Origin of the sequence: Streptomyces violens (genome assembly GCF_000717745.1) — a bacterium.
GTDB classification, from domain to species: Bacteria; Actinomycetota; Actinomycetes; order Streptomycetales; family Streptomycetaceae; genus Streptomyces; species Streptomyces violens.
Window position 1 is genome coordinate 57,672 of the sequence record NZ_JOBH01000004.1, and the last position, 57,671, is coordinate 115,342.

The 57,671-nt window shown below is 70.8% G+C and carries 46 protein-coding genes, 1 tRNA gene and 1 pseudogene (2 of these 48 cut by a window edge); 28 read left to right on the forward strand and 20 right to left on the reverse strand.

Annotation, left to right across the window (positions count from 1 at the left end):
* On the forward strand, positions 1 to 89 hold the end of the coding sequence (gene dxs, locus IF04_RS0108980; RefSeq protein ID WP_051830929.1) for a 1-deoxy-D-xylulose-5-phosphate synthase. The gene continues 1,825 nt to the left of window position 1, outside the view; only the last 89 of its 1,914 coding nucleotides appear in the window; its start codon lies beyond the left edge, outside the window; it ends in the stop codon at positions 87 to 89.
* On the forward strand, positions 86 to 1,468 hold the full coding sequence (locus tag IF04_RS0108985) for an aspartate aminotransferase family protein (protein ID WP_030253275.1): 1,383 nt from the start codon (positions 86 to 88) through the stop codon (positions 1,466 to 1,468). Before dxs ends, IF04_RS0108985 begins: the two co-directional genes overlap by 4 nt.
* 67 nt (positions 1,469 to 1,535) lie before the next feature.
* On the opposite strand, the gene IF04_RS0108990 is transcribed toward IF04_RS0108985, so the two are convergent.
* Entirely contained in the window at positions 1,536 to 2,348 is an 813-nt protein-coding gene (locus IF04_RS0108990) for a tyrosine-protein phosphatase (RefSeq protein ID WP_030253277.1), read from the reverse strand.
* Between the two features lie 298 nt (positions 2,349 to 2,646).
* On the opposite strand from IF04_RS0108990, the gene IF04_RS0108995 reads away from it, so the two are divergent.
* Entirely contained in the window at positions 2,647 to 3,492 is an 846-nt protein-coding gene (locus tag IF04_RS0108995) for an SGNH/GDSL hydrolase family protein (RefSeq protein ID WP_051830932.1), read from the forward strand.
* A 30-nt stretch (positions 3,493 to 3,522) separates the two neighbouring features.
* Here the strand turns inward: IF04_RS0108995 and IF04_RS0109000 are convergent, their stop codons facing one another.
* Entirely contained in the window at positions 3,523 to 3,966 is a 444-nt protein-coding gene (locus tag IF04_RS0109000; RefSeq protein ID WP_245654342.1) for an ATP-binding protein, read from the reverse strand.
* A 136-nt stretch (positions 3,967 to 4,102) separates the two neighbouring features.
* On the opposite strand from IF04_RS0109000, the gene IF04_RS0109005 reads away from it, so the two are divergent.
* From IF04_RS0109005 to IF04_RS0109015, 3 genes are read left to right on the forward strand one after another with little or no spacing between them, the layout of a single operon-like run.
* The gene (locus tag IF04_RS0109005) at positions 4,103 to 4,969 is read left to right on the forward strand and encodes a helix-turn-helix domain-containing protein (protein ID WP_030253284.1); all 867 of its coding nucleotides are present in this window, start codon (positions 4,103 to 4,105) and stop codon (positions 4,967 to 4,969) included.
* A gap of 3 nt (positions 4,970 to 4,972) precedes the next feature.
* A complete protein-coding gene (locus IF04_RS0109010; protein ID WP_030253286.1) occupies positions 4,973 to 5,251 on the forward strand; it encodes a DUF397 domain-containing protein in 279 nt (92 codons plus the stop codon).
* Positions 5,248 to 6,135: an SAM-dependent methyltransferase gene (locus IF04_RS0109015; protein WP_051830934.1), complete on the forward strand. Its 888-nt coding sequence runs from the start codon at positions 5,248 to 5,250 to the stop codon at positions 6,133 to 6,135. Before IF04_RS0109010 ends, IF04_RS0109015 begins: the two co-directional genes overlap by 4 nt.
* Positions 6,136 to 6,165: 30 nt before the next feature.
* Here IF04_RS0109015 and IF04_RS0109020 read toward each other — a convergent pair whose 3' ends face one another.
* Entirely contained in the window at positions 6,166 to 7,149 is a 984-nt protein-coding gene (locus tag IF04_RS0109020) for a carbohydrate kinase family protein (protein ID WP_425428374.1), read from the reverse strand.
* Between the two features lie 304 nt (positions 7,150 to 7,453).
* On the opposite strand from IF04_RS0109020, the gene IF04_RS0109025 reads away from it, so the two are divergent.
* The 8 genes from IF04_RS0109025 (at position 7,454) to IF04_RS0109060 (ending at position 14,840) form a co-directional block, all read left to right on the forward strand.
* A complete protein-coding gene (locus IF04_RS0109025; protein ID WP_030253292.1) occupies positions 7,454 to 8,236 on the forward strand; it encodes an alpha-ketoglutarate-dependent dioxygenase AlkB family protein in 783 nt (260 codons plus the stop codon).
* Between the two features lie 43 nt (positions 8,237 to 8,279).
* Entirely contained in the window at positions 8,280 to 9,143 is an 864-nt protein-coding gene (locus tag IF04_RS0109030) for a GNAT family N-acetyltransferase (RefSeq protein WP_030253294.1), read from the forward strand.
* A gap of 190 nt (positions 9,144 to 9,333) precedes the next feature.
* Positions 9,334 to 10,503 carry an MBL fold metallo-hydrolase gene (locus tag IF04_RS0109035; RefSeq protein WP_078600041.1) on the forward strand — a complete coding sequence of 390 codons (1,170 nt, stop codon included), beginning with the start codon at positions 9,334 to 9,336 and terminating at the stop codon, positions 10,501 to 10,503.
* 299 nt (positions 10,504 to 10,802) lie between these two features.
* On the forward strand, positions 10,803 to 12,782 hold the full coding sequence (locus IF04_RS0109040) for a sensor histidine kinase (protein WP_106975570.1): 1,980 nt from the start codon (positions 10,803 to 10,805) through the stop codon (positions 12,780 to 12,782).
* Entirely contained in the window at positions 12,772 to 13,218 is a 447-nt protein-coding gene (locus IF04_RS0109045; RefSeq protein ID WP_030253300.1) for a roadblock/LC7 domain-containing protein, read from the forward strand. The genes IF04_RS0109040 and IF04_RS0109045 overlap by 11 nt, the downstream gene beginning before the upstream one ends.
* A 2-nt stretch (positions 13,219 to 13,220) precedes the next feature.
* On the forward strand, positions 13,221 to 13,622 hold the full coding sequence (locus IF04_RS0109050; protein WP_030253302.1) for a DUF742 domain-containing protein: 402 nt from the start codon (positions 13,221 to 13,223) through the stop codon (positions 13,620 to 13,622).
* Complete coding sequence (locus tag IF04_RS0109055; RefSeq protein WP_078600042.1) at positions 13,600 to 14,235, forward strand: GTP-binding protein; 636 nt, start codon at positions 13,600 to 13,602, stop codon at positions 14,233 to 14,235. The genes IF04_RS0109050 and IF04_RS0109055 overlap by 23 nt, the downstream gene beginning before the upstream one ends.
* Complete coding sequence (locus tag IF04_RS0109060) at positions 14,232 to 14,840, forward strand: GAF domain-containing protein (RefSeq protein ID WP_030253306.1); 609 nt, start codon at positions 14,232 to 14,234, stop codon at positions 14,838 to 14,840. The genes IF04_RS0109055 and IF04_RS0109060 overlap by 4 nt, the downstream gene beginning before the upstream one ends.
* Positions 14,841 to 15,017: 177 nt before the next feature.
* Here the strand turns inward: IF04_RS0109060 and IF04_RS0109065 are convergent, their stop codons facing one another.
* Both IF04_RS0109065 and IF04_RS0109070 read right to left on the reverse strand, forming a co-directional pair.
* Positions 15,018 to 16,265: an acyl-CoA dehydrogenase family protein gene (locus tag IF04_RS0109065; RefSeq protein ID WP_051830936.1), complete on the reverse strand. Its 1,248-nt coding sequence runs from the start codon at positions 16,263 to 16,265 to the stop codon at positions 15,018 to 15,020.
* 462 nt (positions 16,266 to 16,727) lie between these two features.
* Positions 16,728 to 19,910: an amidohydrolase family protein gene (locus IF04_RS0109070; protein ID WP_030253311.1), complete on the reverse strand. Its 3,183-nt coding sequence runs from the start codon at positions 19,908 to 19,910 to the stop codon at positions 16,728 to 16,730.
* 177 nt (positions 19,911 to 20,087) lie between these two features.
* Here IF04_RS0109070 and IF04_RS0109075 point away from each other — a divergent pair, with 177 nt between their 5' ends.
* Positions 20,088 to 21,017, forward strand: coding sequence for an alpha/beta fold hydrolase (locus tag IF04_RS0109075; RefSeq protein WP_030253313.1), 930 nt, complete (start codon positions 20,088 to 20,090; stop codon positions 21,015 to 21,017).
* Between the two features lie 95 nt (positions 21,018 to 21,112).
* Here the strand turns inward: IF04_RS0109075 and IF04_RS0109080 are convergent, their stop codons facing one another.
* Both IF04_RS0109080 and IF04_RS0109085 read right to left on the reverse strand, forming a co-directional pair.
* On the reverse strand, positions 21,113 to 22,015 hold the full coding sequence (locus IF04_RS0109080; RefSeq protein ID WP_030253315.1) for a transketolase family protein: 903 nt from the start codon (positions 22,013 to 22,015) through the stop codon (positions 21,113 to 21,115).
* A 3-nt stretch (positions 22,016 to 22,018) separates the two neighbouring features.
* Positions 22,019 to 22,735, reverse strand: coding sequence for a transketolase (locus IF04_RS0109085; protein ID WP_051831052.1), 717 nt, complete (start codon positions 22,733 to 22,735; stop codon positions 22,019 to 22,021).
* Between the two features lie 353 nt (positions 22,736 to 23,088).
* Between IF04_RS0109085 and IF04_RS0109090 the strand changes: the two genes are divergently transcribed.
* A tRNA-Pro gene (locus IF04_RS0109090) sits at positions 23,089 to 23,165 on the forward strand.
* A gap of 4 nt (positions 23,166 to 23,169) precedes the next feature.
* On the opposite strand, the gene IF04_RS0109095 is transcribed toward IF04_RS0109090, so the two are convergent.
* From IF04_RS0109095 to IF04_RS36545, 7 genes are all read right to left on the reverse strand, one after another.
* A complete protein-coding gene (locus tag IF04_RS0109095; RefSeq protein WP_063829450.1) occupies positions 23,170 to 24,000 on the reverse strand; it encodes an HpcH/HpaI aldolase family protein in 831 nt (276 codons plus the stop codon).
* 63 nt (positions 24,001 to 24,063) lie between these two features.
* Complete coding sequence (locus IF04_RS0109100) at positions 24,064 to 25,512, reverse strand: amino acid permease (protein WP_063829451.1); 1,449 nt, start codon at positions 25,510 to 25,512, stop codon at positions 24,064 to 24,066.
* Positions 25,512 to 26,795, reverse strand: a complete 1,284-nt coding sequence (locus tag IF04_RS0109105; protein WP_051830938.1) for an aspartate aminotransferase type Ic — start codon at positions 26,793 to 26,795, stop codon at positions 25,512 to 25,514. Before IF04_RS0109105 ends, IF04_RS0109100 begins: the two co-directional genes overlap by 1 nt.
* Positions 26,796 to 27,002: 207 nt before the next feature.
* The gene (locus IF04_RS0109110) at positions 27,003 to 28,619 is read right to left on the reverse strand and encodes a PucR family transcriptional regulator (RefSeq protein WP_037958854.1); all 1,617 of its coding nucleotides are present in this window, start codon (positions 28,617 to 28,619) and stop codon (positions 27,003 to 27,005) included.
* 91 nt (positions 28,620 to 28,710) lie between these two features.
* Positions 28,711 to 30,681: a caspase, EACC1-associated type gene (locus IF04_RS0109115; RefSeq protein WP_030253330.1), complete on the reverse strand. Its 1,971-nt coding sequence runs from the start codon at positions 30,679 to 30,681 to the stop codon at positions 28,711 to 28,713.
* Entirely contained in the window at positions 30,678 to 31,097 is a 420-nt protein-coding gene (locus IF04_RS0109120; RefSeq protein WP_030253333.1) for an effector-associated constant component EACC1, read from the reverse strand. Before IF04_RS0109120 ends, IF04_RS0109115 begins: the two co-directional genes overlap by 4 nt.
* Positions 31,098 to 31,231: 134 nt before the next feature.
* On the reverse strand, positions 31,232 to 32,167 hold the full coding sequence (locus IF04_RS36545) for an SCO2400 family protein (RefSeq protein ID WP_051830941.1): 936 nt from the start codon (positions 32,165 to 32,167) through the stop codon (positions 31,232 to 31,234).
* Positions 32,168 to 32,582: 415 nt separating this feature from the next.
* On the opposite strand from IF04_RS36545, the gene IF04_RS0109130 reads away from it, so the two are divergent.
* The 3 genes from IF04_RS0109130 (at position 32,583) to IF04_RS0109140 (ending at position 37,782) form a co-directional block, all read left to right on the forward strand.
* A complete protein-coding gene (locus tag IF04_RS0109130; protein WP_425428375.1) occupies positions 32,583 to 35,111 on the forward strand; it encodes a glycoside hydrolase family 127 protein in 2,529 nt (842 codons plus the stop codon).
* 112 nt (positions 35,112 to 35,223) lie between these two features.
* Complete coding sequence (locus tag IF04_RS0109135; RefSeq protein ID WP_030253340.1) at positions 35,224 to 36,747, forward strand: GMC family oxidoreductase; 1,524 nt, start codon at positions 35,224 to 35,226, stop codon at positions 36,745 to 36,747.
* A gap of 498 nt (positions 36,748 to 37,245) precedes the next feature.
* Entirely contained in the window at positions 37,246 to 37,782 is a 537-nt protein-coding gene (locus IF04_RS0109140; RefSeq protein ID WP_030253342.1) for a hypothetical protein, read from the forward strand.
* Between the two features lie 40 nt (positions 37,783 to 37,822).
* On the opposite strand, the gene IF04_RS0109145 is transcribed toward IF04_RS0109140, so the two are convergent.
* Positions 37,823 to 38,947 carry a lipase family protein gene (locus IF04_RS0109145; RefSeq protein ID WP_157847628.1) on the reverse strand — a complete coding sequence of 375 codons (1,125 nt, stop codon included), beginning with the start codon at positions 38,945 to 38,947 and terminating at the stop codon, positions 37,823 to 37,825.
* 377 nt (positions 38,948 to 39,324) lie between these two features.
* Complete coding sequence (locus tag IF04_RS0109150) at positions 39,325 to 40,233, reverse strand: LysR family transcriptional regulator (RefSeq protein ID WP_030253346.1); 909 nt, start codon at positions 40,231 to 40,233, stop codon at positions 39,325 to 39,327.
* A 214-nt stretch (positions 40,234 to 40,447) separates the two neighbouring features.
* Between IF04_RS0109150 and IF04_RS0109155 the strand changes: the two genes are divergently transcribed.
* From IF04_RS0109155 to IF04_RS0109180, 6 genes are all read left to right on the forward strand, one after another.
* Positions 40,448 to 41,794 (forward strand): MFS transporter, encoded by a 1,347-nt coding sequence (locus IF04_RS0109155; RefSeq protein ID WP_051830943.1) that lies wholly within the window; start codon positions 40,448 to 40,450, stop codon positions 41,792 to 41,794.
* Positions 41,795 to 41,811: 17 nt separating this feature from the next.
* The gene (locus IF04_RS0109160) at positions 41,812 to 43,977 is read left to right on the forward strand and encodes an acetate--CoA ligase family protein (RefSeq protein ID WP_030253351.1); all 2,166 of its coding nucleotides are present in this window, start codon (positions 41,812 to 41,814) and stop codon (positions 43,975 to 43,977) included.
* A gap of 46 nt (positions 43,978 to 44,023) precedes the next feature.
* Positions 44,024 to 45,166 carry an acyl-CoA dehydrogenase family protein gene (locus tag IF04_RS0109165; protein WP_030253353.1) on the forward strand — a complete coding sequence of 381 codons (1,143 nt, stop codon included), beginning with the start codon at positions 44,024 to 44,026 and terminating at the stop codon, positions 45,164 to 45,166.
* 68 nt (positions 45,167 to 45,234) lie between these two features.
* A complete protein-coding gene (locus IF04_RS0109170; RefSeq protein WP_051830945.1) occupies positions 45,235 to 46,482 on the forward strand; it encodes a CoA transferase in 1,248 nt (415 codons plus the stop codon).
* Entirely contained in the window at positions 46,466 to 47,206 is a 741-nt protein-coding gene (gene fabG / locus IF04_RS0109175) for a 3-oxoacyl-ACP reductase FabG (RefSeq protein WP_030253355.1), read from the forward strand. The genes IF04_RS0109170 and fabG overlap by 17 nt, the downstream gene beginning before the upstream one ends.
* A 58-nt stretch (positions 47,207 to 47,264) precedes the next feature.
* A complete protein-coding gene (locus tag IF04_RS0109180; protein ID WP_030253356.1) occupies positions 47,265 to 48,476 on the forward strand; it encodes an acetyl-CoA C-acetyltransferase in 1,212 nt (403 codons plus the stop codon).
* A gap of 5 nt (positions 48,477 to 48,481) precedes the next feature.
* Here the strand turns inward: IF04_RS0109180 and IF04_RS0109185 are convergent, their stop codons facing one another.
* From IF04_RS0109185 to IF04_RS0109200, 4 genes and pseudogenes are all read right to left on the reverse strand, one after another.
* Positions 48,482 to 48,904 (reverse strand): acyl-CoA thioesterase, encoded by a 423-nt coding sequence (locus IF04_RS0109185; RefSeq protein WP_030253357.1) that lies wholly within the window; start codon positions 48,902 to 48,904, stop codon positions 48,482 to 48,484.
* Between the two features lie 12 nt (positions 48,905 to 48,916).
* Positions 48,917 to 50,803 carry a phospholipase C gene (locus IF04_RS0109190; RefSeq protein ID WP_030253358.1) on the reverse strand — a complete coding sequence of 629 codons (1,887 nt, stop codon included), beginning with the start codon at positions 50,801 to 50,803 and terminating at the stop codon, positions 48,917 to 48,919.
* A 91-nt stretch (positions 50,804 to 50,894) separates the two neighbouring features.
* A pseudogene (efeB, locus tag IF04_RS35615) lies at positions 50,895 to 52,135 on the reverse strand (iron uptake transporter deferrochelatase/peroxidase subunit).
* A gap of 89 nt (positions 52,136 to 52,224) precedes the next feature.
* A complete protein-coding gene (locus tag IF04_RS0109200) occupies positions 52,225 to 53,430 on the reverse strand; it encodes an EfeM/EfeO family lipoprotein (protein ID WP_051830947.1) in 1,206 nt (401 codons plus the stop codon).
* Between the two features lie 218 nt (positions 53,431 to 53,648).
* On the opposite strand from IF04_RS0109200, the gene IF04_RS0109205 reads away from it, so the two are divergent.
* The 3 genes from IF04_RS0109205 to IF04_RS0109215 all read left to right on the forward strand — a co-directional run.
* On the forward strand, positions 53,649 to 54,341 hold the full coding sequence (locus IF04_RS0109205; protein ID WP_051831053.1) for a Crp/Fnr family transcriptional regulator: 693 nt from the start codon (positions 53,649 to 53,651) through the stop codon (positions 54,339 to 54,341).
* Between the two features lie 159 nt (positions 54,342 to 54,500).
* Entirely contained in the window at positions 54,501 to 55,439 is a 939-nt protein-coding gene (locus IF04_RS0109210; protein ID WP_030253365.1) for a hypothetical protein, read from the forward strand.
* On the forward strand, positions 55,439 to 57,671 hold the 5' portion of the coding sequence (locus tag IF04_RS0109215) for a hypothetical protein (RefSeq protein WP_063829452.1). 29 nt of this gene lie beyond the right edge of the window; the window shows 2,233 of its 2,262 coding nt (coding positions 1-2,233); it begins with the start codon at positions 55,439 to 55,441; its stop codon lies off the right edge, out of view. The genes IF04_RS0109210 and IF04_RS0109215 overlap by 1 nt, the downstream gene beginning before the upstream one ends.

Genomic DNA, 57,671 nt, shown 5'->3' on the forward strand with positions numbered 1-57,671 from the left:
AGATCGCGGGACGCATCGCCGAGAGCCTGCCCCGTACGGACGACCGCGCGGCGGCCGTCGCGGCCGTCAAGGAGAACAACACCGCATGACCGGATTCGACCTCACCAAGCTGCTCGCCGAGCGCGGCGCCGAACGCTACGACCTGCACGCCAAGTACCTGAACCACCAGCTGCCGCGGATGCTGCACACCATCGGCTTCGACAAGGTCTACGAGCGGGCCGAGGGCGCGTACTTCTGGGATGACCAGGGGCAGGACTACCTGGACATGCTCGCCGGGTTCGGCGTGATGGGCCTCGGCCGGCACCACCCCGTGGTCCGGCAGGCGCTGCACGACGTACTGGACGCCGGGCTGGCCGACCTCACCCGCTTCGACTGCCCGCCGCTGCCGGGCCTGCTCGCCGAGAAGCTGCTCCGGTACGCGCCGCACCTGGACCGGGTCTTCTTCGGGAACAGCGGTACCGAGGCCGTCGAGACGGCCCTGAAGTTCGCCCGGTACGCGACGGGGCGCCCGCGCATCCTGTACTGCACGCACGCCTTCCACGGCCTGACCACGGGCTCGCTCTCGGTCAACGGCGAGGCCGGCTTCCGCGACGGCTTCGCGCCGCTGCTGCCGGACACCGCGATCGAGATGGGCGACCTGGACGCGCTGGAGCGGGAGCTGAAGCGCGGCGACGTGGCGGCCTTCGTCGTGGAGCCGATCCAGGGCAAGGGCGTCCACCCCACTCCGCCCGGCTTCCTCCTCGCGGCACAGGAGCTGCTGCACAAGCACAAGGCGCTGCTCATCGCCGACGAGGTGCAGACCGGCCTCGGCCGCACCGGCGACTTCTTCGCGTACCAGCACGAGCCCGGCGTCGAGCCGGACCTGGTCTGCGTGGCCAAGGCGCTGTCCGGCGGCTATGTGCCGGTCGGCGCGACACTCGGCAAGGAGTCGGTCTTCAAGAAGATCTACTCCTCGATGGACCGGGTCCTGGTGCACTCCGCCAGCTTCGGCTCCAACGCCCAGGCGATGGCGGCGGGCCTCGCGGTCCTCACCGTCATGGAGGACGAGGGAATCGTCGCCGGCGTGCGCTCCACGGGCGACCTGCTGCGCACCCGCCTGACCGAGCTGATCCCGAAGTACGAGCTGCTGCACGACGTGCGGGGCCGCGGCCTGATGATCGGGATCGAGTTCGGCCGGCCGAAGTCGCTGGGTCTGCGGAGCCGCTGGACGATGCTCCAGGCGGCACGCAAGGGGCTCTTCGCGCAGATGGTGGTGGTGCCGCTGCTCCAGCGGCACCGCATCCTCACCCAGGTCTCCGGCGACCACCTGGAGGTCATCAAGCTGATCCCGCCGCTGATCATCGGCGAGCCGGAGGTGGACCGCTTCGTCGAGGCGTTCACGGCCGTCATGGACGACGCCCACGCGGGCGGCGGCCTGATCTGGGACTTCGGGCGGACGCTGGTGAAGCAGGCGATGGCGAACCGCTGAGGGCGGATACGGCGGCGGCCCCCGGCCCGTCACTTGACGGTACGGGGGCCGCCGCCGTGCCGGGGCCTCAGTCCTCCAGCAGCCGTTCCCGCAGTCGGCCGCGGGTCTCCGGGGTGAGCTTCAGGCCCTCGGTGAGGTAGGTCTCCGTCGAGCCCCAGGTGGACTCGATGGTGTCGAAGGCCGCGTGCAGGTACTCGGCGCGGGCGTCGAAGAGGGGTGCGAGCAGCGCCATGACCTCTTCGGACATGCCGGCCGCCGAGCGGTTGGAGCGGCGCACCTTGTAGCGGCGGCGCGGGTCGTTGGACTCCAGATAGTCCGCCTCGATGGCCTCCCGCTCCACGCCCACCGCGAGCAGCGTGATCGCGATCGACAGGCCCGCGCGGTCCTTGCCGGCCGCGCAGTGCATCAGCGCCGGCACGCTCTCCTCGGCTATGGAGTGCAGTATCCGGCTGTGGTCGGCGGTGCGGGTCGAGACGATGTGCCGGTACGTGCGCGCCATCCGGCCCGCCGCCTGCCCGTCGCCCAGCGCCGCGCGCAGCTGGTCCAGCTCGCCGTCGCGCACCATCGCCCAGAACTCCGCGCCGTCGGCCGGGTCGGTGAGCGGGATGTTGACGTGCCGCACGCCGGGCAGCGTGACGTCGGGGCCCTCGAGCTTGATGTCGGCGGCGTTGCGGAAGTCGAAGATGGTGTGCAGGCCGAGGGTGCCGAGGAAGGCGGCGTCCGCCTCCGTCGCGTGTGCCAGGTGACCGCTGCGGAAGAGCCGGCCCTGCCGCACCCGCCGCCCGTCGACCGTCGGCAGCCCGCCGACGTCCCGGAAGTTGCGCACCTCGGTGAGCAGGGGCTCGGTCGACCGGACCTGGGGCGGCTGCTGCGTCGTCACGGGCGCGCTCCTTTTACGTCGGCCGCCGACGCTGCTCGTCGGCGAGCGGGCTGATTCGACCATACGGCACTGGTGCAATAGGCAACTAGCTCGTCCGGCCACTGATCGTGACCGTACGCGGTCGGGATGCGGTCGGTATCGGCCCGCGCTGCCGTCGCTCGACGTCCGTCTCGGCGTGGGGCTGGTGTCCACTCGTATTCCGACTTGGGCAGAATTTGACTGAGTGGCAATCATCACCTGCCGTCAACCCATGGTTACGGTGGCGTAGGTCACTCCTGAAGGTGAAGTATGTCCTGACGTGGCAGAGGATTCGAAGAAGATAAGCAGCAGGGAAAGTGGCCCGTTCGGGTCGTACGCGGCCATCGGGGACAGCTTCACCGAGGGCGTCGGCGACCCCGGTCCGGACGGCACGTTCATCGGCTGGGCGGACCGGCTCGCGGTCCTGCTCTCCGACCGCCGCCCGGAGCACGACTTCCGGTACGCCAACCTCGCCGTGCGGGGCCGGCTCCTGGACCAGATCGTCGCCGAGCAGGTGCCGCGCGCCAAGGAGCTGGGCCCGGACCTGGTGACCTTCTGTGCCGGCGGTAATGACATCCTCCGGCCCGGCTCCGACCCGGACGCCGTCGCCGAGCGCTACGCCGCCGCCGTCGCCGACCTCAAGGAGTCGGTCGGCACGGTCCTGCTGTGCACCGGCTTCGACACCCGTGACATCCCCGTGCTCAGGCACCTGCGGGGCAAGATCGCCACGTACACCGCCCATGTGCGGGCCATCGCCGACCAGTACGGCTGCCCGGTCCTGGACCTGTGGTCGCTGAAGTCCGTGCAGGACCGCCGCGCCTGGAGCGACGACCGGCTGCACCTCTCGCCCGACGGGCACACCCGGGTGGCGCTCCGTGCGGGGCAGGTGCTCGGCCTGGACGTGCCGGCCGAGCCGGACCAGCCCTGGCCGCCGGAGGCCGCGCGTACCGCGGCCGACGCCCGTCGCGAGACCATCCACTGGGCGCGCGAACACCTCGTGCCGTGGATCGGGCGGCGGCTGCGCGGCGAGTCCTCGGGCGACCACGTCACGGCGAAGCGGCCCGAGCTGGCGCTGCTGGAGGCCGACGCGGCCGCGCTCGCCGAGGCGGCCGCATCGATCCGCTAGTACGCGAGATCCCCTAGTGCCCAACGCCCACTAGCACGCGAGGTCCGCCCACACGACCCGGCCCCGGCCGGTGTCGGCGGGCCGTACGCCCCAGTCCTCCGACACCGCGCCGACCAGCAGCAGGCCGCGCCCGCACTCCCGGTCCGTGCTGCGCGGCTGGGCCTGCGGCCGGGAGTCGCTGTGCCCCTGGTCGGTGACCGCCACGCGCAGCCGCGCGCCGTCGAGGGTCAGTTCGCAGGAGACCCGCTCGCTGTCGGTGTGCCGCACCGCATTGGTGAAGAGCTCCGAGACCACCAGCTCGGCGTCGTCGCGCAACTGCTCGGTGACGCCCCATGTCCGCAGCGCGGTGGTGACTCTTCGGCGGGCCTCCGGAACGGAGGTGCGCAGCGCCGGCAAATGGAAGGCGTCGCTGAGGAGTTGGACGGCGACGCCGCCGCATCCCCTTAACGATTCCGCGTTGTGGGAGGAAGGCACACCGTAACTATGTGCGATGTTGAACAAGCTTGGCAAGGACCAACCTGTAAATTGCAGAATCGTCGTGACAGTCTGTTGGCGCTTCTGATGGCATGACACACTGCTGAGCACGTAACTCAGTTGGAGGAGATCACAAGTGGTGGACGCACGGTCGGGCGGGGCGCCGACCGTCCTGCGGGTAGTCCTCGGCAAGAGGCTGCAGGACCTTCGAGAGAAGGCCGGACTCTCCTTCGAACAGGCCGCAGAGGCACTGGACGTCACGCACGCGACCGTACGCCGCATGGAGAAGGCCGAGGTCGGGCTGAAGATCCCGTACGTGGAGAAGCTGCTCGCCACCTACGGTGTCACCGACGCCGAGGAGAGCGAGACGTTCGTCGCACTCGCTCGGGAGGCCAACCGCCCTGGCTGGTGGCACCGTTTCCGCGACGTACTGCCCGACTGGTTCAGTGCGTACGTCAGCCTGGAGAGCGCCGCCAACCTCATCCGCGCCTACCAGCCGCACTACGTACCCGGCCTGCTGCAGACCGAGGGCTACGCGCGCGCCGTGCTGCGCGCCGGCATGCCGCACGCCGCCCCCGAGGAGATCGACCGCTCCGTCGCCCTGCGCATGGAACGCCAGTCGCTGCTCCGCCGCGACAACGCGCCCATGCTGTGGGCCGTGCTGGACGAGACGGTGCTGCGCCGCCCGGTCGGCGGCGCCGGCGTCATGCGCGAGCAGCTCGACCGGCTGATCGAGGCCACCGAACTGCCCAACGTACGGCTGCAGATCATCCCCTTCGCCACCGGCCCGCACCCCGCCATGTACGGGCCGTTCCACATCTTCCGGTTCCCGATCCCGGAGCTGCCCGACATCGCGTACGCGGAGAGCCTGGTCGGCGCCGTGTACTTCGACCAGCGCGGCGATGTCTCGCAGTTCCTGGAAGCGCTGGACCGGATGTGCGCGCAGGCCGCGCCCGCACACCGCACCGCAGCCCTTCTGAGTGGCTTTCGCAAGGAGATCTGAACCATGGATCGCATACGCATCTACAACGGCATGCCCGCCAGCGAGCTGGGCAGCGAGGGCTGGCACAAGCCGTGGAGCGGCGGCAACGGCGGCGAGTGCGTCGAGGCGATGAGACTCAAGGACGGCCGCGTGGCGCTGCGCCAGTCCACCGACCCCAACGGCCCGGCACTGATCTACACCCACGGCGAGATCGAGAGCTTCATCCGGGGCGCGAAGGCCGGCGAGGCGGACTTCCTGCTGCACGGGGTGCCCTGCGTGTGCGGGGACCGGAGGAGCGCATGAGCGATCAGACCTTCCCGGCGGAGCACAGCCCGCTCGCGGACCACAGTCTGCCGGCGGAGCGGGGCTTCACGGCGGACGAGATCGACACCAGCAGGCCGCATCCCGCGCGGATGTACGACTACTACCTCGGCGGCTGGGACAACTACGCGATCGACCGCGAGGCCGCCGACGAGGTGATCCGCGCCCACCCGCAGGTCCGCGACAGCGCCCGCGCCAACCGCGCCTTCATGCAGCGCGCCGTCCGGGACGCGGCAGCCGCCGGCATCCGGCAGTTCCTCGACCTCGGCACCGGCATCCCCACCTCGCCCAACACCCATGAGGTGGCGCGCGAGGAGAGGCCGGACGCGCGGGTGGTCTATGCCGACAACGACCCGATCGTTGCGACCCACGCGGGCGCCCGGCTCACCAACGCACCGGGCACCGGCTTCGTCCTCGGCGACGTCCGAGACCCGAAGACGCTGCTCGCCGACCCGGCGGTCCGCTCGCTGATCGATCTGGCGCAGCCAGTGGCGGTGCTGCTCGTCGCCGTACTGCACTTCGTACGCGACGACGAGGACCCGGCCGGGGTGGTCGCGGCGCTCGCCGACGCGCTGCCCGCCGGGAGCCGGCTGATCCTCTCCCATGCCACGGGCGAGCCGTACGAGGAGTACGCGGAGGGCCGCACGGACGAGGTGGCGCGGGACGGCGTCCTGAACGTCTACAAGAACGCCACCGCCACGCTCAACCTCCGCGACAGGGCCGAAGTCCAGCGGCTCTTCGGCCCGTTCCGGCTCCAGGAGCCGGGCGTCGTCCGGGTCCCGCTGTGGCGCCCGGACGGCCCCGTGCCCACCGCCGAAGAGATCAACAACACGATCTTCTACGGCGGGGTGGGCATCAAGGAGTGAAGCTCACGGGTGAGGCTCACGGCGTGAGGCTCACGGGGTGAGCGAAGGGGCCCGCAGCTCAGCGGCGGGCTCCTCCTCTTCCGCCGCTGCCGCGAGCAGCTCCTCCGCCGTGATGAGCGCGGTGTGCGTGCCCTCCGACGTACAGGCGTGCGCACCCGCGAGCGTGCCCAGCCGGGCGCACTCCTCCAGCTCGTGCCCGGCCAGCCGACCGTGCAGGAAGCCGCACACGAAGGCGTCGCCCGCGCCGTTGCTGTCCACCACCGGCGCCGCCGGCACGGCCGCGGGGACGTGCCGCGGCGTGGAGTCGTCCGGCGTGAGCAGATACGCGCCGCCCGCGCCCGCCGTGGCGATCACCGCCTCGGCACGGCCCTCCCGCAGAATCTCCCGCATCACCGCGCCGATCCGCTCCCCGGCACCCGCCGCGCTGAGGAACACCAGGTCCGAGCGGAGCGCGAACTCCCGGTGGTGGTCGGCCAGCCCGTCCCAGTCGTGCAGATCGGTGGAGACGGGCACGCCCAGCTCCGCGATGTCGTCGAAGAGGAACCGCGCGAAGTGCATGATCGACAGATGCACGTGCCGGGTCCGGCGGAGGTACGGGAAGTAGTGCTCGGGCGGCATCCGCAGATCGAGCGGGTCCCGGCCGTCGTAGAAGGACGTGCGGCGGCCGTCGGGGGAGACGAGGTTGACCGCGCGGCGGGTCCCGTGCGGGGAGACCATCGGATCGAAGTCGACGCCGGTGCCCTTCAGCCGCTCCCTGACCAGCTCGCCCTCGTGGTCCGCACCGATGAAGTCCACGAACGCGGTGGACAGCCCGAGCGCCGCACAGCCGAGCGCGACGCCCGTGCCCGTATGCCCGGCCCATTCCCGGATCGGCGGTACGGCGAAGGAGTCGGCCTGCGGAACCGGCAGTGCGCCGACCCGGACGATCGTGTCCACACCCGATCCGCCGACGACCAGCACGTCGTACGGCTGCGTCGGCCGGGTGTCCTGGTGGAGTCCCTGCTGGAATGTCACAAGTGTCCTTGAATCCCTGGCTGGTGAGACCGATAACGGCCCATTGGGGTCGCTTCGGGGAGTGTAGACGCCATGCACCCCGCGCAACGGCAAGTCACTACCCCGTCACCCGCCGGGACGTGCCCGGCACTGCCCCCACCACCGCTTTCCGGACAGCCCCCGCGCCGCACCCGCCCCGTGCGGTCCGCCCGGCGGGCCCGCCCCCGCGTGTTGCTCAGCCCGCGGGACCCGCCTCCGCGGGCCGTCGGGCGCGGCGTCACTTGGCCGATACCCGATGCCGCGCGGCCCGGGGGATGATGGAGACATGGAGGGCGAAGCGGACGGACTGTTTCCGCGCGAGGTGTTCCCGCGCGAGCGGACGGAGGTGGCACCCGGCGCCGTACACGTGCCGGACTGGCTGGACTCGGGGGAGCAGCGGGAGCTGCTGGCGGCGTGCCGGGAGTGGGCCAGGGAGCCCGCCGGGCTGCGGACCGGACGGACCCCGGGCGGCGGCGTGATGTCCGTCCGGCAGGTCTGCCTGGGCTGGCACTGGAGCGCGGTGCCGCGCTGCCCGGACTGCGGCCGTGCGGTCCGGCACAACCCCGGCTGCCCGGGCCGGCACTCCTACCCGTACGCCTACACCCGTACCGTCGTGGACGGCGACGGCGCGCCCGTGAAGCCCTTCCCCGAACGGCTCCGCACGCTCGCCGGCCGGGCGCTGACGGCCGCGTACGGCAGCGGAGCGGGCGCGGCACCGTACGCACCCGACGCGCCGTACGACATCGCCCTGCTCAACTTCTACGGCGACGACGCCCGGATGGGCATGCACCAGGACATCGACGAGCGCTCCGCCGCGCCCGTGATCTCCGTCAGCCTCGGCGACACCTGCGTCTTCCGGTTCGGCAACACCGAGACCCGGAACCGGCCCTGGACCGACGTCGAGCTGCGCAGCGGCGACCTCTTCGTGTTCGGCGGCCACTCCCGGTGGGCGTACCACGGGGTACCCCGCACCGCACCCGGCACCGCTCCCGCGGCACTCGGCCTGAAGGGCCGCGTCAACCTCACCCTGCGCGTCGGCGCCCTGGAACGGCCCGCCCCGCGGCCCTGAAAAACCGGATGCGCGCCCGCCGGAGCCGGCGGCACGCTGGACCATGGGCTGGACGACGACGGACGACCTCGACACCTTCCTGACCAGCGCGGGCGGCTTTCTGCGCGCCCGCCCAGCCGAGCACACGGTGCTGCTCGGCGTCACGGCCACGCTGGCCGCCGCGGGCCCGGCGGCCTACGGCGACGAGCCACCCCGGTACGGCTGGTGGCGCGGCCCGGACGGCCGGACCACGGGCGCGTTCCTGTGGACCCCGCCCCGCCCACCGGTGCTCTCGCCGATGCCGGACCGGGCCGCCGCCGAGCTCCTGGACGCCCTCGCGGCCGGGCCGCTGCCGGTCGGCGGGGTCAACGGCGCGCGGCCCGCCGCCGACGCGTTCACCGCCGCCTGGGAGCGCCGCACGGGCCGCGCCGCGCTCCTCCGTACGCACCTGCGGCTCTACCGCCTGGGGGAGCCGGCCCCGCCGGACCCGGCGCCGCGCGGCAGCGCCCGTGCCGCCACCGCCGCCGACCGCGGCCTCCTCGTGGACTGGTGGGGCGCGTTCGCGCGCGAGAGCGGCGGCGAGCCGGACGGGCACGACCGCGCGGTCGACGACCGGCTGTCCTACGGCGGGCTCACGCTCTGGGAGGCCGACGGGCGCCCGGCGTCGCTGGCCGGCCTCACCCGTACGGTCGGCGGCATGGCCAGGGTCGGCCCCGTCTACACACCGCCCGCGCTGCGCCGCAACGGCTACGCGGCAGGCGCCACGGCCGCGGTGACGCGCGGCGCGCTCGCGACCGGCGCCGAGCAGGTGCTCCTCTTCGCCGACACCGCCAACCGCACCAGCACGGCCCTGTACGAGCGGCTCGGCTACCGGCCCGTCGGCGAGCACCGCCGCTACGACTTCCCGCAGGGCACGCCGTCCCAGTGAGGCACTCGGTGCCCGGGCGGACCGGACTGTTCTCCTCCGCCACGACTCTCCCGCCGACCGGCTGGGTAGCCGTCCCCCGACCGGCGGTACGCGGAATGCGTGGGCCGGTCGCGAGGTTGCCCGTTGAGGGTGATGGTGTTGTGACCGTCCCGAACCTGGAGGTGTCGTGACCGCTCCCCGCTCTTGGCGCATGAGTACCGGCTCGTGGCGCACCGCCGCATTCGGCGCAGTGCCCACAGGAGAGCGCCTGGCCAGGATCCGCCGCTCCCCGCAGTTCGTGGACGGGCAGTTCCGCAACCCGGTCGTCACCCGGCAGCTGCTCCAGGGCTCGACGCTGCCCATGGTCCGTACGCAGCTCAACAGGGACGGCCGGCTGCGCAGGGCACCCGTGGGCGAGGTCCCCGTCCACCACCCGGCCGCCGCCGACTGGGCCCGGCCGCCGGCCTCCGGGCTGCGCATCACCTGGATGGGTCATTCGAGCGTGCTGGCGGAGATCGACGGACAGCGGGTGCTGTTCGACCCGGTCTGGGGCGAGCGCTGCTCGCCGTTCACCTGGGTCGGGCCGCGGCGACTGCACCCGGTGCCACTGCCCCTGACGGAGCTGGCGCCGGTCGACGCCGTCGTCATCTCGCACGACCACTACGACCACCTCGACATGCCCACCATCCAGGGCCTGATCGCCACCGGCACCGCCTTCGTCGTGCCGCTCGGCATCGGCGCCGACCTGGAGTACTGGGGCGTACCGCCGGATCGGATCACCGAGCTGGACTGGCACGAATCGACGCACGTGGGCGAGCTGACGCTGACCGCCACCCCGGCCCAGCACTTCTGCGGGCGCGGGCTGCGCGGCCCGCAGCACACGCTGTGGGCGTCCTGGGTGGTCGCCGGGCCCGAGCACCGCGTGTACCACAGCGGCGACACGGGCTACTTCGGCGGCTTCGCGGAGATCGGGAAGGCGCACGGGCCGTTCGACCTCACCATGATCCAGATCGGCGCGTACAGCGAGGAGTTCTGGCCCGACATCCACATGACGCCCGAAGAGGGCCTGCGCGCCCACCTCGACCTCGGCGGCGGCCGCCCCGCGGGCGTCCTGCTGCCGATCCACTGGGGCACCTTCAACCTCGCGCCGCACCCGTGGGCGGAGCCGGCGGAGCGCACGGCAGCGGCGGCCATGGCGGCCGGCGCGAAGCTCGCGGCACCGGTGCCCGGCAAGCCGTTCGAGCCCGCCGACGAGCTGACCGTGGAGCCGTGGTGGCGGGCCGCCGCGGTGCCGCCGGTGCACGGCTGGCCGGCCTGGCCGCCGAAGGGGCCCGCGGCGATGGCGAGCGGAGCGGGGAGCGCGCCGGCCGCCGGGGAGTGAGCGGCGGCGGAAGCGGAGCCGGAAACGGAGTCGGTCGGGAATGAACGCCCGGGCAGCGAACGGCAGTTCGTACCGCTTCGCACTGGCGTGCGGGGGACGGTAACTCAGGGAGGTGGCGCGGGGTAGCGAAACCTCGAAGTCCGTCTGATCGGCCCCTCCGCAACAACTAGCGTGCGTGCTCCGCGAACCGCCGACGGCCGATCCGGAGGGCGCCGATGCCTGCTGCATTTCCCCAGGGGACGGGGACCGAAGTGTCCCAGGACTCCCCCGAATCCCACGGGACCGGGGGGACGGGGGGAATGGTTCCCGCACCGCTGCCCGGGCGGCGGCGGGACCGTGAAGGCGCCCGGCACAGCCGTGTACCGCTCCGCGAGACGGCCGCCGACTCCGTCATACGCGTCCGCCTCGTCCGCCTCGCGGCCGTGCCCTGCCTGCTCGTCGCCGCGACCTGCTCCGCCGTGACCGCCTTCATCGCCCGGTCCGGCGGCCAGCCGCTCAGCGGCGCCGCCTGGACCGTCCTCGGCTGCGGCTTCGCCCTCGTGTGCGGCATCACCGCGGTCGCCTGCGCCGCCGCCACCTCCGAGGCCCGCGCCACCGTCCAGCGCTACGCCCGGCTGCGGGAGGTGTGCGCCCGCAGCCAGTCCGACCTGTACGCCCTCGTGCACCGCGTACGCCAGGGCGAATGGCTCCAGCAGCGCGCCCCCGAACCGCTGCCCCGGCCCGCCGGCGACACCCTCGACCTCCTCGTCCACGACGTCGCCGCCGCCGGCCGCGCCGCCGAGACCGCCGTCATCGACGCGGTCGCCATCGCCCGCGGCAACGCCAGCGGCAGCGAGCAGAAGGTCGAGGTCTTCGTGAACCTCGCCCGGCGCCTGCAGTCCCTGGTCCACCGCGAGATCGAGCTGCTGGACGAGCTGGAGAACCGGGTGGAGGACCCCGATCTGCTCAAAGGTCTCTTCCACGTGGACCACCTCGCCACCCGCATCCGCCGGCACGCCGAGAACCTCGCCGTCCTCGGTGGCGCCATCTCCCGCCGCCAGTGGTCCCGCCCGGTCACCATGACCGAGGTCATGCGCTCCTCCATCGCGGAGGTCGAGCAGTACCCGCGCGTCAAGCTCGTACCGCCCATCGAGGGCACGCTCCGCGGCCACGCCGTCGCCGACGTCATCCACCTCCTCGCCGAACTCGTCGAGAACGCCACCGTCTACTCGGCCCCGCACACCCACATCCTGCTCCGCGCCCAACTGGTCACCGCGGGCCTCGCCGTCGAGGTGGAGGACCGGGGCCTGGGCATGGACGTCGAGGAGCAGGACCGGATGAACGCGCTGCTCGCCGACCCCGACCACGTCGACGTCGCCGAGCTGCTCAACGACGGCCGCATCGGCCTGTTCGTGGTCTCCTCGCTGGCCCGCCGGCACGGCGTCGTCGTCCGCCTGCAGAGCAACATCTACGGCGGCGTACAGGCCGTACTCATCCTGCCGCAGGGCCTGTTGGGCGACGAGCCGACCGAGGAGGCGGCCGGCGAGGCCGACGGTGCCGCTGCCAGGCCCGCCGTCGCCGCCGCGCCGCCCGCCGACGCCCCGCGCCGCCGCGTCGTACGGACCGCCAACGGCCACGCCGACCTCGATGCCGGTCTGCTGCCGCCCGCAGCAGCCCCGCCGCGGCCGGACCGCCCGGCACCGCCCGCCGCCCGTCCGGCACCGCCCGCACCGGCCGCCCGCCCCGCCACGGTCGGCGCGTACACCGGGGGCGCCCACACCGCGCACACCGCGCCGGGAGCCCCCGAAGGCGCCGCCGCGGGGCCCACCGACCCGCGCCGGGACGCCGCACACGACGATGCGCGCGACCCCGGCAGCGGCCGGACCGCGGCGGCGGACGCTCCCACCGCCGCCGCGGCCCCCGGGCCCGAGACCGGCCCCGGCCCCGTCGTCCTGCCCCCGGCCCCGCCCGTGACCACCGGCGACCGCCCCCGGCTGCCGCGCCGCCGCAAGCAGGAGCACCTCGTCCCCGAACTGCGCGCCGACCCCACCCCGCCCGGCGGCACCCGCACCGCCGGCCGGCCCGAGCCCGAGCACGACCCGAACCTGATGGCCGCCTTCCGGCGCGGCATCACCCGCGCCGACGACACCTACGACACGACAGCGGACCGGGGCACCGCCTACGACAGCACCACCGCTTATGACAGCGCCGCCTACGACACCGCCGCCCCGTACGACAACACCGGCACCGGACCGGCCCCGAGCCGCCCCCGAGGAGACGACCAGAACCATGGTGAGTGACGTTCACGTACAGTCCCAGCGACACGGCGGCCGGCCGACGACGGACCTGTCCTGGCTGCTGACCGGACTCGTCCAGCGCGTACCGCACGCCCGCAGCGCCCTGCTGCTCTCCTCCGACGGGCTGGTCAAGGCCGCACACGGCTTCGAGCCCGACAGTGCCGACCACATGGCGGCGCTCGCCTCCGGCCTGTACAGCCTGGCCCGCAGCGCCGGCGTCCGCTTCGGCGACGGCGACGACGTCCTCCAGGTCGTCGTGGAGCTGGAGTCCACCCTGCTCTTCGTCTCCACCGCCGGCTCCGGCGCCAACCTCGCCGTACTCGCCTCCCGCGAGGCCGACGTCGCCGTCCTCGGCTACGAGATGGGCATGCTGGTCAAGAGCGTACGGCCCTACCTCGCCACGCCCGCGCGGCACCAGGCGCAGGCGGGCAGGCACTGAACATGGCGGTACGTCGCCGGAGACGGCAGGGGTCGGAGCCGCTCTGGCTCGACGACGAGGCCGGCCGCCTGGTCCGTCCGTACACCGTCAGCAACGGACGGACCCGCCCTACCGCGCACTTCGACCTGCTGACGATGGTGATCGCCACCGGCAAGCGGCCGGTGACGTGCCAGGGCCCGGACTACATGCAGGTCCTCGGTCTGTGCGGCGGCCCGGTCTCGGTGGCCGAGGTCGCCGCCCATATACGGCTGCCGGCGGTGGTCACCAAGGTGCTCCTCGCCGACCTCGTGGACTGCGGAGCCCTCACCGCCCGGGCCCCCGCGCAGAATCCGCAAGGCCCGTCGCACTGTACCGACCGAGCACTCCTGGAGGCGGTGCTGCATGGACTCCGACAGCGTCTTTGAAACGACCAGTACTTTTGAACCGTATGCGCCGGCCACCACCCCCGCCGGCGACCCCTTTCCGTCCGCCCTGAAGATCCTCGTCGCGGGCGGCTTCGGGGTCGGCAAGACCACCTTCGTGGGCGCCGTCAGCGAGATCGAACCGCTGTGCACGGAAGAACTCCTCACCCAGGTCAGCATCGGCACCGACTGCCTGGACGGGGTCGAGGAGAAGACCACCACCACCGTCGCGATGGACTTCGGGCGGATCACCGTCAGCACCGACCATGTGCTGTACCTCTTCGGCACGCCCGGCCAGCAGCGCTTCTGGTTCATGTGGGACGAGCTGTCGGCCGGCGCGCTCGGCGCCGTGGTCCTCGCCGACACCCGGCGCCTGGAGGACTGCTTCTCCGCCGTCGACTTCTTCGAGCGCCGCGGCATTGAATTCATCGTCGCGGTCAACCAGTTCGACGGTTCCTTCCACTACGAACCGGACGAGGTGCGCGCCGCCATAGACCTCTCACCCAGCACCCCGGTCGTGCTGTGCGACGCCCGGCACTGCAGTTCCGCGACCAACGTCCTGGTCTCCCTCGTCCAGCACCTTCTGACCCCCGCCTTCGCTACGGAGCTGCCATGAACCGGCCCGCGTCCCGCCTGCCCGCACCCACCTACGACCCCACCCGGCACCTGCTGCTGACGCCCGACGACGACGAGGCGCCGGCGCGGGTCGCCCGGCTGCGTACGCTCGGCATCGGCGAGACACCGCTGCCCGCCTTCGACGACTTCGCGCGCAATCTCGCGCGGACCACCCAGGCCCCGTACGCCATGGTCAACTTCATCGACGAGCACCGGCAGTACTTCGCCGGGCTCTACACCCCTGCCGAGGAACAGGCGCCGGTCGAGCTGGGGCCCGCGCCGGCCAGCGCGCAGCCGGGCCGGGTGATGGCCCGCGACCACGGCTACTGCCCGCACGTCATCGTCCGTCGCAAGGCCCTGGTCCTGGAGGACGTCTGCGACTACCCGCGGTTCGCGGGCAATCCGGTCGTCGACGAGATCGGCATCCGGTCCTACCTCGGCGCGCCGCTGATCGACCGTACCGGCATGGCGCTCGGCACGGTCTGCGTCGTGGACCTCGAACCGCGCCCGTGGGGCCGCGAGGGGCTGGAGACCATCAAGTCCATGGCGGCCCGTCTGGTCGACCAGATCCACCGGATGGAGCGGGAGCGGACGGACGGGCTGTGAGCCCGTCCGAGCTAGGTCGTGTCCGCAGAGTCCCGTCGTCCGCCCGGAGGGCGGGGCCCGCGGCGTCTGGTGCGTGCGATCGCAAGGCGGAGGGTCGTCCTCGTAGTGGGTCTACGTGGGCGATCCCGACAACGCAGCGCCCGTTGTGCGTGCTCTCCCGCAGTAAGTCCTGTGCTGTCACCCCGTGAGCAGGCCCGCTCCCGCGTACGCGTGGTGGTGGTCGCACTCCTCCGTCCGGTCCTCCGTACGGACCCGGTCCGAGAGCCGGCCGGACCATTCGCCTTGCGCTGTGCCCAGGGCCAGCTCGCCCAGCCGCAGCAGCTGGACGTCGGAGGTGCCGGCCGGCGCGAAGATGTGGTGCGCGTCCCGCAGATAGCGCTCCACCGGGCGGTCGGTGAACAGCCCGCACGCGGCGTGGATGTCCATCGCGTCGCGCGCCGACTCGATCGCCGACTCGACGTTGACGAGCTTGGCGTTCATCAGCTCCGCGTCGCAGTTCTCGCCCCGGTCCAGCAGATGCACCGCGTGGTACGCCGCGAGCCGCGCGGTCAGCAGCCTGGACTGGATCCGGCCCAGCTTGAGCTTGATGTTGGTCAGCGCGTGCAGCGGCTTGCCGTAGCGGTGCCGCTCCGCGCAGAACCGTGCGGTCTCCTCCAGGACCGCCTGGTGGATGCCGAGGGAGACGGCGGTGAGGTTCGGGCGGCCGTACAGCACGCTGGAGGAGTAGGCGACGGACAGCCCGTCGCCCTCCCGGCCGAGGAGGTTCGCCGCAGGGACCCGGCAGTTGTCGAAGAAGAGCTCGCCGAAGCTGAAGCCGTGCAGGCCCATCGTGGCGGCCTGCGGGCCGACCCGGAAGCCGGGGCGGTCGTGCTCGACGAGGAAGGCGGACAGGCCGTGCGAGCCCTCGCCGGTGCGCACGACGACGCCGTGCAGATCACCGACGTGGCTGTTGCCGACGTATATTTTGCGGCCGTTGAGGATGTAGTCGTCCCCGTCGCGGACCGCGCTGCTGGACATGCCGAGCACATGGCCGCCGGAGTGCGGCTCGGTGACCGCGATGGTCGGCAGGCACTCGCCCGCGGCGATGGCGGGCAGCCAGGTCTTCTTCTGCTCCTCGCTGCCGAAGTGGATGATCTTCGCGACACCGAGCTGGGACGCCTGCACCATCGCGCCCATGGCGGCGCTGACCCGGGACAGCTCCTCGATGATCACTGTCTTCGCCAGGTGCCCGGCCCCCATGCCGCCATAACCGCGCTCGACGGTCGCGCCGATCCACCCCTGGCGGGCGATCCGGCGCGACAGGGCATGGCAAACGGAACGGCTTGCCTCCATCTCTGCTATGCGGGGGCGTACTTCGCGCTCTGCGAAGTCGCGCACCCTGTGCCGGAGTGCCTCATGCCGCTGGTCGGTGAAGTAGCGATGCAAGACGAGCCCTCCTCCGCGATGCGTCCGTACTAGTTGCTCTGTGTCATCCGGTACGTGTCATTCCTCGATCGAATCCGGACAGTTGTTCTGCGGTTACCCCGAGTGCAATACCCGTTGGCATACCTGGTGCAGGACGCATAAAACCTCTACTCACCGCATTTATGCGAAGACATTGGAGTGCGCATTGATCCTTCACCACCCTGTGGGGGCGTCACATGCGGAAATGCAGAACTGAGGCAGGAGTGATCAGAGTTGCTCGCCGAGTGGGTACGTGTGACCGAATTTCATCGTGGTCTCATCACCCGCTGAAGGCGTAGCGCACGCACGTCCGCCACTCGTCCCGGCGGATCGAGGGCGGGTCAGGTGGCGGCGGGCGACGGTCTGCCGGTGCCGTACACCGGCGCACGCCGCCCGCGCCACCCGACGCCTCCCCCCACGTACGTCCGGTGGGCTTCCGTACGGTCAGTGCTCGGGCCCGCAGCAGGAGTCCCGCCGGAGCTGCCGGCCCACCGCCCGCCAGTCCTCCGCGCCGGCCGCCCGAGCCGTGCGCGGCCGGTCCGCCGTGAACGCACCCACCAGGTCCGCCTGTTCGTACAGCCGCCCGCCGCGCAGCACTCCCGTCGTGCGGACCAGCGTGTTGAAGTCGTCGAACGGATCGCCGTCCACGAAAGTCAGGTCCGCGAGCCTGCCCTCCTCCAGCGTCCCCAGGTCCCGCTCCGCGCCGAACACCCGGGCCGGCAGCGCCGTCGCCGTGCGAAGCGTCTGCGCGACGGTCAGCCCGGCGCCGTGCAGCGCGCGCAGCGCCAGATGCAGCGAGAGCCCGATCGCCATCAGCGGCGCATCCGTACCCAGCGCGACCAGCCCGCCCTCCGCCAGCACCCGCCGGTAGAACGCCGTCTCCCGGGCCAGGTCCGCCAGCTCCTTCTCCGTCGGCCGGTGCGCCGCGTCCTCCTGGACCAGCGCCACGTCCCACGGCGGCATCAGCGTTGTCACCCGCGGGTCGTCCGCGAGCCCCGGATCGGCCCCCAGCAGCACCCCCGCCGTGAAGGGCGTGGCGACCAGATGGAAATCGGTCCCGGTGTAGATCTCGGCGACATCGCTGTACGTACGGGCCGCCGCCGACGTTGCCCGCCCGAACTCCAGCCGCTGCGTCGCCTGCAGATGGGTCGTCAGATCCTGACCCAGCTGCACGCCCGGCGTCAGCAGATGGCTGCCCGACCGCACCCCCAGCCGTTCGTGCGCGAACTCCGCCGCCTCCTGCATGATCCAGCCCGGCGCCCGGACGTACGTCTTCACGAAGTCCCAGTCCAGCGCCGCACCCCGGGCCAGCGACCGGCGCAGCCCCGCGCGCGTCCGGTGCGCACGCCCCATGCTGTACGCCACCCGCGCCCCGTCCAGCAGCTCCCCGCAGCTCAGCAGCCGCGGCCCGGCGAGCACCCCGGCGGCGACCGCCTCCCGCAGCCGCGCCTGCTCGTACGAGAAGCCGCCGAACGACACCGCCGTGGTGATCCCGTACGCCAGCTGCAGCGCGGTCTGCCGCCCGCCGTACGTCAACTGCCACGGATGCGTATGCGAATCCCACAGGCCGGGGATCACCGTACGCTCGGAGGCGTCCACCCGATTCGCCGCACGGCGCCCGGCACGGTGCGGCGCGACCGCCGCAACCCGCCCGTCCCGGATCACCACGTCCACGTCGTCCCGTACGCCTTCGCCCACGCCGTCCCAGAACCGGCCCGCGTGCACGACCGTGTCCGCCGTCGGCGCCCGCCGGTGATCCAGCCGCAGCGGTACCGTACGCGGCGTCCCGCCGGCCGCCGGCACCGTCCGCAGCCGCCCGGCCGAAAGGTAGAGCAGCGTACGGGAATCACCCGACCAGGACGGATGGTCCGCCGCCTCCTCCGTGAGCTGCCGCGGCGCGCCGTCCGGCGTGCCGTCGGGCCGCACCGGCAGCAGCCACAGCGCGGACTCGGCGACCAGCGCCAGCCACCGCCCGTCCGGCGACCACACCGGCCCGGAGTCGTACCGGTCGGAGAGCGACACATGCTCGTCGGCTGCATACAGCCGACTGGCGCCCGTCGTCGTGTCCAGTACCCGGATGAGGTTGTAGCCCTCCCGGAAGCGCTGGTTGAGCCGGTTGCGGTCGCAGAGCGCGAGGTACCGGCCGTCCGGCGACCAACTGGGCCGCCCCGGCAGCCCGCCCGCACCGAGCGGCGCCGCCAGCTTCCGCTCCGTACCGGCGTCGAGGTCCCGCACCACGAGATTGCCCGACATGTCCAGCGCGGCCAGCCGCCGCCCGTCGGGGGAGAGCGCCGGTTGCACCCGGCCGCCCTCCGCGAGCACGCTCTCCTCACCCGTCGCCACGTCCCGGCGGCGCACCGCGTACAGCCCGTCCCGGTCGTCCGCGTACACCAGCGCCCGGCCGTCCCGGGTCCAGGACGGCGCCAGAAGGTAGCGCGTCGCGCCCGTCTTCACGATGCGGCGCGGCGCGCCACCCGAAGTGGGCGCCACCCACAGCCCGTTGAGCGCGGCGAAGGCGAAGCGGCGGCCGTCGGGGGAGAGCGCGGGCAGATGCACGCCGCGCACCGGGCGCGCACCGTCCCGCTCGAAGCCGTAGTCCTTGACCCGGTACCGCGGCCGCTCCACCGGCATCGCCGCGGTGAACGGAATGGCCTCGGCGGCGTCGGGCCGCTCCGGCCGTACGACGGTGAACCGCCCGCCCACGGTCAGCAGCAGCTCCTCGCGCGAGACCCAGCGCGGCGGCACCGGCATCACGTCGCCGTCGACCGGAACCGCCGCCCCGTCCACGACCAGCGTGCACGTGGGCCCCGGGGCCGGCGTGGTCCGCACGTAGGCGAGCCGCCCGGCGGGCGACAGCGCGGGCACCATGACCTGCGCGGCGGCCGTCTCGGTGTGCTCGATGACCACCGGCCCGCGGCCGTCCGCCGGTACGGACGCGACCGTACGGGACTCCAGCACGGCCCCCGCCATCCGCCCCCGTACGAACCAGATCCGCGCACCGTCCGGCGCCCACACCGGATCGAAGTCCTCCCACGCGCCGCCCTGGTGCGGACCGTCCTGGTCCGGCACCCCCGTGACCCGCGTCAGCTTCCCGCTCGCGAGCTCCAGCACCCAGATCCGGTACGGGCTGCCCGTCACCGGGTCGCCACCGCGCTCCGACGCGAACGCGATCCGCGTGCCGTCCGGCGACCAGGCGGGCCCCCGGTCGTCCCACGGCCCGTCCGTGACCTGGCGCAGCGCCGAGCCGTCCGGGGCCAGCGTCCAGATGTGGAAGCCGCCACCCTGGTACGCACAGACCGCCAGCCGCGAGCCGTCCGGGGAGAAGACCGGGCGGGTCGGCTCCAGGAGGGGCGGGGTGAGCGCCTTCGCCGTACCGCCCGAGCGCGGCACGGACCACAGCACGTTCTGGATCTCCGCGATCAGCCGCTCGCCATCGGGGGCGAGCGTGGCCGCGCCATTGGTGGCGGCCGTGAAGGAAAGGGTGTCGGCGGCGCGGGCGGCGGCCGGCACGGGCACGCCCACCAGGCCCACGGCGGCCGCGGCCGTCGCGGTGCCCTGCAGGAAGCGGCGGCGGGAGAAGGGTGAAGGGGCGGCGGTGGCGCCGGGGAAACTGTCCGTGGTGTCCAACGGTCCTCCTACGACAGGGGATACGTGTGGTGCACAACCGGTCAGGAACCCGCTGATCTTTCCACGCACTGGACCGGACTGGTCAACACCGCACGCGTCGCCCCTTGGCGCACACGGTCACCGGAGGAGAAAGTGTCCTGGTCCGCCCACCCGCGTCAGCAGTCAGGAGACGACGCCATGCAGCAGGACTTCCACGAGGCGCCCGACGGCACCCGAGTGGCCACCTACAGCTGGCTCCCCGAGAGTGGCCGCCCGCGCGCCCTCGTACAGATCGCGCACGGCGCCGCCGAACACGCCCGCCGCTACGACCGCTTCGCCCGCTTCCTGGTCGGGCACGGCTACGGCGTCCTCGCCTCCGACCACCGCGGGCACGGCGCCACCGCCGCGTCCACCGGCGGCCGCGGCGTCGTCGGCGAGGACGCCTGGCGCCGCATCGTCGACGACCTCAGGGCCATCGGCGACACGGCGCGCGGACTGCATCCCGGCGTGCCCTTCGTGCTGCTCGGCCACAGCATGGGCTCGATGCTCGCCCGCGACTACGCCCAGGAGTACGCCGACGGGCTGGCCGGACTGATCCTCTCCGGCACCTTCCGCACGCTGCCCGGCGCCGAGATCGAGGGCTCGATCGGCGCGTTGGAGGCCGAGGCGGCGGAGCGCGGCCGCACCGCGCTCTCCGACTTCATCCCGCGCCTCTTCGGCTCGTTCAACGACCCTTATCCGCACCGCACCGGCTTCGAGTGGCTCTCCCGGGACGAGGCCGAGGTCGACGCCTACGTGGCCGACGAGGACTGCGGCTTCCCCTTCTGCGCCGGGCTCGCGCTGGACTGGGTACGTGCGGCCCGCAAGGTCAACGACCCGGCCAACCTGGCCCGCACGCCCCGCGACCTGCCCGTCCACCTCGCCGTCGGCGACCAGGACCCCTGCAACCAGCGGATGACGCTCGTCTATGAACTCCTGGAGGACTTCCGCTACCTGGGCACCGAGGACCTGACCTGGAAGGCGTACCCCAACGCCCGCCACGAGATCCTCAACGAGACGAACCGGGAGGAGGTGCAGCGGGACTTGCTGGGGTGGCTGGAGAAGCACATTGTCAGTGGCGGCCGCTAGCTTGAGGAGTGTGTGGCGGCGGTGGGGGAGGGGCCCTCGTCACTGAACGGGGAGAGGGAGGGGCCCTGCCCAGGGACGCGCGCGCCGGCTCCCGATCACCCCCCGAAGAACCCCGCGATCCGCCCCCGCAGCGACGCCGCATCCAGCCCCTGCGCAGCCAGATGCGCCGCCATGTCCCCGTAACGCCGCAGTTCCTGCCGCCGTACACCGAGGCCCAGCACGCGGTGCGGGGTGTCCTGCAGCGCCTCGCCCGCGGACGCCGCCGACGTGCCCGCCAGATACGGCTCGACCAGTACGACGTCGGCGGCGTCCGCCGCCCCGATCGCCGCCCGCAGCGCCGCGCCGTCGAAGGGCCGTACGGTCGTCGCGTACAGCACCGTGACGTCCAGCCCCTCGGTCGCCGCCAGCACACCGTCCAGCATCGGCCCGACCGCGATGACGGTCCCCGCCCGCCCCTCGCGCACCGTCAGGAACCGCCGGCCGTCCACCGCCCGCGCCGCCTCGTTGGTCTGCAGGGACAGCCGTACGTACACCTTGTCGTCGCCGGCCGCCGCGGCGTGCCGCAGCAGCGCCTCCGCCTCGTCCGGATGCCCCGGCACATGCACGGTCCACCCGTCGAGCGTGTCCATCAGCGCCACATCCCCCGGCGCCATATGGGTGAAGCCCCCCGCCGGCCAGTCGTACGACCCACCAGCACTGACCAGCACTCCACCCACTCCCTGATGCCCGAAGTCCAGCTTCACCTGCTCGAAGGGCCGCTCGACCAGGAAGCTGGCGAAGGTGTGCACGATCGGACGCATCCCGGTCAACGCCAGCCCGCCGCCCACGCCGACGAGCAGCTGCTCCCGGATACCGACGTTCACGACGCGGTCCGGGTGCCGGTCCATCGCCGCCCGGAAGCCGTCCACGCCGATCTCGGCGAGCACGACGGCCAGCCGCGGATCGTCGTCCAGCAGTCGCGAGGTGACCGTGGCGAAGCGTTCCCGCATGGTGTCCATGGCTCATGCCTCCTTCGGCTCGACGCGGGCGACGACGGCGTGCGGCCGTCCCGGATGCGGTGCGGTGTACGCCGCGTACAGCGCGCCGTGGTCCCGCCCGTCGACCGTACGTGTGGACCACCCCGCCGCTTCGAACCGCGCGGCGATCCCACCGTCCCTCGGGTACGAAGCCGACCCGTTGTCCAGAACGACCACATGCAACCTGTCCAACCCGGCAGGCCCCGCATAAGCGATCGCCTCGTGGTTACTGCCCTCATCCAGCTCGGCGTCGCCGATCAGCACCCATACCGCGGGCCCGGTCAGTCCCTGCGCCCGCAGCCCGAGCGCGGTACCCACCGCGAGCGGCAGCCCGTGCCCGAGCGACCCGCTGCCGATCTCCGCGCCCGGCACGAGCTGCCGGTCCGGATGGTGCCCGAGCGGCGAGTCGTACCCGCCGAACCCGGGCAGCCACTCCACCGGAAAGAACCCCTTCGCGGCGAGCACCGCGTAGTACGCCATCGGCCCGTGCCCCTTGGACAACAGAAACCGGTCCCGGTCCGGGTCCTCGGCGCTGTCCGGCGAGACCCGCAGCACCCGGTCGTACAGCACCCAGAGCGCGTCGAGTGTGGAGGTCGCCGCGGGCCCGTGCTTCTCGTCCCCGGTCATCAGCCCCATGAGGTACGGAAGCCGTTCGTACGAAAGCGGCACGTACCCGTCCCGCTCCCTCGTGAGATCGCTCATCACATCCGTCATGCCACCCACCGTGCAACCTCAACCAAACTTGAGGTCAAGCACTCGAGGTCAAGGACTCATGCCGTTGGGTCAAGGCCGATGGGCATCATCTGCGCGGCGCTCAAGACCGAGCGCCGCCTGCATGAAGAAGACAGTCGTCGTCGGACGCTGAATGGATGGTGTGCTCATGAGAAGCAGCGTGCCGCCCGGCGACCCGCGCAACATGAGTAGCGCTACTCACCCCGCCCCGGCCATCCCACTCACCTCACCCACCCCTCCCGCCATCCCGCAGCGCGCACCCTCTGACATGGGGTATTGTTCTCGTGCACGGCCGCCCGGGAGTTCCCGAGCGGGCCCGGCACCGGGACGTGGCGCAGCTTGGTAGCGCACTTGACTGGGGGTCAAGGGGTCGCAGGTTCAAATCCTGTCGTCCCGACCAGCATTTATGCGGGTCGAAGGCCGCTTTCTCCGAAGGGAGAGGGCGGCCTTTGTGGTGTTGGTGTGGTGGTGGTCGTCGCTCCAGCGTTGCGTGCCGAGCGGGCGGCGGCTGCGGCGGCTTCGGTCAGGAAAATGGCGTCGGCGGCCAGGAAGAAGAGTCCGACGCCGTCGGCGTGCCACTGGTCGATGCGGCCGGGGTCCGGCTGGAACAGGCCGGCCGTGCGCCGGTGCGCCCGGGCCGCTCGTACCACCGAACGCAATGCGGCGTCCAGCGGCTCCCCGGTGGCGCCGATCGCCACCGAGAGGTCTCCAGGGGCGGCGTAGAGCGCGTCGATGCCGTCCACCGCCGCGACGGCATTCGCGTTACGGACGGCGAGCGGGCTCTCCACCTGGGCCACGAGCAGCAGCTCGTCGTTGGCGCGGGCCATGTAGTCGGCGAGGTCCTGATTGTACCAGGACGCGCGCCCGGGGTAGCCGCCGCGTTCACCCAGCGGCGGATAGCGCGTTGCGCGCACCGCCCGCTCGGCATCGGCCGCGGTGTCGACGCGGGGGACGACGACCCCGGCTGCGCCGCTGTCGAGCGCGGCGGCGATCAGCTCGGGGCGGTTGTCGGCCACCCGTACCAGCGCGGGCCGGCCCGCGACGTCCGCGGCGCGGACCAGGGACTCCACCGCGATGCGGCCGATGGGGGAGTGCTCCGTGTCGATGCACACGAAGTCGAACCCGGAGGAAGCCACCATCTCCACGACACTCGGGTCCGGGATGGTGCAGAAGGTGCCGACCAGGGGTTCGCCGTTCGCCAGACGGCCGCGCAGGTCGGAGTGTGGACGGGGCATTCGTTCTCCTGAAGTCGTAGGTTCTCTTGGAGGCGAAGGTTCTCCTGGAGACGTACGAAGTGTTCAGTGCTGGTGTCGGCTGAGTGCCTGCTCCGGGGCGTACGTCTGCTCCTGCGGCGTCCGCGTCCTGCCGCGCCGGTGGTACCGGAAGTAATAGACGGCGCCGAGGACGGCCAGCGTCGGTATTCCCAGGGCGTCCGCCACGAGCATCTCCGGGACGCGCAGGCCGGTGGCGAGGATCGACAGCAGAGCGATGATGCCCAGCACGGGAACCGCGCGGCCACCGGGCAGTCTCAGCGTGGAGGCGGGCCGATCGCGGTGGCGTCGGAAGGCCATCAGGGTGAGCAGGATGATGATCCAGGTCGTGATGACGGCGATGCTGGCGAGCGACATCATGAACGAGGCCACGCCGGAGCCCAGGAAGCCGGTGAGAACGGCGGCCAGGACCATCCCGGACGCCGAGACCATGACCGCCCGCCGGGGCACGCCGTGGGAGTCGGTGGCGGCGAGCGACGCCGGGGCCAGTCCGTCGCCGCCCAGGGAGTGCAGTATCCGAGTGCCGGCGTAGAGATTGGCGTTGGCAGCGGAGAGCGCGGTGATCAGCACCAGCGCGTTGGTGACGGCTGCTGCGGCGGGGATGCCGGCGGCCGAGAACATCGTCACGAAGGGGCTGCTCTCGACCGACCCGCCGGAGTTGGCCCGCTGCCACGGAGTGACGGCGAGGATGACGGTCAGGGCGCCGATGTAGAACAGACTGAGCCGGAACATCATCGACCGCATCGCGGTACGCAGGGCCCGCGGGGCGTCCTCGGTCTCCGGGGCGGAGATGGCGATCAGCTCGATTCCGGCGAAGCTGAAGATGACCACGGCCATCACCAGCCAGACGGCGATCCCACCGTTCGGGAAGAAGCCGCCGTGTGCTGTGAGGTTGGCGAGGCCCACCGCGCGCCGGTCGGGCAGACCGAAGAAGACGAGAGCGGCGCCGATGACGAGGAAGACCACGATGGCGATCACCTTGACGGCACTGAGCACCGACTCCATCGATCCGAACGACTTCACTCCGGCCAGGTTGACGGCGGCGATCAGCACCGCGAAGACCACGACGGAGAGCGCCAGGGGGACTTGCGGCCACCAGTACGTCAGGTAGATCGCCGCCGCCACGACCTCGCTGCCCACCGCGAGGATCACTCCGATCCAGTACAGCCAGCGCACGGCGTATCCGGCGAACGGCCCGAGATAGCGCGCGGCGATGGTCCCGAACGTCCCGCGGACGGGCAGCGCGCTCACCATCTCCGCGAGGGCGAACGCGACCGTGAGCGCGATGGCGGCACCCACGGCGTAGCTGACGAGGACCGCGGGGCCGGCCGTGCCGATCGCCGTGCCGGCACCGAGAAAGAGCCCGGTGCCCAGGGCCGACCCGAGTCCGAGCAACGCCATCTGACGTTGCGTCAGGCCCTGGTGGAGCCCGGTGGCGGTGTCCTGTGCCACATCCTGTGCCACGTCCTCTGCCATTACCGCTGCTCCTCGAGCCGCTTGCCGTAGCCGATCAGCCGGACACAGACGGTCACGGCCCGGATCGCTTCCTCCAGGTCCTTGAGGTCCGCGTAGGTGGGGGCGATACGGATGACGGTGTCGTTCGGGTCATCGCCGTACGGATGGGCGGCCCCTGCCGGAGTCAGCAGCACGCCGGCCTCGGCGCATTGCCGTACGACCGCCTTCGCACAGCCGTCCGGGACCCGGAGGGTGATGAAGTAGCCGCCCTTGGGGTCGGTCCACTCCGCCAGCCCCGTGCCGCCCAGCTCTTGCCGGAAGATGCGCTGTACGGCCTCGAACTTGGGCCGCAGCAGGGCGCGGTGCCGGGCCATGTGCGCGAGCACTCCGTCCGCGGACCTCAGGAACTGGGCATGCCGCAGCTGGTTGATCTTGTCGGGGCCGATCGTGCGTCCGTTGCTGTGGTCGAGCTTCCATTCCACGTTGACGGGGGAGGAGCCGAAGAACGCAACGCCGGCACCGGCATGCGTGATCTTCGAAGTGGAGCCGAAGACCAGTACCCGGTCCGGATTGCCGTGCTCGGCGCAGGTGCGGAGTATGTCGCCGACCTCCACCTGCTCCTCGGTCAGATGGTGGACGGCGTACGCGTCGTCCCAGAAGATCCGGAAGTCCGGCGCGGCGGTCCGCATCCGGGCGAGCCGTCGCACGGTCCGCTCGCTGTACGTCACGCCGTCCGGGTTGCTGTACTTGGGCACGCACCAGATGCCCTTGACGGCCGGGTCGTCGGCGACCAGGCGCTCGACGACGTCCATGTCCGGGCCCTCATCGGTCATCGGGACCGCGACCATGTCGATGCCGAAGCGCTCGCACAGCGCGAAGTGCCGGTCGAATCCGGGAGCCGGGCAGAGGAACACAATGCGCTCCTCGTCCAGCCAGCGCGACGTACCGCCGGGGACGCCGTCCAGCAGGGCCTGCACCAGACAGTCGTGGATCAGCGCCAGGCTGGAGTTCCCCGCCGCGAGCAGTTGATCAGCGGGGACCCGCAGCAGCGGCGCGAAGATCTCGCGCAGTTCGGGCAGGCCCATGCCCCGGTCTCCGGCGTAGTTGCGGGTATCCACGCCGTCCCGCGTCAGATGGCGATCGGCCGGCAGACGCAACAGCTCCGCGGAGAGGGCGAGCTGCTCGGCGGACGGCTTGCCGCGGGTGAGGTCCAGCGAGAGGCCGCGCGCGGCCAGCGCCGCGTAGTCCTCCCGGGCGCGATCCAAGGACGCGGACAGCGCGTCGATGCCCGTGAGCGTTTCCACCGCACATTCCCTTCGGTTGACTGCGACCGGGCGCGTCAAGGCTGAGGAGCCCGCGCCCGGTGGTGGCAGTCATGATGGCCGTCGCCCTGGCGGTGATCTCCGGTCGGTGGAACGAAAGTCATGGCTCGGGTTGTGCGATTGAACGAAAGCGACGAAGGCGACGGCGTCACCCGGACAACGCTCGAACCGGCACCACTCGAAGCGACATCACTCGAAGATGCGGAGCTGAAGGGAGAGAGCGAAGCGGACATCCGGATCGGACAGGTCGACATCGGCGATCTGCCCAAGACGCGAAAGCCGGTAGCGAAAGGTGTTCTTGTGCACGCGGACGGTCTCCGCCGCCTTCGTCACGTCACCGAAGGCGTCGAGCCAGGCGCGCAGTGTCTCGACCATGGAGCCGCCGTGCTCGGCGTCGTACTCGCGCAGCGCTCGCAGCGGGCCGCCGACCACCATGCGCTCATCCGCCATGGCGTCGGCCACGCGCAGCAGGATGTGCTCCACCTGTACATCTTCGAGCGCCGCCACCCGGCGGTGCGCGGCTGCCCGGTGTCGCACGACGCGCAGCGCGGCGTCGGCCGCCGACCGGGAGAACGCCAGGTCCGTGGCATCGGCGACCACGGTCCCCACGCCCGCGAAGTAGGTCTGCGACGAGTCCAGTCGCGCGATGAACTCATCGGCGATCCGGCTTGCCTCCCGCTTGCCCGGCTCGCCCGTGCTCCGCAGGGGCAGTACGGCATAGAGAACGGATCCGATGAGCGCTGCCGTCGCCCGCGGACAGATCGGCTTGAGGTACATCGCCAGTGCATTGGCCGTGCGTTGCTGGTCGGCCTCGACGACGGAAGGGTCCTCGCCTTCCGGAACGCTCGCTCCCAGGGCCAGTACACAGATCGGAGAGTTCGCGAAATTCAGCTGCCGGGCGGTCTTCCGTGCGTTCGGCCCTCCGTCGAGGAGGCTGAGGACCAGCCCGAGGCGCAGCCGCATCGCGGCATCGGCGCCGAGCCGCGCACGGAGCATCGTCAGCGCGACGACCTGCGCGGCCTCGCGCATGCCCTGCTCGCGCTGCTTCGTCAGCGGACCCTTGACGACGGCCCATATCGCACCGAGGGGCTCCTCGCCCGCACGGACGCGGACGGCCACGCGCGGCATCGCCCCCTCCATCACATCGGTGATGTAGACCGGGCGGTCGGACTCGTGGATGCGCAGGAGCAGGCCGTGCCGGCGCTGCAGCTCACCGACGTCCGTCGGCGCCTGCATGCTGAGGATCGTGCGGTGACGCCCCTCGTCGGCCCCCGACTGGTCGGAAGAGAACGCGATGACGCGGGAGGACAGGTCCTCGATCGTCACCGGGGCGTCGAGGAGCGCGGCCAGGGAGTTCGCCAGCTCGAACAGGTCGGTGCCCGAGTCGTGGCCGCCGAGCATGAGCTCGTCCGGCGAGACCGTGCTCAGCGTGGCGGTCACCAATGTCGCCACGTGCATCCACGAAGCCCCGCGCGCGAGCCCGTAGACCGCCATCGAGGTATCGGCCAGCGCGGCGCTGATCAGCGGTCCGTGCGGAACCGGCTCGCGCAGCACGAGTGCGATGGCGCCGTCCCGGGCGAACGAGCGGATTGCCGCCGCGATCTCCTCCGGACTCGCCAGGCCCGCCCCGAGAACGAATGTGCCCGGCGCGACCGCCGGCGGGTCGAGCGGGTCGTACAGCACCACCGAAGTGACCGTCCGGCCCGGATCGGGGCGGCCGGCCTCCCACGAAAGGAGCGTCGCGCCCAGCCGTTCCACGACCCGCGAAAGAATCGCCGAGGAGCCGTACTGCGCAGATGCTTCCACGTGCGTGCTGCCTGCCTACTCGACCGCCATCGGACGCGGGGATGGTACCGGGCGGCCCTCCGGCGCGGCGCGCGGAGCCTGACCACCTGCGTCAGAGGCGCACACTCAATGCGTAGAGGCGGGTGATCTGCTGGTCGCTGTCGTTGTCGTCCGCCACCAGATACAGGGGGCGGTGCCCTTTGTACGGGCCGGTGGTCCAGGGTTTGCCGAGGGCCATGCCCTCCACGTTCTGCAGCAGGGGATTGAGCTGCTTGCCCTTCATGGGGACGACGCCGGGGTCACCAGCGGGGCACTTGGCCAGGTCGACGAGCAGCGAGTTCTCGATGAAGACATCGGCGTGCTGGTCGTACAGTGCCGTGTGCTCGTCCACGTTCTCGGCTCCTCGGAGCGGGACGTCGTACACCCGGACCGTGTTGCCCGTGCCCGCCACGTACTGCCGTTCCAGCGCCAGCAACCGATCCTTGCCGACGGCTGCCAGCTCTGCCAGGTACATGCCCTCGCCGGTCTTGTACGCGTACTGCCGGTCGAGTTCGTAGTCTCCGCCCGGCGTGCCACGGTACCGCTGGATACGAATCAGATTGCGGCCACGGGCATCGCCGTCCGTCGCGAGCGGGCCCTCCGTGGCGGTGTACAGATGGCGTCCGTCCTCGGAGAGCGCCAACGACTCCAGTGTGCGTCCGGCCTGGGCGTCGCCCCTCGGTCTGGCTCGGAACTCCTCGGGAATGGGCAGGGCCTTGCCGACCTGCTTGCCCGTGGCCAGGTTGAAGCGGCGAACCATCGGGCCTGTCTCGGAGGCGACGAGGATCGTCCTGCCACCGCGCTCAACAGCAAGTCCCTCACCGTCGAACCATTTGGACGGAGCGGTCCCGCTGGGAGTGCGCAATGTCGTGGCGGTCAACGCACGAGGTCGCAGCCTCGTTGTTTCGCCGAGGTCGAGCGGGAACACACGTCCAGGGGCGTTGTCTGTGAGGGCCAGGACCCGGTTGGGTCCGGTGAGGGCGAGCGCGGAGACGCCCTCGACCTTCTCGCCCGACACCTGTTGCTTGTCGAGCGCGTCGGAGTAGCTGAGGAGCTCCGCGCGCTTGGAGCAAGTGCCTCCCGCTTGCTGGGGGTTGCGTTCCTGCCACCAGTCGGCCGCTGCCGGCACGATCGTGGCCCCGGCCGTCACGCCCAGGGCAAGAGCGCCCACGGCCAAAGCCCAGCGCCTGCGGCGGCTCGGATCGGCGGCCGGGGTTTCTTGGTCAGTGGGCCAAGGAGGTGGCGCCACCGCGATGTTGTGAGCGAAGGGCATCCAGCCGATACCACCGTCATCACGGTCCTGTGGCTCCTGGGGCTGGGGAAGTTGCCGTCCGGCCATGCGAGCGCGGACGGCTTCAAAGATCTCGTGCAGGCCCAGCATCGCGGGTCCGTCCGCGACTCCGTTGCGTAATACGCCCACGAGTTCTTCCGTGAACGCCGTGCAGCGTTTGGGGTCCGGGGCATGTGATTTCCGGGTCTCCGAAGACGACGTCATCACATAGGCGCCGGACACGCCCGCCAGTGCTTTGCCCGACGCCCGGACACCGCGGTCGGCCGCCGACATTCCTCCCTTGAGTACCTTGCCGCTGTAACAGCAGTCGAGCAGCAGGACTCGACGCGCGGCCGTGCTGTCGCGTATCGCGCGCCGAATGTAGGAGTCGGGGACCGAGGTTTCCGGCTGGTCCTCCACCGAGTCGGGCAGCGTCAGGTACAGGTGTTCCTCATCGCCGCGGTCCAACAGGCCGTGTCCCGCGTAGTAGACGATCAGTGTGTCCGTCGCGAGCTTTGCCGCCTCACGGATCGGCCTCACCAGGCCCGCGGCCGACGTGGGATTCTCCACGGAGAAGATGCGGTCCGGAGGGATCCCGAGGATCCGCTCGTTCGTCAGGACCGATCTGAGTTCGCTCAGGTTGTGCCGCACGCTGCGCAGCGGATCGAGGACCGAGTAGTCGTCGACGCCGATCAGGACGCACGCGGAGCGTGCTGGGTCGATCTTCTTCCGCAGCTCTCCGTGTGAGCCGGATCGCGTCTCGTGCGACGTCATGCCGCGCCCTCCGGCTCACCGTCCGTGCACTCGTCCGACGCCTCGGTCTCGCCGGCCAGCACGGTGAGATCAGGAACGGCCTGCCGGGCAGCCTCGAGATCAGCCGCAGTGGCTCCATTCACCCGGATGACGATCTGTGACCGGGGCCTGCGGGCTTCGCGCCAGGTGTCGACGGAGATCAGCAGCTGGATCAGCGAAGCGCCCGTCGACACCAGGGCCAGTACCAGCTCGAGCCCAGTGCCCATCTCACCGGAATGCGTCCGCTGACGCCCCGGCTCGATCGTGCTGTGGTGCTCCCGCCGTGCATCGTGCAGCCAATTGCGGAGCAAACGCAGCTCGTGTTGTGTCGTCTCGTCCTCGGCATCGACCGCGCCGGTGCGCGCGTGAGCATTCCTGAGCTCCAACTCGACCTTCATCAAGATCCCCCGTGGCGACGTGGACACTCTCACCTGATGCGTCGGCTGTCACGTTATACAGCACGGCACAGTGCCACGACAGTTCCTCAACGTGCCTGAGGTGCCGTTGGGGTGGACGCCATCCGCCCCGGGAGTCAGCCGATGCACACGCCGATCAGGCACACCTTGACCGGGGACTGCACCGCGGGTGTGGGGGTCGTGTCCGCGGTACCCGTGTCGTCGGTACCCGTACCGGCACCCGTATCCGTCGTACTGCCGTTCTCCGGGCTTGTGGCCGATGTGTCGCCGGAGGGGTCCGTCGGCGCGGAGATGGGCGTGGTCGTGGGGGTGGTGGTGCGTGGGGGTGCGGTGCGCTTGGAGTCGGCGTCCGTGCCGGAGGAGGTGGCGTGCGTCTGTCGGGGTGCCGGGGCCGAGGTGTGTGGCGCCGGGCTCGACGGTGCGGCGGCCGGGGTGTGGCGCGGCGTGCTTGTGGCGGTGGTGGAGGGCGCGGGGGCAGGGGTCTTCTTCCGCGGGGTGCCGGTCTCGGCCGGGTGCGGCTCACGGTGCCGCGAAGCGTGCTCGCCGGGCTCCGCCGGAGCGGATTCGAGGGAGTCCGGCCTGGTGGTGTCCCGGTGGGTGGCCGGCGACGCGGCGGCGTCCGAGTGGGGCTTGGGCGAGCCGTTCGACATCGCGCCGAGGGCCAGACCGCCGCCCACGAGTGCGAGCGCCGTCACGGCCGCTGCCCGGCGGCGGCTCTTCTTCCAGCGCGCCAGCTGCCGGCGCCGGGCCGCACGACCCTGTCCGGCGGCAGCGACATGCCCCTCGTTGCCGGCCGGGTCCGCGCCCGATGCGTTCGCCGCTTCCGCGGACACGGCGCCGGCCGCCGCCGCGGTCTCGGGCCGTATCCGGCCGGAGCGGGGCTCCCAAGGTGAGAACTCCTCGTCGGCGTACGCCGCCGCTGCCGTCACGGTCGTGGTGGCCGCGTCGCGGGAGCGCTGGGCGGACGGGGCGATGTCCGGCGCGTAGTCGCCGCACCCCGGGCATATCAAGGCCCCGTTGAGGTGCCGACGGCACGAGGAGCAGTAGTCCATCTGCGAACTTTCTGTGCGGACGCCGGAAGAGACTCGGCGATGATCTTGCCTTTGTGCGTCGGATCGAGCGGTCAGTAACACTATCGGCACACGTCAAAGAGCATGTGTGAACTTCGTGAAGGTCCCATGGTGCTGCCGTCCGTGCGGCGGGATTCTACGTGCCGAGCGGCTCGGCCAGTGCGTGAGTCCGGCTCGGTCGCAAGCGGGCGGCGGCCATTTCGGCGGCGGCGTCCGCCTTGGGCCGGAAGCCCCCCCCAGAAAGAGGATTCGTGCGGGGCGTTGACGCCTCTACGTGCCGACCCTATCTTCCAGTCCGAAGTCACGTACGGCGTTCGATATTTCGGACATGAGGTCGCGGGAACGTGAGACGGATGCGTGAGGAGAAGGTGCGTTGCGGAGACTCATACAGTCCTCCTTGGACAGACGGCACTTCATAGCGACGGCGGCCGGCAGCGCCGCGGCGGTGGTGATCAGCACGACGAGCGGCGGTACGGCTCACGCGAGCGCCCCGGGCGGCGCCGCGAGCGGGCAGCAGGTGCTGTCCGGGCCCGTCCGGCCCTTCTCTCTCGGCGAGGTGAAGCTGCTTCCCGGCGCGTTCCGGGACAACCAGGCGCGCAACACCGCCTACCTGCACTTCGTCGACATCGACCGGCTGCTGCACACCTTCCGCCGCAACGTCGGCCTGCCGAGCACCGCGCAGCCGTGCGGGGGATGGGAGGCCCCCGACTGCGAGCTGCGCGGCCACAGCACCGGCCACCTGCTGTCCGGGCTCGCCCTCACCTGCGCCAACACCGGGGACGAGGCGCTGCGCGACAAGGGGCGGAAGCTGGTCGCAGCACTCGCCGAGTGCCAGGCCGCCTCGCCGAAGACCGGGTACGGCAAGGGGTACCTGTCGGCGTTCCCGGAGAGCTTCTTCGACCGGCTCGAGGCCGGCACCGCGGTATGGGCGCCGTACTACACCATTCACAAGATCATGGCCGGGCTCGTCGACCAGTACCGGCTGGCGGGCAACGAGCAGGCCCTCGAGGTCGTGCTGCGCAAGGCCGCATGGGTGGACGCGCGCACGGCCGGGCTGAGCCACGACCACATGCAGCGCGTGCTGGAGACCGAGTTCGGCGGCATGAACGACGTCTTCGCCGACCTGCACGAGATCACCGGGGACGCGAAGTGGCTGGTGGTCGCCGAGCGGTTCACCCACGCCCGTGTCTTCGACCCGCTCGCGAAGAACGAGGACCGGCTCGCCGGCCTGCACGCCAACACCCAGATCCCGAAGATGGTCGGCGCCCTCCGGCAGTGGGAGGAGGGCCTGGACGATCGGTACCGCACCATCGCCGAGAACTTCTGGCAGCTCGTCACCGACCACCACACCTATGTCATCGGCGGCAACAGCAACGGCGAGGCGTTCCACGAACCGGACGCCATCGCCTCCCAGCTGTCCAACAACACGTGCGAGAACTGCAACAGCTACAACATGCTCAAGCTCACCCGGCTGATGCACTTCCACTCGCCGGAGCGCACCGACCTGCTCGACTACTACGAGCGCACCCTGTTCAACCAGATGCTCGGCGAGCAGGACCCGGATTCCGAGCACGGCTTCAACATCTACTACACCGGTCTGGCGCCGGGGGCGTTCAAGCAGCAGCCGTCCTTCATGGGCAAGGACCCGAACGCCTACTCCACGGACTACGACAACTTCTCCTGCGACCACGGCAGCGGCATGGAGACGCACGCGAAGTTCGCGGACACCATCTACACGCACAGCGCCGACACCCTGCTGGTCAACCTCTTCATCCCCTCCGAGGTCGAGTGGGAGGAGAAGGGCATCACCTGGCGCCAGACGACCCGCATTCCCGACCGCGCCTCGACCACCCTCACCGTCGCCTCCGGCGCGGCGGAACACCGGCTGCACCTCCGCATCCCGGCCTGGGCCTCCGACGCGCGGGTCAAGCTGAACGGCCGTACGCTCCCGGACCGCCCCGGCCCCGGCACCTGGCTGGTACTGAACCGCTCATGGCGTACTGGAGACCGGGTCGAGGTGGCGCTGCCGATGCGCCTGCGGATCGAGCCGACGCCGGACGACCCGGACGTGCAGGCAGTGCTGTACGGGCCGGTGGTACTGGCCGGGGGGTACGGCGACGGCGACGCCATGCGCATGCCGCGGCTGGACACGAAGTCCGTGAAAAAGCAGGCGGCCGACCCGATGCGGTTCACCGCCCGCGCCGACGGCGAAACCGTCACACTCCTGCCGGTCGCGCGGACGCACCACCAGCACTACACCGTCTACTGGCTGACGGGCGAACCGCCTTCCCCGCCCCCGGAGTTCGCGGCCTGGCACCGCTTCGACGAGGCATCCGGGACGACGGCCGCCGACGCCACCGGCAACGGAAAGACCGCCCAGTTGGCGGGCGGCGCCTCGTGGACCACGGGGAAGACCGGCGGTGCGGTGGCCCTGAACGGGACGGACGGGCATGTGAAGCTCGCGGCGGACCTCCTCGCGGGCGCCTCCGCGTACACCGTCGCGACCTGGGTCCGGCTCGACGGGCAGCCGGCGGCCTGGTCCCGGATCTTCGACATCGGCACCGGCGTGACGGCGAACATGTTCCTGACCCCGCGCAGCGATGACGGGAAACTCCGGTACGCCATCACCGCCGGCGGGGGCGGGTCCGAGCAGCGCATCGACGCCGATCCGCTGCCGACGGGGGAGTGGGTGCACGTCGCCGTGGCGTACGGGGACGGTACGGCGGTGCTGTACGTGGGCGGCCGCGAGGCGGGCCGCAACGACAAGGTCACCGTCGAGCCCAGCTGGTTCGGCAACCACATCCGCGCCGCGTACATCGGCAAGTCGCAGTACCCAGACCCGTACCTCAAGGCGGCGGTCGACGACTTCCGCGTGTACGGAAAGACGCTGACCGCCGCCGAGGTCGCGTCCCTGGCGCTGGGCTGACGCACCATCCGTCCCGCGGCCGGCCGGACTCACGGAGTCCGTCCGGCCCCGTCCTTCCCCAGCGTTTCTTCTGTTTCCCGCAGTGGTAACGACGTTGTGGGAGGGGATCATCATGATGGAGCCGCATGCTGAGCACGATTTCGTGGTGGTGGGGGCCGGATCGGCCGGCAGTGTGATCGTCCGGCGTTTGCTGGACGCGGGCCACTCGGTCCATGTTCTGGAGGCCGGGCCGGTCGACGACGACGAGCGTGTGCACAGCCCGCAGGGCTGGCCACTGCTGCTGCAATCGCACCTGGACTGGGCCACCATGACGCTCCCTCAAAGACACGCCGAGAACCGGTCGTTGTACTGGCCCCGGGGCAAGGTGCTGGGCGGATCGAGCTCGCTCAACGGAATGATCTACATACGCGGGCACCGCAGCGACTACGACACGTGGGCGTACGAAGGGTGCACGGGCTGGGACTGGGACAGCGTGCTGCCCCTGTTCAAGCGGTCGGAGGACCATGTCGACGGCGAGAGCGCGTGGCACGGCAAGGGCGGTCCCCTGCCCGTCAGCAGGATCACCGAACCGCACCCCACGGCAACCGCGTTCGTGGAGGCCGCCGTCGCCCTCGGACATGAGCGGACGGACGACTTCAACGGCGCTGACATGGTCGGCGTCGGTTTCAACCACGCCACCATCCGCGACGGGCGCCGCATGAGTGCCTGGCAGAGCTTCGTCGCCCCGGTGCGGGACAACCCATCCCTGACCGTGACCACCGGTGCCCGCGTACACCGGGTCCTGCTCGAAGACGGCCGGGCGGTCGGCGTGGAGTACGCCGCGGAGGGCCGCCTGCACCGCGCGCACGCCGCCGCCGAGGTGGTACTCAGCGGCGGTGTCATCGGCTCGGCGCAGACCCTGCTGCTGTCCGGCATCGGCCCCGCCGCGCAGCTGCGCCAGGTCGGCGTCGACATCGCCGTGGACCTGCCGGGCGTCGGGGAGAATCTGCACGACCATCTGCTGGTCAGCAACGTCTACGAGGCGTCCCGTCCGCTGCCGCCCGGAAAGGCAAACCTGCTCGAAAGCCAGCTCTTCACCTCCACCGACCCGCGCCGCCCCGGCCCCGACCTGCAGCCTCTCTTCCTGCACCTGGTCTACCCCGCCGAGTCGTACCCCGTGCCGGAGCACGGCTACACCATCGCCCCGGGCATCGTCCGGCCGCTGTCCCGCGGCACGCTGCGGCTCGCCTCGGCCGACCCGGAGGCCGCACCACTGCTGGACCCGAACGTCCTCGCCGAGCGGTACGACCTCGAAGCGCTGGTCGACGCCGTGGAGCTGTGCCGGGAGATCGGCGGCCAGCGCGCCTTCGACGCGTGGCGCAAGGCGGAAGTGGCTCCGGGGCCGGACGCCCGCACCCGGGACGACCTGCGGAAGTACGTACGGCGCGCGGTCGGCACGTACCACCATCAGGTCGGTACCTGCAGGATGGGCCAGGACAACCTCGCGGTCGTGGACCCCGAGCTGCGCGTTCACGGCGTGCGGGGACTCCGCGTGGCGGACGCCTCAATCATGCCGTCCGTCCCCTCCGGCAACACCAACACCCCGTCGATCATGATCGGCGAAAAGGCCTCCGATCTGCTGATCGCCGCTCACTGACGTCTTCCTCGACCGGGGAGCGGGGGCCTCGTAGCCACTGTCGGTGTGGGTGGCGAACTTCCGGGTGACGAACCCGAGACCGAGTCCGAACCATGAGCCGGGCGGCAGGCCAACCAGGCGGGGGTGCCGGCGTGGTGTTTGAACGTGGGCGTTCACCGGTCGGAGTGACACCGGATCGGTCGCTTCGAGGCCGGCCGGATGCCCGGTGAGGAGAGCGCTGACCAGGCCGCCGGGGTGTCTTGGGGACGCATGAGGCTCCAGCGCCCCATTCGTTGTGGCCGGTTCGCCGCCGAGCGCTCCGTGGCCGTGTTGTCCGTCTTCCGCGACGTCGCTTGGGTGGGCCATGAGCCGAGTGTTTCCGGGGCGGCCCCGCCGTCCCAGTGGGGACGCGGGCGCGTTCTGGACCGCTGAGGCGATACCCGTCGGACCTCTCGGCGGCCGGGCGCGCCCGGCCGCACTCGCTCAGCCCGCTCTCACCGATGACCGGAATGGAGTGCCGTGCGCCCACGCACCGTCGCCGCCAGTGCCCTGACCATCGCAAGCCTGATCGCCGGGCTCTTGACGACTGCCGGTCCGGCCCAGGCCAGGCCCCTCGACCTCACCTGCACGCCCCCCAGCAGCGATGTCATCACCTACGACCCACCGCTGACCCGCGACCCCAAGCCGACGAGGGTCAGCGCCCGTACCGAGTACGGCCCCTGCGTCTCGCTGTCCCATCCCCGCGTGACCTCCGGCACCCGCACCGACCGGGTGAGCGGCAGCCTCTCCTGCTTGGAACTCCTGCTACCCACCTCCACCACTTTCCGGATCACCTGGAACACCGGTCAGACCTCCACCGTCGAGGCCAGCGTCCAATCCAGCCTCGAAGGCGCGACCTTGACTGTCGTCATGACCGGCACCGTCACCAATGGCCTGTTCGCCGGTGGCACCTTCCTGCAGACAAACGTCGGAGCAGCGACGGACATCCTCCAATGCGAACTCGGAGAAGGCACGGTCAGGGACATCTACTCCACCGTCACCCTGGAGATCACCTGAGTGCGGCCCTCGTACCAACGCCGTACCGTCTCCCGCCGTACTACCTGACGTCGCCGAATTCGCTCAGTACGCCCGAGGGGGCCAGGCGGGAGATGTAGTGAGTTGGCATGTGGTCGTCGAAGGAGTACTTGAAGGGCAGGGTTCGTGTCAGGTTGAGCCTGACGGCGAAAAACGCGAGGGGGGCCACGAGTGTGAAGCCGGAGAGGTTCTGCATCGAGCCCGAGCGGGCCGCGCCGGTGCGCTCGTGCCACCCCTCCGGCAGCTGCGACGGCACGCTTGTCGCCCACCGCGCGGCTGCGCCCATGAATCGCAGAGCCTGCTTCGGCAGGAAGCATCCCACCCGCAATGCGTCGCGGCCGATCGACCCGTATGCAGGCCCGGCGGATGAGGGCTGTGGCCCTTGGAGCAGCTCGCTCATGGTCTCCAGGATGTCGCCCGGGAGTGACGCCAGCTCGTCGACCGCGTCACTGAGCCGGGAGAACGCCACATTCACCGGGCTCATGGCCTTCTCGTACCGGAACTCCCGCCCGAACGGCGCGTACCGGCCGACGGGGCGGGGCGGGAGGTGCGGTACGGCGTCGCGGGAGTAGACGTAGCGCAGCAGGCGGTCGCGGAGCACGTGGACGCCGCGGTTGTCGACTGCCTGCTCGCAGGCACGGGCGAAACCGGCATCGCCGATCAGGGGCTGCCCGAAGGTGTAGACCGCTTCGAGCTTGTCGGCGATGTGCGCATACGCGGGCTCTTTGACCAGGACGACTGCCATGAGCGCGGCCATGGCGCCGCCGAGGCTGTGCCCGGTGATGTACAGCTTCTGCAGTTTCTCGCCAGCGTCGTCCCCGTCTTCGGGCAGGATGGACTGCCCCTTGACGGCCCTGTCCAGCGCCTCGATGACCAGGTAGCGGGTCACGCGCATGTTGCGGTAGAAGCCGGCGTGGACGTAGTGCTCGGTACCGTCGAGGTCGATGGAGAGTCGCTCCGGGGCGACGTCTGCGTCGGCGAGGGTACTGATGACGTCTTCCGGCTGCGTGCCCCGGTAGCAGAGGATGGCCACCCGGCGGTCCTCGCTCTGTATGAGATACGCCGTGGAGGCGACGAACAGTGCGTCCACCCGCTGTTCAAATGCCTTGCAGCGATTGCGCTGCAGCCCCATCCTCTCCATGATCATTCGGACTGTCTGCGGGTCTGCGTGCGGCATGGGACCGGCATAGGAGTACGCGGAACAGGTCGCCATCACATGCGGGATGACTCCGCTCGGGTCCGGGTGCTTGGTGACCGACAGCAGGTAGTCGGCCAGGCCGGGGTAGACGGGGAAGCTGCCCGGTGCCCGCAGTGTCGCGTCGGGCGGTTTGAGCGGCCGGAGTCCGGCAGAGCCAGGACCACCGAGCCCGGCAGAACCAGGACCGTGGAGCCCGGCAGAACCAGGGCCTTTGGCCTCAGCTTCATTCATGGCAGCCTCACTCGGCAGGGCCGCTGAACCAGCATCGGATGGAGTACGAGCACACCACCGGCCCGCGCCGGCGTCAATCGAGGCTGACGAGGCCGTCAGCTTTCGTCCGGCTTCGGCCGGCACTCCGCCGAGATCTCGTCCAACAGGTCGATCAGTGCGTGCAGTGCCGGGTTGGGGTCGTTCTTACGCCAGGCGAGGGCCAGTGGCAGTGGGGGGATGTCGGAGACCGGGAGCAGGACGACGCCCGGGACCTTCAGGTGGGCCGCGGACGCGGGGACGAAGCCGATGCCCACGCCCGCGCCGACCAGCGACAGGATGGTGTGGGTGTCCGGGGCCTCCTGGACGACGTTCGGGCCGGTGCCGTGCTTCAGGAACGCCTTGTGGATGACGGAGACGATCCCGGCGCCCCGGTTGGTGGGGTGGCTGACCACGGGCTCGTCGCGCAGGTCGAGCACGCCGACCTCCCGGCGCGTCGCCAACGGGTGCTCGGTGGGCAGCGCCACGGTGATGCGGTGCCGCGTGAGCTCCCGTATCTGCAGCCCCGAGCCCGCCACCGGCAGCCGGATCAGCCCCGCGTCGACCTCGTCCCGGCCGAGCCGCCCGACCATTTCGCCGCCGAAGACCGGACCGAGGACCTCCAGCCGTACGTGGGGCCGGTGTTCGCGGAACTTCCGGGTCATGAGGACCAGTACCTCGTGGGAGGTGGGGCCGCTGAAGCCGAGCCGGACCACGCCGGTCTGTCCGGCGGCCGCCTGGCGGGCCGCCTCCGGCGCCGCCTGAGCTGCCTGCAGCGCGCGCCGGGCCTCCGTCAGGAAGGCCGCGCCGGCGCCGGTGAGCGTGACATGCCGGGTCGTACGGCGCAGCAGATCCACCCCCACCTCGCGCTCCAGCCGTTTGATCTGCTGCGACAGCGGCGGCTGCGTCATCTGCAACCGCGCCGCCGCACGACGGAAGTTGAGCTCCTCCGCGACGACGACGAACGCCTGCAGATGTCTCAGTTCCATCCGGCCACCCTCGCTCTGCGCTGGTCAGGGCCCATTGTGTCGCTGCGGCGAATCAATCGTACGCAGGTTTGGTGTTGGACGAAACTAGTTGGTTGCCCCTAGTTTCCCGAGCAGCAACATCGCGCCGCCGTCCGCAAGGTCCATGCGCAGGGTTCATACGCGGGATTCCTACCCGGGATTCCTACGCAGGGTCGCCATTCCGGAAGGAAATGAGATGCGAACCGGACAGTTGCCCGGAGAAGAGAAAATGGCCCGCAAAGCAGGCTGGGCTTCTTTCATGGGCACGACGATCGAGTGGTACGACTTCTACGTCTACGGCACCGCTTCGGCCCTGGTCTTCGCGCCGTTGTTCTTTTCCCGGGTCCCGGCCTCCGTCGGCATTCTGCTGTCCTTCGCCACCTTCTGGATCGGTTTCCTGGCGCGCCCGCTCGGCGGCATCGTCTTCGGTCACCTCGGCGACCGGATCGGACGCAAGAAGGCGCTCATCGCGACCCTGATGCTGATGGGTGTCAGTACGGTCGGCATCGGCCTGCTGCCTACCTACGCCCAGATCGGCGCCGCCGCACCGGTATTGCTGATCGTGTTCCGCATGGTGCAGGGGCTGGCGGTCGGCGGCGAATGGGGCGGCGCGGTGCTGATCGCCACCGAGCACGCCAAGAAGGAACGCAGCTTTCTTTTCGGCGCCTTCGCGCAGCAGGGCTCGCCCGCGGGCCGCATCCTGGCGACGCTGTCGTTCCTCGCGGTCGCCCAGCTGCCGGAGGAGGCGCTGCTGAGCTGGGCGTGGCGGCTGCCGTTCCTCGCATCGGCGCTGCTGGTGGTCGTCGGCCTGGTGATCCGGCTGAGCCTGGAGGAGTCGCCCGCGGTCGTCGCGATGCGCGCGTCCCAGCAGACGGTGAAGGTACCGCTGGTCAGCCTGTTCCGCGGCAACACCAAGACCGTGCTGGTCGGCGTGGGCGCGGCCCTCACCGTGTTCACGGTGGTGTACGCGCGCGATACCTTCGCGCTGTCCTGGGCCACCGCGGAAATCGGCCTGGCGAAGAACGACTTCCTCACGATCATTCTGATCGCCAGTGTCGTGCAATTCCTGGTGCAGCCTTTCGGGGCGGTGCTCGCCACCCGGTGGAGCGTACGGAAGGCCGTCACCCTGCTGCTCGTACTCCAATTGCCGACGCTGCCGTTGATGTTCCTTCTCGTCAGTACCGGGAGTTTGGCCCTCGCCATGCTGGGGGCGGTGCTCGCGACCATTCCGGACGTCATGTATTACGCCCTTCTGGCGGGGATGTTCGCGCAGGCGTTCCCGCCGAACGTCCGCTACACCGGGATCTCGGCGACCTACGGACTGGCGGGGGTCCTTGGTGGCCTGGCACCGGTGATCCTGCAGTCCCTGCTCACCGCCTCCGGGTCGATCGTGCTGCCGATCGGGTTCGCGGTGCTGGTCAGCGTGGTGTCACTGTTCGCCGCCCGGGCGTTCCTCACGCTGTCCGAGCGCCGCACCGCGGAAGAAGAACCGATGGATCCGGGGGATTCGGTGGATCCGGTGAATCCGGCCGCTGCGCGCTGAAAACCAAGGAGTTGACCGTGCCTGCGAGCAACCTCAGTTCCCATCCGACTGATGCGACCGACAGCGGCGACGCCGTGCAGAAGCTGCTGTACCCGCGGTCCATAGCGATCCTCGGCGCGTCGGACAATCCGGCCAAGCTGTCGGGCCGCCCGGTGGAGTACCTGAAGCGGTTCGGGTTCGCCGGACGGATCCTGCCGATCAATCCCACCCGCGAGACCGTTCAGGGCCTGCCGGCCCACCGCAGCCTCGACGACGTCGACGGCGACATCGACCTCGTGATGATCATGCTGCCCGCGGAACGGACGGCCGACGCGGTACGGGCCTGCGGTCGGTGCGGTATCCCGGCCGCGATCGTGGGCGCATCCGGCTTCGCCGAACTCGGCGGCGAGGGCGCGGCGCTCCAGCGCGACCTGCGGGCGGCGATCGAGGAGAGCGGTGTGCGGGTGCTCGGCCCGAACTGCCTCGGCATGATCGGCGTACGGGACCGCGCGATGCCCACGTTCACCTCGGCGCTGGACGAGGACGTACCGCTGCACGAGGGCCCGGTGGCCTTCCTCAGCCAGAGCGGTGCGTTCGGCGGCTTCGTCTTCAACGAGTCGCAGAATCTGGGCATCGGGATCTCGCACTACCTCAACACCGGCAATGAAGTCGACCTGTCGGTGGCCGAGTTGCTGGACGGGCTGGTCCGCACCGAGCAGACCCAGGTGGTGCTGGCCTACCTGGAGGGCGTCACCGGCGGCCGCCGGCTGCTGGAGGCCGCCCGGGCGGCGCATGAGCGGGACAAGCCGATCATCGCCGTGAAGGTCGGGCGCTCGGCGGCGGGCGCCCGCGCGGCGCAGTCGCACACCGCGTCACTCGCCGGGGAGGACGCGGTCTTCGACGGCGCGGCCCGCCAGTACGGCATCCTGCGGGTCGACGGCCCCGAGGAGATGCTCGACGCCGCGCAGCTCTTCGCCACCGGGCGGCGGGCCCGCGGCCGCAGGCTGACCAGCCTGTCCGTCTCCGGTGGCGCAGGCGCCCTGATGGCCGACGCGGCGGCCCGGTACGGCCTCGAGGTCCGCGCCTGGGACGAGACGTGGCAGCGCAAGATGGCCGCCGCCATCCCGGCGTACGGATCGCCGCGCAACCCGGTCGACCTCACCGGCACCCTCCTCGCCGAGCCGCAGATCCTCCGCCGCGCGCTCCGGGTGGCCGTCGAGCACCCCGACACCGACATGATCGCCGTCCTGCTCGGCTGCGCGGACAGCTGCGCCACCGAACTCATCGACGCCGTCGAAGAGGCCCACCGCTCCACCGACCGCCCCGTGGTCGTGGTGTGGACCGGCGGCAGCGGCCGGCCACGGCAGCGGCTGCGCGATCTCGGCATCCCCTGCTACACCGGCCCGGGCAGCGCCGCCGCCGCGCTCGGGCTGCTCACGGACTTCAGCCTGCGTCCCGCGCTGCCGCGGCCGCAGCGTCCTGACGGTATCGATGACGCCGCCGCGCGCTCACTGCTGACCGCGGCGCGGGCCGCGGGACGGATCCAACTCGACGAGGACGAGTCGACCCGGCTGATCGCCGCGTATGGCATACCCTGTGCCGCCTCCCGCCCGGTGGCATCGGCCGACGCGGCGGTGACCGCGGCGGCAGAGCTCGGCGGTCCGGTCGCGGTCAAGCTGCTGTCCGACCGGATCGGGCACAAGAGCGACATGGGCGGTGTGCGGCTCGGGCTCGACGCGGCCGGGGCCATTCGCGGGGCCGCCGACGACCTGTTCCGTATCGCCCGCGAGGCGGGAGTGGACGATGCCCGGCTGCTGGTCCAGCGCATGGCGCCCGCCGGCACCGAGCTGATCGTCGGGACCAAGAACGACCCCGTGTTCGGCCCGGTCGTCGTGGTCGGCCTGGGCGGGGTACTCGTCGAGGCCCTCGCCGACAGTCAGGTCGCCGTCGCCCCCATCGACACCGACACCGCCCGGCGCCTGCTCCTGTCACTGCGCGGCAGCCGGCTGCTCGGCGCGGTACGCGGCAACCCGCCGCGCGACATCGACGCGGCGGCGGAAACCATCGCGCGCCTGTCCTGGCTGGCCACCGACCTGTCCGAGGAACTCGCCGAACTCGATGTGAACCCACTGCTGCTCGGTGCACGCGGGGAGGGCGCTGTCGCCGTGGACGCCCTGGCGGTCCTGACCAGCCCGACAGCCTGACCAGCCCGATCGAAACCGAATGAACGCGGGAACGGAGAACAACACCATGGAATCCACCGATTTCGAGGCCGTGCTCGACGCGGTGCGCCGCTTCGTGCGCGAGGACGTCGTTCCGCGTGAGGACGAGATCGAGGAGACCGACGCGATACCGGCGGACATCCGTCAAAAGGCCGCGGAGATGGGCCTGTTCGGATACACGCTCCCGGAGGAGTACGGTGGCCTCGGCGCCAACCTGTACGAGGACGCACAGCTCGCCTTCGAATTCGGTTACACCACTCCCTCCTTCCGCTCGATGTTCGGCACCAACAACGGCATCGCCGGCCAGGTGCTGGTCAACGCGGGCACCGAGGAGCAGCAGAAGTACTGGCTGCCCCGGCTCGCCGAGGGCGCCGTCGCCTCCTTCGCGCTCACCGAGGCCGAGGCGGGCTCGGACCCGTCGGGCCTGACGACCCGGGCCCACCGTGCTGGCGACCTGTACGTCATCAACGGGTCGAAGCGGTTCATCACCAACGCCCCGCTGGCCGATCTGCTCGTGGTCTTCGCCCGGACGGACCCGGAGAGCCGTGGCACGAAGGGCATCTCCGTCTTCCTGGTCGAGGCGGACCGGCAGGGCGTCACCATCGGTCCCAAGGATCCCAAGATGGGCCAGGCCGGCGCCTGGACCGCTGAGGTGTTCTTCGATGACGTGCGCGTCGGCAAGGACGCGCTGATCGGTGGCGAGGAGGGCGCCGGCTTCGGCACCGCGATGAAGTCCCTCGTGCGCGGCCGCGTACACATTGCCGCGTTGTGTGTCGGCATGGCCCAGCGGATCCTGGAGGAGTCCGTCGCCCACGCCGCCGCCAACAAGCAGGGGGGCAGGCCGATCGGCGAGTTCCAGCTGGTCCAGGCGATGCTCGCGGAGATCCAGACCGGGGTACTGGCCGGCCGCGCGATGGTCCTCGACGCGGCACGCCAGTACGACTCCGGCGAGGACCGCAGGATCGCGCCCTCAGCAGCCAAGCTCTTCTGCTCCGAGATGGTCTCCAAGGCGGCCGACCTCGCGGTGCAGATCCACGGTGGCATGGGTTATATGCGCGGCACGGTCGTCGAGCGCTGTTACCGCGACGCCCGGCTGTTCCGCATCTACGAGGGCACCAGCGAGATCCAGAAGCTGATCATCGGCAAGAACCTGATGCGGGGAGCGAAGTGAGGCACGACCCCGCAGTACCGCATGAGCCACGGGAGTGGGAAGCGCGCCGCTCCCAGCCCCTGCGCGGCATGCGGATCATCGAGATCTCCAGCTATGTGGCGACCCCGCTGAGCGGGATGACACTGGCCCAGCTCGGCGCCGACGTGATCCGGATCGAGCCGGTCGGCGGTGCCCCCGACCGCACCCGCCTGCCACTGGCCGACAGCGGGACGAGCCTGTACTGGTCAGGGCTGAACAAGGGCAAGCGGGCCATCGAGGTGGACCTGCGGTCCGAACGGGGACGCCGGCTCGTCACCGACCTGATCGTCGGCGGCGGGCGTTGCGACGGGCGCCGCGGCGGGATTGTGATCAGCAACTCCGAGCGGCACCCGGACCTGACGTACGAGGCGCTGCGGGCGCGCCGGCCCGACCTGATCCACGTACTGCTGACCGGCCGCCGGGACGGTGGTACAGCGGTGGACTACACCGTCCAGGCGGCGACCGGATTCCCGCTGGTCACCGGCCCGGAGGACGCGGCGCGACCGGTGAACCACCTGCTGCCCGCGTGGGACGTCGCCGCCGGGCTGTACCTCACGACCGGACTGCTGGCCGCCGAACGGCATCGTCTGCTGACGGGCGAGGGCCAGCAGGTACGGGTCGCCCTGGAGGACGTCGCGCTGGCGACCGCCGGAAACCTCGGCTACCTCGCCGAGGCCCAACTGAGCAGCACGCCACGGGAACGCATCGGCAACCACGTCTATGGCACCTTCGGCCGCGACTTCACCACCGCCGACGGCGAGCGGCTGATGATCGTCGCGCTCACGCCCCGGCACTGGCGGGACCTTCTGGCAGCCACCGGGCTCACCGACGTGGTGTCCGCACTGGCGTCCGCGCTCGGGGTGGACTTCGCGGAGGAGTCGGAACGCTACCGACACCGCAAGGTCCTGGGGGAGCTGCTGGCCGGCTGGTTCGAGACCCGCACGTTCGCGCAGGCGGAAGCGGCCTTGCGTACCACTCGCCTGCTCTGGTCGAAGTACTGGAGCTTCACCGGTCTCGCCGCCGACGGCGCGCGCCTGCTGCGCGAGAACCCGCTGATGGCGCAGGTACGACAGCCGGGGGTCGGCAGGTACTGGGCGCCCGGATCACCCGTGGTGATGGCCGGCGAACAATCACCGCCGGAGGCTTCGCCGCGAGTGGGAGAGCACACCGAAGAGGTACTGCGCACCGAACTCGGCCTGTCGTCCCGCGACTTGGCGGAGCTGCGCGAGGACGGCGTCATTCAGTATCCAACTCACGTACTCAACAAGGAGGTTCACCACCATGCCGCTACTCGCTGACAAGACCGCGGTCATCACCGGCGGTGCCCAGGGGATCGGTCTCGCGATCGCCGAGCGGTTCGTCGAGGAGGGCGCGAAGGTCGTCCTCGGTGACCTGAACCTGGCGGCCGCCGAGGCGGCGGCCAAGGGACTCGGCGGGTCCGCGGTGGCCCGGGCGGTGCGGTGCGACATCACCAACGCCGCCGAGGTGGACACACTCATCCAGACGGCGCTGGATGCCTTCGGCTCGCTGGACGTCATGGTCAACAACGCCGGGATCACCCGCGACGCGACGATGCGGAAGATGACCGAGGAGCAGTTCGACCAGGTCATCGACGTGCATATCAAGGGCACCTGGAACGGCACGCGCAAGGCGGCCGCGGTCATGCGCGAGCAGCGGAGCGGTGCGATCGTGAACATTTCCTCGCTGTCCGGGAAGGTCGGCATGGTCGGCCAGACCAACTACTCCGCCGCCAAGGCCGGCATCGTGGGCCTGTCGAAGGCCGCGGCCAAGGAACTGGCGCATCACGGCGTACGGGTCAACGCCATCCAGCCGGGCCTGATCCGTTCGGCCATGACCGAGGCCATGCCGCAGAAGGCGTGGGACCAGAAGATGGCCGAGATCCCGATGCAACGCGCCGGCGAGCCGCGCGAGGTCGCCTCCGTCGCACTGTTCCTCGCCTCGGACCTGTCCTCGTACATGACCGGCACGGTGCTGGAAGTCACCGGCGGGCGGTTCATGTAACACCGGCGGCTCTCGTCCGCCCTATTCGTCCTCGACCCGCCATGGAGGTGTCAACACCATGCGTGAAGCCGTGATTTGCGAGCCCGTCCGTACCCCCATCGGCCGCTTCGGCAGTTCCTTGAAGAGCCTGAGTGCCGCCGAGTTGGGCACGGTCGCGCTCCGGGGTCTGCTGACACGTACCGGCCTCGACCCGGCCACGATCGACGACGTCATCCTCGGCCACTGCTACCCGACCAGCGAGGCGCCCGCCATCGGCCGGGTCGTCGCCCTGGACGCGGGCCTGCCGATCACCGTGCCCGGCATGCAGGTCGACCGGCGCTGCGGCTCCGGCCTGCAGTCCGTACTGCAGGCAGCCATGCAGGTCCAGTCCGGCGTCAGCGAGCTGATCGTCGCCGGTGGCGCGGAGAGCATGAGCAACGTCGCCTTCTACACCACCGACATGCGGTGGGGCGTCAAGGGCCCGGGCGTGACACTGCACGACGGCCTGGCCCGGGGCCGCGCCACCGCGGGCGGCCGCAACTACCCGGTGCCGGGCGGAATGCTGGAAACCGCGGAGAACCTGCGCCGCGAGTACGGCATCGACCGCGAGGAACAGGACCTGCTGGCGGTGACCTCGCACCGGCGGGCGGTCGCCGCGCAGAGCTCCGGCGTGTTCGCCGAGGAGATCGTCCCCGTGCCCGTACGGACGAAGAAGGGCGAGACCGTCGTCGACACCGATGAGCACCCCCGCGCCGACGCCTCGATGGAGACCCTCGGGGCCCTGCGCCCGGTACTGGGCAAGCAGGACTCCGGGGCCACCGTGACCGCGGGCAACGCCAGCGGCCAGAACGACGCCGCGGCGATGTGCGTCGTCACACACCCGGACCGCGCCGCCGCACTCGGCCTGCGTCCGTTGGTACGCCTCGTGTCATGGGGCGTGGCCGGCGTGGCCCCGAAGATCATGGGCATCGGCCCGGTCCCCGCCACCGCCGTTGCGTTGGAGAAGGCGGACCTCAAGATCTCCGACCTGGACCTGATCGAACTCAACGAGGCGTTCGCCGCCCAGGTGCTCGCCTGCACCCGCGAATGGGACTTCGGCGAGGCCGACTTCGAGCGGCTGAACGTCCACGGTTCCGGCATCTCCCTGGGCCACCCGGTCGGCGCGACCGGCACCCGCATCCTCACCACCATGGCCCGCGAAATGCACCGCCGCGACGCCCGCTACGGCCTGGAAACCATGTGCATCGGCGGCGGCCAGGGCCTGGCAGCGATCTTCGAACGGGTGAGCTAGCGCTGTCAGAGCCCGGCCACGTCCGGATCGGCCGCGACCCCGCGGAAGTACTCCCGGGGATTGGGCACGAGTCTGCGCTCGTTCAGGTCGAGTATTCCGCCGACGTTGAACACCTCCGCCACGAGAGTGCCATCGGGGCGGGTCATGGCCTGCTCCACGCGGAAGGACTTGCCCTCCCCGAAGACGAAGGCGCAGCTCACGTCGATGTCGTCGCCGGCGACCACTTCGCGGTGGTACTTGATCGTGCTCTCCAGGCTGACCGGGCTGACCCCCTTCGCCAGCAGGTCGCTCTGGTGGATGCCCGCCGCACGCAGCAGCTCCCACCGTGCGTGCTCCGCGTATTGCAGGTACACGTTGGCGTTCAAGTGCCCTTGTGTGTCGGTCTCGTAGACGCGAACGGTGACTCGGACCGTGAATGGCTTTGTCATGTCCGTACCCTCTCACCCCTCTGTGTGGGAGCGGCGGCGGTGGAGGGCGAAGGCTGTGCCGGCGGCGGCCAGGATGGCGGCGACACCGATGCCGATTCCGAGCGGGAGCGAAGACGTCTCGGTGGGGCGATTCGCGGTGTCCGGGGCTGCTGCCGCGCGTACCGGATCGGTGCCGGACGGGGCGGCGGCCGGGTCGAGCGGCTGGACCGGGGGAATCGGACCGGTCGAGGACACTGAGCCGTCCTTGGCGAGGAGGACCCGCTTGTTGTTCGGGTGGGCGAAGTCGAACATCGAGGTCAGGGGGTTGGCGCGGGAGTCGAAGGAGGCGTCACCGATGCGGCCCGTGTGCCAGTTGTCCTCGATGAAGCGGGTGATCGAGGTCTGCTCGGTGGGGGTGTGGTCGATGTGGTTGACCTTGCTGTACGGGGAGATGACCAGGAGCGGCTGGCGGGTGCCCGGGCCGCAGCGGTCGGCGTAGCCGCCGGCGGCCGCCGGGGCTTCGCGGCAGGCCGCCGCGTCCGTCGGCTGCCCGTTGTCGTTGGGAGTGCCGTCCTTGGAACCGTTGCGCGGCTTCGCGTACACGTGGTCGTACCAGCCGTCGGAGTCGTCGTACGCCACGACGATCGCGGTGTCCTTCCACTGCGCGGACTTCTGGATGCGATTGATCTCGTCGATGAGGAAGTGCTGCTCGTCGGTGGGGGAGGAGTTACCGGCGTGCGCATCCTGGTACGCCGGCGCCTTCACGAAGCTGACGGCCGGGAGTGTGCGGGCCTTCAGCGCGGCGTGCAGGTCGGTGAGGTCGTAGTTGTGGTTGGCGCGGCCCGCGTGGCCGATCTCCGCGGTGTTACGGGGCGCCAAGTGGTGCGGATTGGAAGTGGTCTTGTAGTACGCGAAGGGGTTGTGATGCGGGCTGTAGTCCTCGACCGCCTGACCGCCGACATTGGTGTGCGTGACCGCGGCACACTGCGCGTAGTGGCCCTTCTTGCCGTCCCACGCCGTGCCCGGCCGGAAGCCGCCCTGAAACCAACCCCAGCTGACTCGCCGGGAGTTCAACAGATCACCGATGTTGCGTCCGGTCATCGCTCCCAGGTTGTCGCCGCTGGTGTGGTCCTTGTCCGAGCAGTCGTCGTACGCCGGGTCCGGGTCGAGCGTCATCGTGCCGACACCCTTCGCGTCCGGCGAGGAGACGACACCGGGGTCGGGCTTGTCGGCCTGCCGGGGGTGTTCGGTGCTGGAGTGGGGATCGATGGTGACAATGCCGTGGGTCTGGCCGGACACCAGGTTGATGGCGCCGGGGGTGGACGGGCCGTACGTGGTGCTGAACGAGCGGTCGCTGAGCGCGTAATGCTGCGCGTAGTTCCACATCGCGGTGACGGTGTTGCCGTCGTAATAGTCCATCACTAGCCCCGGCTCGCCGAACAGCCCGCCGGAACACTTCCCCGAGTCGGTGTTCTCCACGAATTCATCGGCCTTACCGCCGTTGTAGGCGTACTGCTCGGGGCTGTAGTCGTGCTTCTGGTCGCAGGTCATCGCCTGCTCCGGAGTCAGTCGCTTGGGCCGGTACTGGTTGGGGTTCTCGTCCAGCAGCCCGGCGGTCCGCAGGTTGTCGATGTCCTTCGGGGTGTCCTCGGCCGGCGTGAACTTCGTCCCGTCGGTGTTCGCGGCCTCGGGGTAGGTCGCGAAGTAGTGGTCGAACGAGATGTTCTCGTCGAAGATCACGACGAGGTGTTTGATCGGAGTGGCAGTACCGCCGTGCCGCCCGGCACCGGCCGCCGGGGCCGCTCCCGCCGACGCGGCCGTACCGCACACACCGAGAGCAACTGTACCGAGCAGCGCCGCCCATCTGATGCCACTCCGGCCGCCGCCCGCCCGCCGTGCCGCCTTCCCTGCCCTGCTCATCACCTGTCACCTTCCGTCGCACCGTGAAATACGCACCGCGCGATATGACGCGCCGTGATATGACGCACCGTGATATGAACTTCCGCGCAGCTCAGGCCAGCAGCGTCCGCCCCAGCCAGTCGTCGCGGTCCCGCACGCCCGGCAGCGCGTAGAAGTAGCCGCCGCCGAACGGAGTGAGGTAGTCGGTCAGCGGCTCGCCCGCCAGCCGCTTCTGCACGGTGACGAACTGCCGCTCCAGGTCCTGCTGGTAGCAGCAGAACAGCAGCCCCATGTCGAGGTTGCCGTTCGCGTCCGTGCCCCGGTCGTAGTTGTAGGCGCGGCGCAGCAGGCGCTGGTCCTCGGTGTCACGCGCACGCGGATTGGCCAGCCGGATGTGCGCGTCCAGGGGGATCGAGTCGCCCTTGGGATCCAGTGCGTACCGGGGCGTGTCGTGCTCGTGGGTGCCGTCGAGCGGCGCACCGGTGTCCCGGGCGCGACCGAACATCCGCTCCTGCTCGGTGAGCGAGACCCGGTCCCAGAACTCCACGAGCATCCGGATCAGCCGTACGGCCTGATAACTGCCGCCCACCGCCCAGTCCGGCTCACCGGCGCCGCGCCCGACCCACACCAGCCGGTCCATCGCCCGCCGGTCGCGCACGGACGGATTGGCCGTACCGTCCTTGAAGCCCATCAGGTTCCGCGGCGTACCACTCGGCCGCGGCGGCGAGGTGAAACCGTCCAGCCGCCAGCGCACCTGCATCGCGCCGCGGGTGTGCCGGGCCAGGTCCCGGAGCCCGTGCAGAACGGCGTCGGTCTCGGGCGCACACAGTTGCACGCTGAGGTCTCCATGACACCACTCCGGCCGCAGGTCATCGTCGGGAAACGTCTCCATGGCCCGCAGCCGCCGCGGCTTCCTCGCGGCCAGCCCGTACCGGTCCTCCTCGAAAAGGGCGGCGCCGACACCCACGGTCACGGTGAGCCCGGTCGGCGGTACATCGGGCCCGAGCACTCCGGAGTCGGAGGGCGGCGCGGTGATGCCCAGCGGCGCGGGGACGCCGCCGGTGGTCAGGAACCGCGCCCGCTCGGTCAACGTCCGCAGCAGGTCGGCGAGTTCGGTCCGGCCCGCCGCCAGTACGTCGAACGCCACGAAGGCGGTGCTGCGCTGCGGGGGGGGGTGAGGATGCCGGCTTGGTGGGGGCCGTGGAAGGGGACGGCCCGCGCGGCGGCCGACACCTCCTGCGCGTTGCCGCGCGCCGGTTCGTCGCTGTCCGCGGCCGCGGCGACAACGGCCCCGCCGGCGGCCGCCCCACCGAGCCCCGCGGCCGCACCGTACAGAAACCGCCGCCGGCCCAGGCCACCGTCCGCACCGCCACCCGAACCGATATCCGAGCCGGTGCCCGCCCTGGTACCCGCCCCGCTCACTCTCTCGCTCAGTCTCTCGCTCACGAGACCGTCCTCCGCACGTCGAGCACGGCGGCCACGTCGGCCAGCCCCTCGACGAGATCGCCGAACGTCCCGTTCAGCCGCTCCCGCTGCGCTCGCGAGAGCCGATCCAACGGCACCCAGCGCCCACCGCTCCTGTACTCGCCCACCTGCTTCCCCGCCCGATCCAACGCCCGCTCCGTCTCCGGCAGTTCGGGCACCCGGTGCCTCAACAGAGGCCGCAACCGGTCCAGTACAGCCCGGGTCCCGTCGAGATTGGCGCGAGCGGTCGCAAGGTTGCTGCCGCTGCCGTAATCCGTACGGCTGGTCAGCTCGAACTGCACGGTGTTCTCCAGGATTTCGTGGGCACGCAGCCCGACGTCGAGCGGATCCATCCGGGCATCGGCCCACTCCCGCCGCAGCGCCCGCACGTCCCGGGCCAGCCGCCCCGCCGGACCGCGCAGGTCGGCCGCGGACTCGCCGTGCCACAGCCCGTACTCCACACGGTGGAATCCGGTGAACCCCCGGTCGTGGACGCCGTTCGCAAGTCCGGCCGTGGTGCCGTTGATCGCCGCGTCGGCGTCCCCGAACGTCCCGTACGCCACGCCCATCCGCTCGTACACCAGATGCGCGGTCAGCCAGGCCGTCCGCGCCCGCCGCAGATCGCCGCGCTCGACGGCGTCCGCCAGCGCGTCCGTCCGCGTCACCAGCTCGCCCATCCGCCCCCGCACCCACTTCTGGTACGCCAACGTGGGCGGGATCAGGTCGTGGACGCTGACCGGGACGGCGGCCGGCCCGCCGGGCCCCTCGGCACCCGTCACCTTGCGCGCGGGCCCGCGGGCCGCGGTGGCATCGTCGGGAATGCAGGTGAACGCGTACGTACCGTTCCCCAGATCCGCCCGAAGCTCCCGGCTCGCCCCGGGCGCCAGCCCCTCGACTTCACCGTGCACCGCACCGGTCACCACGTCCTTGAGGTACACCTCGGTCGCCGCCGAACCGGTGTTCCGCAGCTCGAAAACCTGCATCCCGGCACGCGGCCGCTCCCAGCCACTGCCACAGCCGCCGGTCGAGACCTCGACGCCGGTGCGCCGCAGCCCGTCGTGGGCGACAAGCCGGCCGCCGTCCCCGGGAGAGTGGCCGCCGACCATTCCGAACAGACCTCCCGCGATAGCCACCACGACCACGATCGACACGACCGCCACGGACTTCGCGGACGTTCCTGCCATCTGTGGGATCTCCTCAAGGTCTCGGCGCACGGGACAGTCAGCCAGACAACTCCCCGTCACCCCAGACCACCCCTGCGTATTTTCTGGAGACTTGGCGCAATGTTGGCTGAGGTAAAAATGAGGGGACGAAATGAGGGGAAGAGGGTGAGCCGGCCCAGGTCGCTGGATGATCGTGCGGTTCCCCTGCGCGAGTGATCGAGATTTTCTATCGTCGTTCCATGGCCGACAGCAGTGGGGGAGCGGGGAGATCACCAGGGCAGACCCTCTGTGACTTCATAGGGGAGGAAGCCTGGGCCGATTTGGCCCGTCATGGTTTTCACCGACGGCACCACGCCGGGAGCCAGTTGCTGAGGCAGGGTGAGCCCGGTACACATGTGCTGGCCGTGCTGAGCGGAGTGGCCAAAGTCGTGCGGCACGAGCGGGACGGCGGCCTGACACTGCTCGCGTTCCGCGGCCCCGGGGAGCTCCTGGGTGAGGTGGCCGTGCTGGACGACGGGGTGCGGCTGGCGAATGTCGAAGCGCTCTCGAGCTGCGTCGTCGCCGTGCTGAGCAAGACGGAGTTCCTCGGCTTCGCCGCCCGCCACGACCTCTTTCCCGTCCTTGTGCGGTACGCGCTCACCCGGCTACGGGAGTCGGATCAGGCTCGCGGTGGGGGCGACGTGCTGGCCCGGCTGGCAGCGGTGCTGGTACGGCTGGCGGACATCTCGGGGCAGGCGGCAGGGCGGCCGGACCAGCCGCTGGAACTGGCCCTCACTCGTCATGAGCTCGCCCAGTACCTCCAGACGTCCCGGAACACGATCACGTCGAAACTCGCCGAGCTGGAGTGCTGCCGGGTCGAGGCTCGGCGCACCCGCATCGTCATTCACGATCTGGCCGTTCTGCGGCAGGTCGCGGCCTCGCTGAACGGCTGACCTCTCAGCGGTCATGTGACGGCCGTCACTCGGTCTCTGCACCGGGCGAGCGGAGCGGGACCCGGACTCCCGCGAATCTCTTAGGAGTCGGCCTTCGGGCTGACCCGAACCGCGGGCAGGTGCTCCTGCCCCTTCCACCAACTCCGAAAAGGAACAGCTATGTCGGACCTCCGCCAGCCGCTGCCCGAAGCCACGGCACAACCCAACCTCCAAAGCCGACGGCTGCCGCCCTACCGGGGAATCGTCGCCGTCGACGCCAAGGACTTCACCGGATACGCGGCCGTCCAGCACGGGGAGATCAGCCGTGCCATCCCGCAGCTCCTGCAGACTTCGTTCGCGCGTGCCGGCCTGTCCGACGTCTGGGAGGACCGGAGGTTCCCCGACTCCACCGGTGACGGCTATGTGTTCGGCTTCGACCCGGGAGCCATGCCCTTCGTCATCCACCCATGGCTGCACACCCTCCAAGATGTACTCACCGAGTTCAACGTGCACTCGGCCGGTGCCGTGCGCATCCGGCTCCGTGTGAGCCTGCACATCGGTCCACTGCCGGATTCGGGAGAGGAGTTCGACGGCAACGGCACGCCGCGCAACGACACCCACCGACTGCTGGACTCCCGTCCGGTCAAAGCCATGCTCGCCGCTTCCAGCGAGAACATCACCCAGGTGGCGGCCATCCTCTCCGACCGTTGTTACCAGGACGCGGTGGCGAGCGGTTACACCGGCCGGCACACCGACCACTTCATCGAGGTGCCGGCGACAGTGGAGGGCAAGCGGTTCGAGCAGCGGGCCTGGCTGTACGTGCCCGTCCCTTCCGGGCGTCTCTACGATCGCAAGATCCTCGGTGCGCGGGTGGTCGATGACCAGGAGGCCCGGCGTGCGCAGCAGGAGGACACGCAGCGGGGGAACGGACAGCGGCCGTCGTACCGGACGGTGACGAGCCGCGCCGACCGCGGAAACATCAACCACGGCACGGTGCACGGCGGTCAGAGCGTGCGCAACGTCGACGTGGCCGGCGACTACGTCGGGGGCAACAAGTCGGGCACAGTACACGGGAACCAGGGCGACACGGTGCACGGCGACAAGAATGAGAGCCGCTGATGGACGGCGAGAGGGAGAGGCCGGCCCTGGAACAAGGGGCGGGCAAATCGCCCGAGGAAGAAATCAAAGAGCCGGAAGAGCTCTCCGACGACACCGACGACCCGGAGGACAGCGAGGACATCAGCGAGGTCTTCGACCGGCTCTGGGACTTGCCCCAGTCCGAGGGTGCGCCCAATCAGTTCATCTACTACGTGCCTGGCGGCAACGTCAACAACGGCGCGATGTTTGGTGACCAGCACGTCGAGAATCGCAGCGGACCGGCCGGCGGGGGCGGCCGGCGTGTGGAGGTGCACGAGGGGCCCATCTCCGCGGAGGAGATCCTGGAGGCCCAGGCCGGCTTCGCCGAACCCGTGTGCTTCCCGGAAGCGCTGCGGAAGCTCGGCACCGGGCTGCTGTTCCTCGCCGGGCAGCCCGGCACGGGCCGCCGTACGACGGCGTTGAACCTGCTGCGGCGGCAGAGCGACAGCATGGCTCTGCGAGCGGTGGACAGTGACGACCTCGCCTCCTGGCGCCCCACCCGGAACGGGGCCCGCGGGTACCTGGTGGACGGCTTGTTCCCCGAGTACCTCAAGAAGGCCGGGGCGGTCGGCAACCTCCGGGCCCGGCTGAGTGATGCCGGGGCATGCATGGTGATCGTGCTGCCGGACGACCCGGGTCTCCTGCGGAGCCTCGAACGCGATCTGCACATCTCTCCGGTGCGATGCACGCCGCCCCCGCCGCGCGCCGTGTTCGACGCTCGTCTCGAGGCGGCGGTGCCCCATCCGGGAGAGCGCGAGCGGCTGCTCGTGGGCCTGGACGCGGGCCTGCTGGACGAACTCCTGGCTCCGGAAATGGTCCCCGGTCAGGTCGCCGAACTGGTGACCGCGCTGGTGAATACGGTTGACGGGCAGACAGCTGACGGGCAGACAGCTGACGGGCAGACAGTTGACGGGGCGACACGCGCCGACGACATCCGCAGCCGACTGAGCTTCCTGGCCGAGGGGGAAGTCCCGGAGCTGCTCCAACAGCTCCTCGACGACGCCGACGGACTGGCGTTCCTTCTGGCAGCCTGTGTTTTCGAGGGCGTGGACCACCGCGTCGTACGGGAAGAGGCCGAGCGGCTGCTGGAATTGGCGGACGGCCGGCTCAGCTCCGTGCTCCCGCCAACCGAGGACGAGGGCGGACGGGGCGGCGGGCAGCCTGCACCACGACCCAACCCGCGGTTCGTGTTCCGGCGGTCACTGGACGGTCTGTTGCGGACCGTGCGTGCCGAGTGCGCGCCCCAGGAGATCCGGTCGACTTCCGGATACATCTACGCCGTGGAGCCGGTGCGGTTCACCCGCCATCGGCAGGCGGAAGCCGTGCTCAAGTACGTATGGCGGCAGTACGGCCAGTTGTCCGGACTGCTGACGGACTGGATGGGCGGTGTCCGGGCGGACCGGGACTTGACCCAGCCGGTGGGACGCGTCATGGGCATGGCCGCGCGCTGGGGCGGCGGCCGGAGAGCGCTGTGGCACATCCGGGACCTCGCGAAGTCCGACCGCATGACCAGCAGGGCCATCGCCGCGTACGCGCTCGGGATGGCAGCCGATGACCCGGTGCTCGCCGGCGAGGTGAAGCATTTCCTCAGGATGTGGAGCCATGGGCAGAACTGGCAGCTGCGTTCCACGGTCGCGCACGCCTGCGGCACCGATTTCGGCGCCTCGCGGCCGGACCAGGCGATGAAGCTGTTGCGGTACGTACCGCGACGGCACCAGGACGACAAGGACGAGCGCCTCGTCGACAGGGCCGTGCGGACGGCGGTGCGACAGCTGTTCGCGTCCGGCAGTCAGGCGACGGTCTTCCAGCACCTGGCCGACTGGGCCGGCGGTGAAGGCGCCGATGCCGAGCTGGCGTACAGGACCTTCGCCGACCTGCTGTCGGACGCCCGCTGGTTCCATGAGCAACTGCTCACGGACGGCGAGTTCGCCGACGTGATCATTGCTATGGTCCGCCGGAACCTGAACGACGACGATCTCTTCTGGTCCACATCGCGTTCCGTGCTCTCGTGGTGCCGCGAGGCGGCCTGGAGCGAGACGGCGGAAGGCGCCCTGGAGATCCTGCTCGAGGCACTGGCACAGGACATGCAGCACGGAGTCCTGCGTCTCTTCGTCGTGCTGGAGCAGCAAGACGACGCCGACCTGCCCGGCCGGCACATCGCACGCCAGGCACTCGGCGCCTGGCGGCGTGGCGAACCCGCACCCGCACAGAACT

Coding starts and splice junctions, on each gene's coding strand:
- IF04_RS0109155 (WP_051830943.1), top strand. CDS start 40,448: ATGCGAACCGGACAGTTGCCCGGAGAAGAGAAAATGGCCCGCAAAGCA.
- IF04_RS0109035 (WP_078600041.1), top strand. CDS start 9,334: ATGAGTACCGGCTCGTGGCGCACCGCCGCATTCGGCGCAGTGCCCACA.
- IF04_RS0109145 (WP_157847628.1), bottom strand. CDS start 38,947: ATGATCATGGAGAGGATGGGGCTGCAGCGCAATCGCTGCAAGGCATTT.
- IF04_RS0109205 (WP_051831053.1), top strand. CDS start 53,649: ATGGCCGACAGCAGTGGGGGAGCGGGGAGATCACCAGGGCAGACCCTC.
- IF04_RS0109085 (WP_051831052.1), bottom strand. CDS start 22,735: ATGAGCGATCTCACGAGGGAGCGGGACGGGTACGTGCCGCTTTCGTAC.
- IF04_RS0109190 (WP_030253358.1), bottom strand. CDS start 50,803: ATGAGCAGGGCAGGGAAGGCGGCACGGCGGGCGGGCGGCGGCCGGAGT.
- IF04_RS0109010 (WP_030253286.1), top strand. CDS start 4,973: ATGGATCGCATACGCATCTACAACGGCATGCCCGCCAGCGAGCTGGGC.
- IF04_RS0109170 (WP_051830945.1), top strand. CDS start 45,235: ATGCGGATCATCGAGATCTCCAGCTATGTGGCGACCCCGCTGAGCGGG.
- IF04_RS0109120 (WP_030253333.1), bottom strand. CDS start 31,097: ATGAAGGTCGAGTTGGAGCTCAGGAATGCTCACGCGCGCACCGGCGCG.
- IF04_RS0109045 (WP_030253300.1), top strand. CDS start 12,772: ATGGTGAGTGACGTTCACGTACAGTCCCAGCGACACGGCGGCCGGCCG.
- IF04_RS0109115 (WP_030253330.1), bottom strand. CDS start 30,681: ATGACGTCGCACGAGACGCGATCCGGCTCACACGGAGAGCTGCGGAAG.
- IF04_RS0109015 (WP_051830934.1), top strand. CDS start 5,248: ATGAGCGATCAGACCTTCCCGGCGGAGCACAGCCCGCTCGCGGACCAC.
- IF04_RS0109080 (WP_030253315.1), bottom strand. CDS start 22,015: ATGGACACCATGCGGGAACGCTTCGCCACGGTCACCTCGCGACTGCTG.
- IF04_RS0109075 (WP_030253313.1), top strand. CDS start 20,088: ATGCAGCAGGACTTCCACGAGGCGCCCGACGGCACCCGAGTGGCCACC.
- IF04_RS0108985 (WP_030253275.1), top strand. CDS start 86: ATGACCGGATTCGACCTCACCAAGCTGCTCGCCGAGCGCGGCGCCGAA.
- IF04_RS0109165 (WP_030253353.1), top strand. CDS start 44,024: ATGGAATCCACCGATTTCGAGGCCGTGCTCGACGCGGTGCGCCGCTTC.
- IF04_RS0109060 (WP_030253306.1), top strand. CDS start 14,232: ATGAACCGGCCCGCGTCCCGCCTGCCCGCACCCACCTACGACCCCACC.
- IF04_RS0109095 (WP_063829450.1), bottom strand. CDS start 24,000: ATGCCCCGTCCACACTCCGACCTGCGCGGCCGTCTGGCGAACGGCGAA.
- IF04_RS0109040 (WP_106975570.1), top strand. CDS start 10,803: ATGGTTCCCGCACCGCTGCCCGGGCGGCGGCGGGACCGTGAAGGCGCC.
- IF04_RS0109210 (WP_030253365.1), top strand. CDS start 54,501: ATGTCGGACCTCCGCCAGCCGCTGCCCGAAGCCACGGCACAACCCAAC.
- IF04_RS0109135 (WP_030253340.1), top strand. CDS start 35,224: ATGATGGAGCCGCATGCTGAGCACGATTTCGTGGTGGTGGGGGCCGGA.
- IF04_RS0109030 (WP_030253294.1), top strand. CDS start 8,280: ATGGGCTGGACGACGACGGACGACCTCGACACCTTCCTGACCAGCGCG.
- IF04_RS0109050 (WP_030253302.1), top strand. CDS start 13,221: ATGGCGGTACGTCGCCGGAGACGGCAGGGGTCGGAGCCGCTCTGGCTC.
- IF04_RS36545 (WP_051830941.1), bottom strand. CDS start 32,167: ATGGACTACTGCTCCTCGTGCCGTCGGCACCTCAACGGGGCCTTGATA.
- fabG (WP_030253355.1), top strand. CDS start 46,466: ATGCCGCTACTCGCTGACAAGACCGCGGTCATCACCGGCGGTGCCCAG.
- IF04_RS0109180 (WP_030253356.1), top strand. CDS start 47,265: ATGCGTGAAGCCGTGATTTGCGAGCCCGTCCGTACCCCCATCGGCCGC.
- IF04_RS0109200 (WP_051830947.1), bottom strand. CDS start 53,430: ATGGCAGGAACGTCCGCGAAGTCCGTGGCGGTCGTGTCGATCGTGGTC.
- IF04_RS0109025 (WP_030253292.1), top strand. CDS start 7,454: ATGGAGGGCGAAGCGGACGGACTGTTTCCGCGCGAGGTGTTCCCGCGC.
- IF04_RS0109185 (WP_030253357.1), bottom strand. CDS start 48,904: ATGACAAAGCCATTCACGGTCCGAGTCACCGTTCGCGTCTACGAGACC.
- IF04_RS0109100 (WP_063829451.1), bottom strand. CDS start 25,512: ATGGCAGAGGACGTGGCACAGGATGTGGCACAGGACACCGCCACCGGG.
- IF04_RS0109150 (WP_030253346.1), bottom strand. CDS start 40,233: ATGGAACTGAGACATCTGCAGGCGTTCGTCGTCGTCGCGGAGGAGCTC.
- IF04_RS0109055 (WP_078600042.1), top strand. CDS start 13,600: ATGGACTCCGACAGCGTCTTTGAAACGACCAGTACTTTTGAACCGTAT.